General features: G+C 60.6%; 48 protein-coding genes (1 of these 48 running past the window's edge). 24 read left to right on the forward strand and 24 right to left on the reverse strand.

Going from position 1 to position 57,671, the window contains the following annotated elements:
* Positions 1-235: 235 nt before the first annotated feature.
* Positions 236-1,690 (forward strand): FGGY family carbohydrate kinase, encoded by a 1,455-nt coding sequence (locus AAE484_RS07185; RefSeq protein ID WP_341937683.1) that lies wholly within the window; start codon positions 236-238, stop codon positions 1,688-1,690.
* A 22-nt stretch (positions 1,691-1,712) separates the two neighbouring features.
* Positions 1,713-2,876 (forward strand): glycerol-3-phosphate dehydrogenase/oxidase, encoded by a 1,164-nt coding sequence (locus AAE484_RS07190; RefSeq protein ID WP_341937684.1) that lies wholly within the window; start codon positions 1,713-1,715, stop codon positions 2,874-2,876.
* A gap of 13 nt (positions 2,877-2,889) precedes the next feature.
* Here AAE484_RS07190 and AAE484_RS07195 read toward each other — a convergent pair whose 3' ends face one another.
* On the reverse strand, positions 2,890-3,798 hold the full coding sequence (locus AAE484_RS07195; protein WP_341937685.1) for a DUF2971 domain-containing protein: 909 nt from the start codon (positions 3,796-3,798) through the stop codon (positions 2,890-2,892).
* 161 nt (positions 3,799-3,959) lie between these two features.
* On the opposite strand from AAE484_RS07195, the gene AAE484_RS07200 reads away from it, so the two are divergent.
* Entirely contained in the window at positions 3,960-4,976 is a 1,017-nt protein-coding gene (locus tag AAE484_RS07200) for an aspartate carbamoyltransferase (protein ID WP_341937686.1), read from the forward strand.
* A 40-nt stretch (positions 4,977-5,016) separates the two neighbouring features.
* Here the strand turns inward: AAE484_RS07200 and AAE484_RS07205 are convergent, their stop codons facing one another.
* Entirely contained in the window at positions 5,017-6,297 is a 1,281-nt protein-coding gene (locus AAE484_RS07205; RefSeq protein ID WP_341937687.1) for a diguanylate cyclase, read from the reverse strand.
* A gap of 211 nt (positions 6,298-6,508) precedes the next feature.
* Here AAE484_RS07205 and AAE484_RS07210 point away from each other — a divergent pair, with 211 nt between their 5' ends.
* From AAE484_RS07210 to AAE484_RS07220, 3 genes are read left to right on the forward strand one after another with little or no spacing between them, the layout of a single operon-like run.
* Positions 6,509-7,666, forward strand: a complete 1,158-nt coding sequence (locus AAE484_RS07210; protein WP_341937688.1) for a 1-acyl-sn-glycerol-3-phosphate acyltransferase — start codon at positions 6,509-6,511, stop codon at positions 7,664-7,666.
* Between the two features lie 3 nt (positions 7,667-7,669).
* Positions 7,670-9,793 (forward strand): ATP-dependent DNA helicase DinG, encoded by a 2,124-nt coding sequence (gene dinG, locus AAE484_RS07215; RefSeq protein WP_341937689.1) that lies wholly within the window; start codon positions 7,670-7,672, stop codon positions 9,791-9,793.
* A gap of 2 nt (positions 9,794-9,795) precedes the next feature.
* Entirely contained in the window at positions 9,796-10,122 is a 327-nt protein-coding gene (locus AAE484_RS07220; protein WP_341937690.1) for a YqcC family protein, read from the forward strand.
* Positions 10,123-10,175: 53 nt separating this feature from the next.
* Here the strand turns inward: AAE484_RS07220 and argS are convergent, their stop codons facing one another.
* Positions 10,176-11,915 carry an arginine--tRNA ligase gene (argS, locus tag AAE484_RS07225; protein WP_341937691.1) on the reverse strand — a complete coding sequence of 580 codons (1,740 nt, stop codon included), beginning with the start codon at positions 11,913-11,915 and terminating at the stop codon, positions 10,176-10,178.
* 119 nt (positions 11,916-12,034) lie between these two features.
* Between argS and AAE484_RS07230 the strand changes: the two genes are divergently transcribed.
* A complete protein-coding gene (locus tag AAE484_RS07230; protein WP_341937692.1) occupies positions 12,035-12,847 on the forward strand; it encodes an SDR family oxidoreductase in 813 nt (270 codons plus the stop codon).
* 113 nt (positions 12,848-12,960) lie between these two features.
* The gene (locus AAE484_RS07235; protein WP_341937693.1) at positions 12,961-13,302 is read left to right on the forward strand and encodes a 4a-hydroxytetrahydrobiopterin dehydratase; all 342 of its coding nucleotides are present in this window, start codon (positions 12,961-12,963) and stop codon (positions 13,300-13,302) included.
* A gap of 42 nt (positions 13,303-13,344) precedes the next feature.
* Here the strand turns inward: AAE484_RS07235 and AAE484_RS07240 are convergent, their stop codons facing one another.
* Complete coding sequence (locus tag AAE484_RS07240; RefSeq protein ID WP_341937694.1) at positions 13,345-14,085, reverse strand: spermidine synthase; 741 nt, start codon at positions 14,083-14,085, stop codon at positions 13,345-13,347.
* Between the two features lie 70 nt (positions 14,086-14,155).
* Complete coding sequence (locus AAE484_RS07245; RefSeq protein ID WP_341937695.1) at positions 14,156-16,729, reverse strand: glycoside hydrolase family 9 protein; 2,574 nt, start codon at positions 16,727-16,729, stop codon at positions 14,156-14,158.
* A gap of 230 nt (positions 16,730-16,959) precedes the next feature.
* Here AAE484_RS07245 and AAE484_RS07250 point away from each other — a divergent pair, with 230 nt between their 5' ends.
* On the forward strand, positions 16,960-19,608 hold the full coding sequence (locus tag AAE484_RS07250; protein ID WP_341937696.1) for a sensor domain-containing protein: 2,649 nt from the start codon (positions 16,960-16,962) through the stop codon (positions 19,606-19,608).
* Positions 19,609-19,619: 11 nt separating this feature from the next.
* Here AAE484_RS07250 and can read toward each other — a convergent pair whose 3' ends face one another.
* Positions 19,620-20,249 (reverse strand): carbonate dehydratase, encoded by a 630-nt coding sequence (gene can / locus AAE484_RS07255; RefSeq protein WP_341937697.1) that lies wholly within the window; start codon positions 20,247-20,249, stop codon positions 19,620-19,622.
* 94 nt (positions 20,250-20,343) lie between these two features.
* Here can and sbcB point away from each other — a divergent pair, with 94 nt between their 5' ends.
* A complete protein-coding gene (gene sbcB / locus AAE484_RS07260; RefSeq protein WP_341937698.1) occupies positions 20,344-21,807 on the forward strand; it encodes an exodeoxyribonuclease I in 1,464 nt (487 codons plus the stop codon).
* A 19-nt stretch (positions 21,808-21,826) separates the two neighbouring features.
* On the opposite strand, the gene AAE484_RS07265 is transcribed toward sbcB, so the two are convergent.
* On the reverse strand, positions 21,827-22,390 hold the full coding sequence (locus AAE484_RS07265; protein WP_341937699.1) for a YaeQ family protein: 564 nt from the start codon (positions 22,388-22,390) through the stop codon (positions 21,827-21,829).
* A gap of 204 nt (positions 22,391-22,594) precedes the next feature.
* Between AAE484_RS07265 and AAE484_RS07270 the strand changes: the two genes are divergently transcribed.
* The 11 genes from AAE484_RS07270 to AAE484_RS07320 all read left to right on the forward strand — a co-directional run bounded on the left by AAE484_RS07270 (position 22,595) and on the right by AAE484_RS07320 (position 34,720).
* Positions 22,595-23,815 (forward strand): argininosuccinate synthase, encoded by a 1,221-nt coding sequence (locus AAE484_RS07270; RefSeq protein WP_341937701.1) that lies wholly within the window; start codon positions 22,595-22,597, stop codon positions 23,813-23,815.
* A gap of 264 nt (positions 23,816-24,079) precedes the next feature.
* Positions 24,080-25,531, forward strand: a complete 1,452-nt coding sequence (gene ccoN / locus AAE484_RS07275; RefSeq protein WP_341937702.1) for a cytochrome-c oxidase, cbb3-type subunit I — start codon at positions 24,080-24,082, stop codon at positions 25,529-25,531.
* Positions 25,532-25,541: 10 nt separating this feature from the next.
* Positions 25,542-26,153 (forward strand): cytochrome-c oxidase, cbb3-type subunit II, encoded by a 612-nt coding sequence (ccoO, locus tag AAE484_RS07280; RefSeq protein ID WP_341937703.1) that lies wholly within the window; start codon positions 25,542-25,544, stop codon positions 26,151-26,153.
* Between the two features lie 5 nt (positions 26,154-26,158).
* Entirely contained in the window at positions 26,159-26,401 is a 243-nt protein-coding gene (locus tag AAE484_RS07285; RefSeq protein WP_341937704.1) for a cbb3-type cytochrome oxidase subunit 3, read from the forward strand.
* 2 nt (positions 26,402-26,403) lie between these two features.
* Positions 26,404-27,309, forward strand: coding sequence for a cytochrome-c oxidase, cbb3-type subunit III (gene ccoP / locus AAE484_RS07290; RefSeq protein ID WP_341937705.1), 906 nt, complete (start codon positions 26,404-26,406; stop codon positions 27,307-27,309).
* Positions 27,296-28,711 carry a cytochrome c oxidase accessory protein CcoG gene (gene ccoG, locus AAE484_RS07295; protein WP_341937706.1) on the forward strand — a complete coding sequence of 472 codons (1,416 nt, stop codon included), beginning with the start codon at positions 27,296-27,298 and terminating at the stop codon, positions 28,709-28,711. The genes ccoP and ccoG overlap by 14 nt, the downstream gene beginning before the upstream one ends.
* Before the next feature lie 18 nt (positions 28,712-28,729).
* Positions 28,730-29,296, forward strand: a complete 567-nt coding sequence (locus AAE484_RS07300) for a FixH family protein (protein WP_341937707.1) — start codon at positions 28,730-28,732, stop codon at positions 29,294-29,296.
* 102 nt (positions 29,297-29,398) lie between these two features.
* Positions 29,399-31,816, forward strand: coding sequence for a heavy metal translocating P-type ATPase (locus tag AAE484_RS07305; protein WP_341937708.1), 2,418 nt, complete (start codon positions 29,399-29,401; stop codon positions 31,814-31,816).
* Between the two features lies 1 nt (position 31,817).
* Positions 31,818-32,024, forward strand: coding sequence for a cbb3-type cytochrome oxidase assembly protein CcoS (ccoS, locus tag AAE484_RS07310; protein ID WP_341937709.1), 207 nt, complete (start codon positions 31,818-31,820; stop codon positions 32,022-32,024).
* Between the two features lies 1 nt (position 32,025).
* Complete coding sequence (locus AAE484_RS07315; protein ID WP_341937886.1) at positions 32,026-32,754, forward strand: sulfite exporter TauE/SafE family protein; 729 nt, start codon at positions 32,026-32,028, stop codon at positions 32,752-32,754.
* Between the two features lie 214 nt (positions 32,755-32,968).
* Complete coding sequence (locus tag AAE484_RS07320; RefSeq protein ID WP_341937710.1) at positions 32,969-34,720, forward strand: hypothetical protein; 1,752 nt, start codon at positions 32,969-32,971, stop codon at positions 34,718-34,720.
* A 64-nt stretch (positions 34,721-34,784) separates the two neighbouring features.
* On the opposite strand, the gene AAE484_RS07325 is transcribed toward AAE484_RS07320, so the two are convergent.
* The 8 genes from AAE484_RS07325 to metG all read right to left on the reverse strand — a co-directional run bounded on the left by AAE484_RS07325 (position 34,785) and on the right by metG (position 43,969).
* Positions 34,785-35,627: a mechanosensitive ion channel family protein gene (locus AAE484_RS07325; protein WP_341937711.1), complete on the reverse strand. Its 843-nt coding sequence runs from the start codon at positions 35,625-35,627 to the stop codon at positions 34,785-34,787.
* A gap of 66 nt (positions 35,628-35,693) precedes the next feature.
* Positions 35,694-36,410 (reverse strand): electron transport complex subunit E, encoded by a 717-nt coding sequence (locus AAE484_RS07330; protein ID WP_341937712.1) that lies wholly within the window; start codon positions 36,408-36,410, stop codon positions 35,694-35,696.
* Positions 36,407-37,081 carry an electron transport complex subunit RsxG gene (gene rsxG, locus AAE484_RS07335; RefSeq protein ID WP_341937713.1) on the reverse strand — a complete coding sequence of 225 codons (675 nt, stop codon included), beginning with the start codon at positions 37,079-37,081 and terminating at the stop codon, positions 36,407-36,409. Before rsxG ends, AAE484_RS07330 begins: the two co-directional genes overlap by 4 nt.
* Positions 37,081-38,136 carry an electron transport complex subunit RsxD gene (gene rsxD, locus AAE484_RS07340; protein ID WP_341937714.1) on the reverse strand — a complete coding sequence of 352 codons (1,056 nt, stop codon included), beginning with the start codon at positions 38,134-38,136 and terminating at the stop codon, positions 37,081-37,083. The genes rsxG and rsxD overlap by 1 nt, the downstream gene beginning before the upstream one ends.
* A 55-nt stretch (positions 38,137-38,191) precedes the next feature.
* Entirely contained in the window at positions 38,192-40,519 is a 2,328-nt protein-coding gene (gene rsxC, locus AAE484_RS07345; protein ID WP_341937715.1) for an electron transport complex subunit RsxC, read from the reverse strand.
* Positions 40,519-41,139, reverse strand: a complete 621-nt coding sequence (rsxB, locus tag AAE484_RS07350; RefSeq protein ID WP_341937716.1) for an electron transport complex subunit RsxB — start codon at positions 41,137-41,139, stop codon at positions 40,519-40,521. Before rsxB ends, rsxC begins: the two co-directional genes overlap by 1 nt.
* A 67-nt stretch (positions 41,140-41,206) precedes the next feature.
* Positions 41,207-41,782 (reverse strand): electron transport complex subunit RsxA, encoded by a 576-nt coding sequence (rsxA, locus tag AAE484_RS07355; protein ID WP_341937717.1) that lies wholly within the window; start codon positions 41,780-41,782, stop codon positions 41,207-41,209.
* Positions 41,783-41,932: 150 nt separating this feature from the next.
* Positions 41,933-43,969 (reverse strand): methionine--tRNA ligase, encoded by a 2,037-nt coding sequence (metG, locus tag AAE484_RS07360; protein WP_341937718.1) that lies wholly within the window; start codon positions 43,967-43,969, stop codon positions 41,933-41,935.
* A 280-nt stretch (positions 43,970-44,249) separates the two neighbouring features.
* On the opposite strand from metG, the gene apbC reads away from it, so the two are divergent.
* Entirely contained in the window at positions 44,250-45,392 is a 1,143-nt protein-coding gene (apbC, locus tag AAE484_RS07365; RefSeq protein WP_341937719.1) for an iron-sulfur cluster carrier protein ApbC, read from the forward strand.
* Positions 45,393-45,411: 19 nt separating this feature from the next.
* Here apbC and AAE484_RS07370 read toward each other — a convergent pair whose 3' ends face one another.
* The gene (locus AAE484_RS07370; RefSeq protein ID WP_341937720.1) at positions 45,412-47,259 is read right to left on the reverse strand and encodes a sensor domain-containing diguanylate cyclase; all 1,848 of its coding nucleotides are present in this window, start codon (positions 47,257-47,259) and stop codon (positions 45,412-45,414) included.
* 264 nt (positions 47,260-47,523) lie between these two features.
* Positions 47,524-49,479, reverse strand: coding sequence for a family 16 glycosylhydrolase (locus AAE484_RS07375; RefSeq protein ID WP_341937721.1), 1,956 nt, complete (start codon positions 49,477-49,479; stop codon positions 47,524-47,526).
* A 293-nt stretch (positions 49,480-49,772) separates the two neighbouring features.
* On the opposite strand from AAE484_RS07375, the gene dcd reads away from it, so the two are divergent.
* The gene (dcd, locus tag AAE484_RS07380) at positions 49,773-50,342 is read left to right on the forward strand and encodes a dCTP deaminase (RefSeq protein WP_341937722.1); all 570 of its coding nucleotides are present in this window, start codon (positions 49,773-49,775) and stop codon (positions 50,340-50,342) included.
* A gap of 39 nt (positions 50,343-50,381) precedes the next feature.
* Here the strand turns inward: dcd and AAE484_RS07385 are convergent, their stop codons facing one another.
* The 7 genes from AAE484_RS07385 to AAE484_RS07415 all read right to left on the reverse strand — a co-directional run bounded on the left by AAE484_RS07385 (position 50,382) and on the right by AAE484_RS07415 (position 56,560).
* On the reverse strand, positions 50,382-51,029 hold the full coding sequence (locus tag AAE484_RS07385) for an SCO family protein (RefSeq protein ID WP_341937723.1): 648 nt from the start codon (positions 51,027-51,029) through the stop codon (positions 50,382-50,384).
* Position 51,030: 1 nt separating this feature from the next.
* Positions 51,031-51,360: a cytochrome C oxidase subunit IV family protein gene (locus AAE484_RS07390; RefSeq protein ID WP_341937724.1), complete on the reverse strand. Its 330-nt coding sequence runs from the start codon at positions 51,358-51,360 to the stop codon at positions 51,031-51,033.
* 9 nt (positions 51,361-51,369) lie between these two features.
* Positions 51,370-52,050 (reverse strand): heme-copper oxidase subunit III family protein, encoded by a 681-nt coding sequence (locus AAE484_RS07395; RefSeq protein ID WP_341937725.1) that lies wholly within the window; start codon positions 52,048-52,050, stop codon positions 51,370-51,372.
* Between the two features lie 6 nt (positions 52,051-52,056).
* Entirely contained in the window at positions 52,057-52,743 is a 687-nt protein-coding gene (locus AAE484_RS07400) for a cytochrome c oxidase subunit 3 (RefSeq protein WP_341937726.1), read from the reverse strand.
* Positions 52,740-54,509 (reverse strand): cytochrome c oxidase subunit I, encoded by a 1,770-nt coding sequence (locus tag AAE484_RS07405; protein WP_341937727.1) that lies wholly within the window; start codon positions 54,507-54,509, stop codon positions 52,740-52,742. Before AAE484_RS07405 ends, AAE484_RS07400 begins: the two co-directional genes overlap by 4 nt.
* A 24-nt stretch (positions 54,510-54,533) precedes the next feature.
* Positions 54,534-55,886, reverse strand: a complete 1,353-nt coding sequence (locus AAE484_RS07410) for a c-type cytochrome (protein WP_341937728.1) — start codon at positions 55,884-55,886, stop codon at positions 54,534-54,536.
* 119 nt (positions 55,887-56,005) lie between these two features.
* A complete protein-coding gene (locus AAE484_RS07415; protein WP_341937729.1) occupies positions 56,006-56,560 on the reverse strand; it encodes an NAD/FAD-utilizing enzyme in 555 nt (184 codons plus the stop codon).
* 597 nt (positions 56,561-57,157) lie between these two features.
* Here AAE484_RS07415 and AAE484_RS07420 point away from each other — a divergent pair.
* A protein-coding gene (locus AAE484_RS07420) for a M15 family metallopeptidase (protein WP_341937730.1) crosses the window boundary here: on the forward strand, positions 57,158-57,671 show its start. The gene runs 560 nt beyond the window's last position; only the first 514 of its 1,074 coding nucleotides appear in the window; the start codon lies at positions 57,158-57,160; its stop codon lies beyond the right edge, outside the window.

The following is a 57,671-nucleotide window of genomic DNA, read 5'->3' on the forward strand; positions in this document are numbered from 1 at the left end:
CTTAGCGCCGATGGTAGTGTGGGCCTTGCCCATGTGAGAGTAGGTCATCGTCAAGCTCCTAAATTAAGACGCCCTGTAGGTATTCCTGCAGGGCGTTTTTCTTGTGTGCCAGAAAAAACCGTAGGGTGGGCTCCGCCCACCGCAATGCCCTGCCACCCTGTGATCGGAACGACGTTCCAACCCCAATGTCCGGGTGTATACTGTCATGAAACGCCTTTTGGGCCCTGGAGGTGCTGTGGCTGACGGTATGAACGAAGATCTGGTGCTCGCCATTGACCAGGGTGGGCAGAGCACCCGCGTGGCGGTCTATACCCGGCGGGGGCGCTGTGTCCTGACTCATGCCACCACCTGTCAGACCGTGCATTTCGAGGATGGCCGCATCGAGCAGGATCCAGAGGAAATTCTGGGCGGGCTGCGGGAGAGTCTTGCCTTCGTGGCGCGGGAGCTGGGCAAGCGCTGCCGTCATCTTGTCGCCGCCGGGTTCGCCGGCCAGGGTTCGTCAATGATGGCCTGGGACACCGAAACGGGAGATCCGCTGTCACCGGTGATCAGCTGGCAGGACACCCGGGGTGCGCGCTATCTGACTGACCTGCACCTCTCGGAGGCCTTTGTGAAATCACGGACGGGCCTCAAAATTTCCGCGCATTATGGGGCGAGCAAGATGCGCTGGTGTCTGGACCAGCTTCCTGCGGTGCGGCATGCCGCTGACAACGGCCACCTGATGATGGGCCCCCTGGCGGGCTACCTCTTTGCCGAGCTGCTTGAGTCCGAGCGAATTGGCGTCGATCCGGGGCAGGCCCAGAGAACGCTCCTCTGGTCCATTGAGGCGGGTGACTGGGATGAAGGTCTCCTCTCGGCGTTCGCGATCGAGCGGCATCAATTGCCTTACTGCCGTCGTCACGACAGTTTTTACGGACATTTGCCCCTTGGCGGCACACGTGTTCCTGTTGTCAGTGTCCAACGTGACCAGGGCGCTTCCCTCTTTGCCCGGGGACGACCGAATCCCGGGACCGCCTATGTCAATATCGGAACCGGCGCCTTCCTGCAGCGGGTGACGTCGGATCGGGCCGTCCCCGAGGGGCTGCTGCTCAGTCCGCTGTGGATTGCCGAGCACGGCAAGGAACCACCGCTCTATGCCTGGGAGGCAACGGTCAATGGCGCCGCTGCCGCGCTTCCCTGGTTGCGGGAGGAAACCGGCTTGTCCGTCTCGCCGGCTGATCTGGCGCATTCACTCAACCTCCCGCTCGATCCCGAGCGAACGATCTACCTTCTGAACGCCGAGGGCGGTCTCAGTGCTCCCTATTGGCGCATTGATCTTACCTCCGAGTTCTCGGAAGGATTGACGCCTGAAGAGAAAATCGTGGCCTGGATCGAGAGTGTGGCTTTTCAGTTGACGCTGAATCACGAGCGGATGGCGGAGTACCTTGGCCCGCCAGACAATATGGTGGTCAGCGGCGGCCTGGGCCAGGCCGAAGGCTTGTGCCAGCGCCTGGCGAATCTGACCGGGGTGGTGGTCTACCGAACGGACAATCCGGAGGCGACTTTGAGGGGCGCGGCCTATACGGCGGCGGGAAGGCCTGAGACCTGGCCCGGCCATACCGTGGGCCAGATTTTTCATCCAGAGCCGGACCGGGGGCTCAATGCCCGGTTTGGCCGGTGGCAGCGAGCGCTCGAGCGCTGGCTTCAATAACAAAAGGCAGGTAGTCGTTGATATGTCGTATGACATGGTGATAGTGGGAGCGGGTATTCAGGGAGTGGGTGTGGCTCAGGCGGCGGTGGCGGCGGGTTACTCGGTCCTGGTGCTCGAGCAGAAGGCCGTGGCGGCTGCCACTTCCAGTCAATCATCCAAGCTGATACACGGTGGATTACGCTATCTGGAAAGCGCCCAGTTTTCGCTGGTCCGGGAGAGTCTTCAGGAGCGCGCGCTCCTTTTGGAGCTGGCGCCTGAGCTGGTGCGCCGGGTTGCGATGCATATCCCGGTGTATGGAAACACCACCCGCTCCCCGCGTCTGATTGCGACCGGGCTCTGGCTCTACCGGCTGTTGTCCGGCTTTGATGAGGATTCGGAGTTCTCGCGCCTGCATCGAAGCGAGTGGGACGCATTGGATGGCCTGCAGACCCGCGATCTGCGCGCGGTCTACCGCTATACGGAAGCGCAGACCGACGATGCGGCCCTGACACGAGCGGTGCTGCGTTCGGCCCAGTCGCTGGGGGCGGAGCTGCAAATGCCGGCCGAGCTTGTCGGCGCTGAGCACCACGCGAAAGGGGTACGTGTGACCTACCGTGGCGAGGCGAGAGAGGAAACGGTTGAGGCGCGGGTGTTGGTCAACTGCGCCGGACCCTGGGCGACCGAGGTGATAGAGCGGGTCACGCCTGCCATGAAACCACCCGAGGTTGAGCTGGTTCAGGGAAGTCATTTGTTACTCCCTCAGTCGCTCAATCACCATTTCTACCTGGAGTCGCCCAGTGATCGTCGGGCCATCTTCGCGCTCCCCTGGGAGGGCCGCCTGCTGGTCGGGACCACCGAAACCGTCCATCAGGGAGCGCCGGAGGAGGCTCGTTGTCTCGACAGCGAGCGAGACTATCTGCTCGGAGCGCTGACGCACTATTTTCCCCGGATGACGATCCCCCGGGATCAGATAGAGAGCTTCGCGGGCTTGCGGGTATTGCCCAAAGCCGAGGATTCGGCGTTTGGCCGCTCACGTGAAGTGCTGTTTCACGCCAATAATGAGCAGGCTCCCAGGGTCCTGTCGATCATGGGGGGAAAGCTGACCACCTACCGGGCGACGGCCCAAGACGTCCTGAAACGGCTGCGGCCCTCGCTACCGGCTCGCCGGGCGGTGGCGGATACCGCAAAATTGCCACTGACGCCCTGATTTTCTCGACACCTCAGTCGCGCTTTTTGATCCGGACAAATTCCACCTCGTATTTTCCCGGTAGCGGCTGTGCCTGGAACAGTTTGGTCTCCGGATACTGCTCCCGGGCAATCGAGAGCAGTCGTTGCTTGTCGGCGGCGGGAATAAAAGCGCCAAAGTAGAGTGCATCCAGGTCGTTTTTTTCAAACGGCCGATCGTCGTACCAGAGATTGTCGTCGTTTTCCCGGCTGCTGGCCTGGTCAGTGGCGTTATAGAAGCAGCGCCACTCCTGCTCATCAGCCGCCATGGGGGGCTTGACCAGGAACTTTTCCGGGAAGTGCGCCTGGGCGTTCACTTTCTCGTGGTACAGAATGGCATTGATCTGCTCTTTGAAGGTGGTGATTTCCGGCCGGTTGGGGGAGTATTCCACCGCCTTGGGCGCTTTCAGCGCCGTGTACTCCCCACAATGGAATCGCAGGGCGATGCCGTGATGGTTGTCGGCAAAGCGCTGCCAGGCCGGCAGGTTGTCAGCTCTGGCCGAAAAGCAGCAGATGCGAAGCTCCCGGGTAAACCGACGCCAGTCGGCCAGCATTTCCTCTATGGACTCCTGGCGCTGGTTGACCATCCGCGAGAGTAATTCCTTGAGCACGTCCTCGGCTTCCTCCGGCGAATTGAACCGCTCCTCATCCCGCCAGCGGCGGATGACGGTGGCCAGAGGCGCATTGCTGCGCGGTGCCTCGCGGGAAAAGATCATGTTGGTCGCGTTGCGAATGGCGCCGGCGAGCAGGCTCATCGGGTCGAAGTTCAACTGCGTCTGGTGAGTCAGCTCGAACGGGTCCATCAGCAGGTGTGGGGCGCTCCAGCGCAGCCGCTGGGAGGTCAGTATTTTCTCGGCGGTGGGTGCTGAGCAGAATTTGGCCAGAGTGTCGGGATGATCGGGCACTGAGGTTCCTTTAGGGTTGATTCGCGATCGTAATTGATCGGGAGTATAACCAAAATAGTCCACTTTCATCAGGCTATCGGCCGATTCGGCCGTTTTTGAATACCTGAGGAAGGGGTATACTTGCCTGAATTTCCATTCAGCGCACCCTAAAGGATCTCCCTGTGAACTTTGCCGGCTCCCATATCCTGTCCATTCACCAGTTTGAACGCCCCGATATTGAACGTATCTTCGCTGTGGCCGATGCGATGGCCCCCTACGCGCTCAGACGCAAAGTCACCCGAGTGCTGGAAGGGGCCATTCTGGGGAACATGTTTTTCGAGCCCAGCACCCGCACGCGGATCAGCTTTGGCTGCGCGTTCAACCTGCTCGGCGGCGAAGTCCGTGAAACCACCGGCATGGAGAGTTCGGCACTGGCCAAGGGCGAGTCGCTCTATGACACGGCGCGGGTTCTGTCGGGCTTCAGCGATGTCATCTGCATGCGCCACCCGCAGTCCGGCTCGGTGGCCGAGTTTGCCGAGGCCAGCCGGGTGCCGGTCCTCAATGGGGGCGATGGCGTGAATGAACACCCGAGCCAGGCTCTGCTGGACCTCTACACCATCCGCAAGGAGATGGAGTCCCGGGGGCGGGGTGTCGACGGTCTGCGCATTGCCATGATCGGCGACCTGAAATATGGCCGCACCGTGCATTCGCTGTGCAAACTGCTGACCCTGTTTGACCGGGTGCAGATCACCCTGGTGTCCCCGAAGGAGCTGGCCATGCCCGAGGCCATTGTCGAGCAACTGCGCGAGGCGGGCCATCAGGTGGAAGTGACCGAAGATCTGCCCCACAGCATTTCCAATGTGGATATCGCCTACTCCACGCGCATTCAGGAAGAGCGCTTTGACAGCAAGGAGGAGGCGGACCTGTACCGGGGCCGCTTCCGGCTCAATCAGGCGATTTATACCCAGTACTGTGAGCCCAACACCGTGATCATGCACCCGCTGCCGCGAGATTCACGTCAGGAGGCCAATGAGCTCGACAACGACCTGAACCAGAATCCCAACCTGGCGATTTTCCGCCAGGCCGACAATGGGGTGGTGATTCGCATGGCGCTGTTTGCGTTGGTGCTGGATGTGGTCGACCAGGTGGATGATTACGCCCGGGATGTGCACTGGTACAACTCCCTGCGTCGGGCCTGAGTGCAATCGCCCGGGACTCTAGTGACTCCGGCATTGACCGTCAGTCCAGCATCAACTGGACTTTGGTGCGCAATTCGCTGGCGCTGAAAGGGTGCTGCAGCCAGCCCTGGGCATTGGGGCAGTCGGCCGGGGGGAAGGCTTCGGGCTGATCGCTGTCGGTCAGAACCAGGAGCGGAGTCGCGGCGGTTTGCGGATTCCTGGCCAGCTGTCGGCACACATGGCCGTCGTTATAAAATGCCGTTTCGGCATCGGCAATGATCAGATCCGGGTAGACATTGGCCGCAATCTCCAGACATTCCTCGGGCGTATCGGCGGTCAGAATGTTGCAATGCTCCTGCAGGGGCCCGGTGGCACTGAGAAGCAGCTCGGGGCAGCGAACACCGATCAGCAGTGTCTTGTGGGCCGCGACCTCTTCAACGGTGGCCCGGTCGCGCCCATTGTGCTTGCTCTTGTACAGCGCGCGGTCCGCGCACTTGATCACCTCCTCCAGAGAGTGCCCCATCGAATGATTACAGGTGGCCCCGCCGATACTGACTGTGACCCGGTCTCCGGAGGGGGAAAAGCGGTGCTCCAGGTCAAGTTCCCGGATGGCGTCATTCAGGCACTCGGCCACCCGTTTTGCACCGGCCCGGTCGGTGTCGGGCAGTAACGCAATGAACTCCTCGCCCCCATAGCGGCCCAGCACATCCGCCGGACGGTGCAGGCAACTTTTCAGCGCCCGGGAAATCTGTTTGAGGCAACGGTCACCCGCCGGGTGGCCGTAGTGGTCGTTGTAGGGTTTGAAGTGATCGACGTCGATCATCAGCACGCTGATCGGCGTCTGATGCCGGATCGCCAACAACCACTGCTGCTCGGCCCTCTCGTTGAAGGTCCGGCGATTGTAAATCTGGGTCAGGCTGTCGAGCTGGCTCAGCGCCTCCAGCTCGGCATTGAGGTGACTGAGCTGATCGCGCATTTCGGCGATCCGCGCCATGGCGCGGATTTTTGCCTTGATGATGACCGGGCTGACCGGCTTGATCAGGTAGTCGTCCCCACCGGCCTCGATGCCCTCGCGATAGCTCTCGTCCTCGTTCTTGCCGGTGACAAAGATGATGGGGATCCAGTAGCCGCCCAGCCACTCGCGAATCAGCCGGGTGGTTTCAAAGCCGTTCAGGCCGGGCATTTCCACATCCATGATGATCAGGTCGACTGGCGTGTCTTCGAGCAGCTGCAGGGCGGCCTCGCCACTGGTGGCGAGTAGCGGTGTATGCCCGGCCTCACTGATGTACTGGCTCATGGCATGGCGCAGCGTGGCGCTGTCTTCGACAAGCAAAATTTTCATCGGCCGAGAGCATTCCTGTTGTTATTTCTCGTCGCCTCATCGGGGCGAGAAGATTTGACGCTAGTTTACGGATAAAACCGGGGAGGGTCGATCACTAAACGGCGGAAATCAGTGCTCCCGCACGTTTTGCCAACTGGCTTTTTGGGCCGCTTTTCGGTATGTTGTGCGGCCTTGACCCCTCCATCCTCTTATCTCTGTAAAACTGGCACTGATGAACGATTTCGACGACATTCGACCCTACCACGACAGTGAAGTGCGCCTGATTCTGGACCGGCTGTTGCGCCACCCGGAGCTGGCCGACGCGGTGGCGCGCCTGAAGTTTCCGCGCGCCGCAGGGCCCCTGGGCTGGCTGCTGCGCCCTCTGGTACAGCGGGCCATGCGCCGGCAGATGGCGGGTGTGGAGACCGTCCTGGGCTTCCAGGAGGTGGTGAAGCACTATATGCAACGGATGATCGACGACACGACCACTTCGGTCACCCACTCGGGGCTGGACAAGCTCGACGCCAAGGGTGCCTACCTGTTCGTGAGCAATCACCGCGATATCGCCATGGATCCGGCCTTCGTCAACTGGACGCTGTATCACGCGGGTTTCAACACCCTGCGTATCGCCATCGGTGACAACCTGTTGACCAAGGATTACGTGTCGGACCTGATGCGGCTGAACAAGAGCTTCATCGTCAATCGCTCGGCCCGGGCGCCGCGTGAAAAGCTCAAGGCCGCCAAGAAGCTCTCGGCCTATATCCATCATTCCATTGCCGAAGAGAAAGCCAACATCTGGATTGCCCAGCGCGAGGGGCGCGCCAAGGATGGGAAGGATGTGACCAACTCGGCGGTGGTGGGCATGTTCAGCCTCAGCCGGCCCAAGTCCCAGCCCTTTGCCGACTACATCCGGGAGTTGAATATTGTCCCGGTCTCCATCTCCTATGAGTGGGATCCCTGCGATCAGGCCAAGGCGCGGGAACTGCACGAACAGCGCAGCAGCGGCCAATACCAGAAGGCTGAGCACGAGGATGTCAAAAGCATTGCCACCGGCATCGCCGGCCAGAAAGGGCATGTACATGTCGCCTTTGGGGATGTACTGGAAGGGGACTTTGACAACAATGACGAGGTGGTGGCCGAGCTGGATCGCCAGGTGGTGGAGAATTACGTGCTGCATCCGTCCAACTGTCTGGCCTGGGAACAGCTGAACGGTGAAACCCCCGCCGTGTCCTGTTCCGGGCAGGACGGGGAGAGCGCCCCCTTCGACCCGAAGAAGGTCAAAACCGCGCGGGAGCAATTCGAGGCGCGTCTGGCGGCCCTCCCGGCCGAGTATCGGCCACTGGTGCTGGAAATGTACGCCAACCCCGTGGCCGCCAAACTGGCGCGCTAGTTTATGCTATCGGATGCGGTCAAAAAGCAGATTCAGCAGTCCTACAGCCAGTTTCTGAGCAGCAAGGGGCTCAAGGCCCGCTACGGTCAGAAACTGATGATTGCCGAAATCGCCCGCACCCTGGGCGGTATCGAGCTGGACGACGAGGGCGTGCGCGAAAGCCGGGGTCAGGTGTGCGTGATCGAGGCTGGGACGGGCACGGGCAAGACCGTGGCCTACCTGCTCCCGGCGCTGATCATTGCCAAGGCTCTGGGCAAAAAGCTGGTGGTCTCCACCGCCACCGTGGCGCTGCAGGAGCAGATCGTTCATAAAGACCTGCCCGATCTGCGCCAACACAGTGACTTTTCCTTCAGCTTTACCCTCGCCAAGGGGCGGGGCCGCTACGTGTGCCTGACCAAGCTGGACAACCTGTTGAGCGAGACTCAGGAGGGCCTGGACCCGACCCGCCCCCTGTATGAAGACGAGCGGCCCAGCGTGGATGAACGCGCCGTCAAAATCTACGAATCCATGGTCGATGCCCTGGCCTCCAACCGTTGGGATGGCGAGCGCGACAGCTGGCCCGAGGGCATAGAGCCCGAGGACTGGCAGCGGGTCACCACCGATCATCGCCAGTGCACGGGGCGACGCTGCTCCAATGTGTCTGCCTGCAGCTTTTTCCGCGCGCGCGAGTCCATGCACAGCGCCGACTGCATCGTCACCAATCACGACCTGGTGCTGGCGGACCTGGCGCTCGGCGGCGGCGCCATCCTGCCGGACCCTGAAGACAGCATCTATGTGTTTGACGAGGGCCATCAGTTGCCCGCCAAGGCGCTCAATCACTTCGCCCACCACAGCCGTCTGGTGGCCACGGTGCGCTGGCTGGAGCAGTGCAACAAGGCGCTGAGCAACCTGCTGGGCCAGATCAGCGGCGCGGGCAACATCGACCGCTATGGCGAGCAGCTGCCCGCCGCGCTGCAGGACTGCAAACAGCGTCTGGAACACCTGCATCCCACCCTCGATGCCCTGGCGCAGGAGGTGGCCTACGATGAGCGTCAGAGCCACTACCGTTTTGCCGGCGGGGTTCTGCCCGAGGCGCTGCAGTTGCCCTCGGTGGAGTTGCACCGGGGCTTCGATCGCCTCGCGGATCTGCTCTCGAAAATGCTGAACGAGGTGAGCGAGTCCATGGAGGAGCCGCACTGCCCCGTGCCCAAGGTGGACCTGGAGCAATGCTACCCGGTGTTGGGCACCTGGCAGGCGCGCGCGGAGGCCAACCGGGAGCTCTGGTACAGCTATGCCACTCCGGATGAGAAGGACACGGTGCCTCGGGCACGCTGGCTGACGCCGGTCGATAGCGGGACCGGTATCGACATCGAGGTCTGCTCGAGCCCCATTCTGGCCTCGGGAACCCTGGCCAAGAGCCTCTGGCACAACTGCTGCGGGGCGGTGGTCACCTCCGCGACCCTGGCGGCGCTGGGGCGCTTTGACCGCTTTCAGATGCGCGCCGGTACTCCGCCGGACAGTGTCTACGCCCAGATGCCCAGCCCCTTTGACTTCACCCGCGCCACTCTGGAAGTGCCGGCGCTGGCGGTGGAGGCGGGGGATGCGCTGGCCCATACCCAGTCACTGGTCACGGGCTTGCCCGAGGTTCTGCAGCCCGCAGAGGCCAGCCTGGTGCTCTTCTCATCGCGCCGGCAGATGCTGGATGTCTACGATCAGTTGCCGGATGAGTGGCGCGAGCGGATACTGGTGCAGGGCAATCGGTCCAAACAGGCCATGCTCAACGAGCACCGGGAGCGGATTGATGCCGGACAGGGCAGTGTCCTGTTTGGCCTGGCGAGCTTTGCCGAGGGCGTGGACCTGCCGGGTGACTATTGCCGGCACGTGGTGATTGCCAAGCTGCCGTTCTCGGTCCCGGACGATCCCATTGAAGCGGCCCTGGCCGAGTGGATCGAGGCCCGGGGTGGCAATGCCTTCATGGAGATCACGGTCCCCGATGCCTCGCTCAGGCTGGTGCAGGCCTGTGGCCGCCTGTTGCGCAGCGAGAGCGACAGCGGCAAAATCACGCTTCTGGATCGACGCGTCGTGACCAAGCGCTACGGCAAAGCGATTCTCAATTCCTTACCACCCTTTACCCGTGTCATTCGTTGATCATGCCCGAACTTCATAAAACCCTGGCCGAATCGTTGTTTGAACTGGAGCGGGAGCTGCGCGCTCTGGACCTGTGGGACAGCCGAAAGCCCGCTCCCGACGCGCTCGCCAGCACCCAGCCATTCGCCGTGGACACCCTGGAGTTTTACCAGTGGCTGCAGTTCATCTTCATTCCCCGGCTGTTTCGGCTGGTCGAGTATCGTGCGCCGATGCCGGCCAGTTGCAGTGTGGCGCCCATGGCGGAAGAGTTTTTCCGGCGCCGGGAGGAAGAAGGGTGCGAGGTGATTCTGGTGTTGGAGAGGATCGACCGGCTGGTTACCGAGAACTAGTACCAACGAGGAGCGCCAGGCGACGGGCTTGCCCGCCGCCAGTCTGCCCCGTTTTACATCTGCTCCATGACTTCAATACCCAGCAGTTCCAGACCCTGCGAGAGAGTGCGGGCCACCAGGTGGCAGAGCTGAAGACGGCTGGCGCGAACCTCGGGGGCAACGCCTTCCTTCAGTACCGGGCAGGCTTCGTAGAAGCGCATATACAGGCTGGCCAGCTCGTACAGATAGGTGCACAGCAGGTGCGGCATCGCATCGCGCGCGACCTGGTCCAGGGCCTCGCTGAACTGCAATAGCTTGATCGCCAGGGCCCGCTCCTCGGGTTCGGCAATGGCCAGGGGCTGGTCGAGCGTGGCCGGGTCTACGCCGGCTTTGCGGAAAATGCTGCGCACGCGGGTATAGGCGTACTGCAGGTAGGGCGCTGTGTTGCCATCGAAGCTGAGCATTGAATCCCAGCTGAACACATAGTCATTGGTGCGGGTTTTACACAGATCGGCGTATTTGACGGCACCAATGCCCACCTTGCGACCGATTTCGGCGGTTTCTTCGGTGCTCAGGCTTGCGTTCTTTTCGCGTACCAGCGCTGCGGCGCGCTCGGCCGCTTCGTCCAGCAGATCCGAAAGCTTGACGGTACCGCCGCTGCGGGTTTTGAACGGCTTGCCGTCCGGCCCCATCATGGTGCCAAAGGCGTGGTGCTCGAGGCTCACCTCGCCACTGACAAAGCCCGCCTTGCGCGCCAGAGTGAACACCTGCTGCATGTGCAGGGACTGACGGGCGTCGATAAAGTACATCAGGCGATCGCCGCCCAGCGTTCCGGTCCGGTAGCGCAGCGCCGCCAGGTCGGTGGTGGCATAGAGATAGCCGCCGCCCTGTTTCTGGATGATCATCGGCGAGGGGTTGCCTTCCTTGTCGGCCAACTCCTCCAGGAACACCACCTTGGCGCTCTGGTCCTCAACAGCCAGGCCCTGTTCTTCCAGCTCGGATACCACTGGTGCCAGATCATCGTTGTAGAAGCTCTCGCCCCGCACGTCCTCGGGGGTGAGGGTGACGTTGAGCTTCTGGTAAATCTCCTGGCTGTGGGCGAGAGAGACGGTGCGGAACTCCTCCCACAACTGCAGAACTTTGGGGTCGCCCGACTGCAGTCTGACCACGTAGTCCCGAGCCTTGTCGGCAAAGTCCGGATCCTCGTCAAAGTGACGCTTGGCCTGCTGGTAGAACACCTCCAGGTCGCTCAGCGCCATATTGGCTTCGCGGTTTTCCGCCAGTTGCTCTTCCAGCTCGGCAATCAACATCCCGAACTGGGTGCCCCAGTCGCCCACATGGTTCTGGCGGATCACCCGGTGCCCCTGAAATTCCAGCAGCAGGGCCATGGCATCGCCGATGATGGTGGAGCGCAAGTGGCCCACGTGCATCTCTTTGGCCAGGTTGGGGGAGGAGTAATCCAGCACGGCGGTCGAGGGCTCGGCCACCGGCGCGATCGCCAGCCGCGAATCGCTGGCCGCCTGACCCAGTTGCTGGTTGAGCCACTGCGGCGACAGATGAATATTGATGAATCCCGGCCCGGCAACCTCGACCTTCTCCGCGATGCCGCCCAGCTCCAGGCGCTGGACGATCTTCTCGGCCAGCTCGCGCGGGTTGGTTTTCATGGCCTTGGCGGCCCCCATGGCACCATTGGCCTGGTAGTCGCCAAATCCCGGCTTTTTGCTGGGGGCGACCAGAGGCCGGTGTTCAAAGGGAATGCTGGCCGACAGCATGGCCTGCTGGACCTTGTGGTTCAGGATATTGCGAATATTCATAAGTGATAAAAAGCGTCTTTGGGCGAACGCGCGATTGTACCTGTCCGCCTCGGCGCGTGTCATCTGTTGCTGCTAGTATTAGGGAAATTCTTCGTTATTGCCCCGGAAAGGAGGGCCGCATGCCCGATCAAGCGCAGAATCACGCTCAATCTCCCCGGAATGTGCTGGTGGTCGGCGGTACCAGCGGTATCAATCGGGGGGTGGCCGAGGGATTTGCCCGCAGCGGCGCCCGGGTGGCAGTCGTGGGCCGTTCGGCCGCCAAGATCGACGATACTGTTCAGCGATTGCGTGACCTGGGGGCCGAGGCGCGGGGTTTCAGCGCCGATGTGCGCGATCCGGAAGCCCTGGCGGCGGGGGTGAGCGACTTGCATGCCGCCTGGGGCGAGCTGGATGTGGTGGTATCGGGCGCGGCGGGCAACTTCCCGGCGCTGGCCACCGGCATGTCGCCCAATGGCTTTCGCTCGGTGCTGGAGATTGATCTGTTGGGCAGCTTTCACGTGTTACAGGCGGTGTACCCCTTTCTGGTCAAGCCCGGCGCATCGGTCATCCATATTTCCGCCCCCCAGGCCGCACTGCCCATGGTGGGCCAGTCCCACGTCTGCGCCGCCAAGGCGGGAGTGGACATGCTGACCCGCACCCTGGCACTGGAGTGGGGGCCAGAGGGGATCCGGATCAATTCGGTCATGCCCGGCCCGATCGAGCACACCGAGGGCATGGCCCGGTTGGCCCCGGGCGATGAATCGCTGGAAGCCATTCGCGCCTCAGTACCACTGAAACGGTTGGGACAGGTGGAGGATATTGCCGCCGCCTGTACTTTTCTGGCGTCGGCCTCGGCGAGTTTCATTACCGGGGTGGTGTTACCGGTGGATGGTGGCTGGTCCCTGGGCGGAGCCACACTGATCAGCGACCGGCTGGCGAAGGGGCTGGCATGAGACGACTGGCCGGTCAAAGAAAGACGGGAGCGCCGCCGGGGTTGTAAAGCCGGGTATCATCCCAACCTCTCTACCAGGAAAGGAAGTTTTTTACTGTCAACGAGGAGAACCCTATGAGTGAATTAGCGACTCAACATTGTGAAGCCTGCAGTGCCGATGCTCCCAAACTCAATGATGACGAAATCAGACAGATGCAGGCCGATGTGCCCGAGTGGGAAGTGAAAGTGGTGGACGGCGAAAAACGCCTGTCCCGGGTCTTCAAATTCAAGAACTTCGCCGGTGCCCTGGCGTTCACCCAGAAGGTGGGGGACCTGGCCGAAGAGGCCAATCACCATCCCGCGCTGCTTACCGAATACGGCAAAGTGACAGTGGATTGGTGGACCCACAAAATCGGTGGTCTGCATCGCAACGATTTTATTATGGCTGCGAAAACGGATAAGGCCTACGAGGGTTAACCGCCGTTTTTTCGCAAAGCGTGTGACTGACGCTGACCCGATTCAATTGACCGGTCGCAGGGCCGTGTAAACACTATTGCTGGCCTCGTTGTTTTGAATCGGGTTGTAAAAGCGCACCACTTCGGCCCGGACTTCATCGAACACCGACTCGAGAGTTTCGATAAAAGCTGTGTCCGGTAGCTCGTTGGACCAGAGGGCGAAAACGCCCCCCGGTTTCAGCTGCTGCGCCATGGCGGCCAGCTTTTCCGTGGTGTAAAAACGGGCGTTGGCATCGTTCAGGTAATCGCTGGGCGAATGATCAATGTCCAGCAGAATGGCATCGAACTGGCGCCCCGGAGTGTCCGGATCAAAACCGTCCTCCGGCGTCAGTGCCATCTCGAAAAAACTTCCCTGAACATAGCGGCACCGACCATCACGGTTGAGTGTTCTTCCCAGAGGTACCTTCTCCTCCTTGTGCCAACGAATCACCGGCTCCAGGTAATCCACCACCAGCATTTCCCGGACCCTTTCATCCTTCAGCGCCGCGACGGCGGTATAGCCCAGGCCCAACCCACCAACCACAATGTCCAATGACGCGGAGTCAGAACCTGTGGTCAGGCGTGCGAGCCCAAGGTCCGAAAGGGCTTCCTCGGCGTCGACAAACATACTGGACATCAGAAACTCATCGCCCAGCTTCACCTCGTAAATATCCCGGTCCCCGAGGGCGGGGATGCGCCGTCGGCGCAGCGAAATCTCGCCAATGGGAGAGGGCTGGCTATCAATCTCTTCGAACAGATGTCCCATGAAGGTCTCCGGCAACCGGCGGCGCGACAGTGCACTGCCAGTGCCATGATATCACGCCTCGCCCGTCGCTCTACTCATCGCCCGCGTTCAGCAGGCGGTCGGCCGCCAGTGCCAGAAACATGAAGTTGCTGGCGCCACCGCCGAGTACATACTCCGATTGTTGCCACAGATATGGAAAGGCTTTCAGCTCCGGAAAGTCTGGCTGGATCAGAGCGGTGCCCACAATCACACCTCCGGGAATGTAGCTGTAGTCCATCCGGTTCTGGCCATAGGCGGCGGTTTTTGAGTGGGCGCCCACACCGGAGGCGTAGGATTGGGGGTTGGCACCGGGGTTGGTGCCCAATACGTAGTGGATGATGTTGAGCAGGTAGTCCTTGCCAAACTCCTCCGGGAAGGCTTTGTGCAGAAAATAGTGGGAAACCCCCTGCTGTTGCAAGGTCCAGCCCCGGCCCCAGAGTTGCATCTCAAAGGACAGGCCGTAAGGGGTCGCATCCATCATCGGCTCAATGTCGCGGTAATAGTCGGCGGCTTCAGCGCGCATGGCCTCGGTGAGTGACTCGTCGTCCAGTTGGTGAACGACGCGCGCCACCGCCCAGCCGATGTCACGGAAGTTCTCCAGGATATGGTCGCGCTGCTCGAGCAGCGTCTCGCGGTAGGTTGCCTTGCCGGTGGCCCGGAACAGCTCCACCGCCGCGCGAATCTGTTCGTTGCGTTCGTGATCGCTGTCGATCGGCCGCTTGGTCTGCCAGAGTGCTTCCGCGGCGGCGAGTGTGCGTTCGGCCAGGTCATCGTTGTAGCCGCGCATGGCCTGCACACTGGCGGCGATATTGGCAATGGCATCGAATTCGCGCGCCGTGTTCTGTTCGGTGAACACCCATCGGTCATCCGGCACCCCGGAGTGGGTTGCGGTGCGTTCATCCTCGCCCAACTCCGGGCTGTAAATCAGGTTGTCGGTCTGCCCGGAAAAGTCGCCGCCCATGACGTACTGGGTGAGCGTGGGCACAATGATGCCGCGATACAGGCGTCCGAGGCTTTCGTAGCCGCCCACAACGGTCAGCAGGCCGTGTTCGATCTGCTGCAGGATGTCCGGCAGGCCGTCGGGTTCACGCAGCTCGACCAGACGCTTGTCCTGATCGATCAGGGTATTGTCGTGCTGGACTCCGAACTCGCTGTGGGCGGCGCTGAGTATGAACACCTCTCCAGACTGCGATTCGATCCGATAGTCCTCATCACCGGCGTCGTACCAGCCGCCACGGGTCAGACCGGGAACGTGTTCGCCCGGCTCAAAGTCGGTCAGAGTGCTGTCGCCCTGAACATAGCCGTCGAAATGGTTGAGGCCGGTCGGCGCCATCAGGGCGTCGTCCCGATGGCTGTCGTCGTGCCAGAGTTTGTATTTCTCCTTCACCCGCATATGGCCCATTTGTACTGGCAGGAAATACTCCAGCGTCGGCTGCCAGACATTCTGGTCGTAGACATTGTCGGCAATCCGGAAGGGTTTGCTGCGGGTATCCCCGAGTGCCAGCTGGTACATGCCGGGTTCGCGCACCCCGGAGAAATCGAAATGATGGTAGCGATAGCGCAGGAACTCGCCCCAGACCTCCGGCTCGCGGCTGAGCACTTCCTCGGGCTCGCCCTGAGCATTGAGGCGCAATAACCTGACCGGTCGGGAGAGGGTATCGTTGGGGTCGGTTTCGATCACCGCCACTTTGTCTTGCTGCGGATGGTAGCCCACCATGGAATGCTGGATGACCGGCTCGCGCACCCAGTCTTCCACCACATTGGGGGTGATCCGCCACTCGACCGCGCCCTCGCTCGCCCCGGCGGCAATCGGGCTGCGCAGAGTGAACCATCCGTTCTGGTGCTGCACACGCCCGTCGAGCAGTTGCAGTTCGCCCTTGAGACTCTCGATCTGAAGCCGGATCTGCTCCTCTTCCGGGGCAACGGTCAACCTCTGACCCCGTGCCAGCGGAGCCGGCTGGGCGCGATGGTTGGGCAGCGGCATCAGGCCGGCCATTTCGCCGTCGGGCAGAACTTCGGGGTCCGGCGCGCGGCCCGGCTCAACGGTCACGCCATAGGGTTGGCGGGGGAAAATGCCGGTGGCCTCATCCATGATCCAGCTCTTGCCAAAAAGGTCGGCCGGGTAGAGCTCCAACTGAAAGCCCACCTTGTCCGCCCATTCTTTGGGCAGGGGCTCGTCCAGGTCGACCCGAACGATGAGGGTGTCGCCCTCGGCGCTCACCCGGACCTGGTAATCCAGCTCCAGGTCCGGATAAAACAGTGGATTGAAACCGCTCAGGTGTTGGCTTTCATCCGGGTAGCTCAGGCTGGCAATCACTTCTCCGGCGTCGCGGTTCAGCTCGCGTTTGATCAGTTTGGGCACGGGAGACCACTGGCCCGGTGTGGCTTCCAGGCGCAGGTCACCATTGGTGGCAAGGCGATTGTCGTGGCTGACCAGGATCAGGCCACTCTGACGACTCTCGGGTGCGGTGTCCTGGAAGGCCATGAGTCCCACGCCGCGATTCTGGAAATAGCCTGAGTTGTTGAGAGTGAAGCCCCCCGGGTCTTCTGGGCCCGAGTCGCATCCGGCGAGCAGAAGGGTGGAAGTCGAGAGGGTAAGACCGAGTAGCAAATGCCGAGGCTGCATGCGGGAGGCTCCATGATGGGGGTGATTTGTCTGCGGTTTATTGTAGTCTTTAAGAACATAAGGTAATTCACACGCTCAAGTCAACAAGAGGAGTATCGGTGTCGACGCGATAAACAACACAGGGAGGTGTCGATAGAGCGGGATGGTCTTCAGTGCTTGCTTACTGTAAAAATTTCGCTACTATCCCTCCTATATCGACGCAGTATCAAGGGGGCCGGGTGAAACCACCAGTGGCAGCAGAAGAGGTGTTTCGGCAACTGGCCGATAGCCTGGCGTTCAACAACTCTCCCGACTTCTTCTCGGATCTGGTTGCTCGCCTTGCCCGAATATTGGCGGTTGACCACGTGCTGATTTCCGAAGTGCTCGATGATCGGGGGCGTGTCCGAACCCTGGCCAACTGGTCTGAGGGCCAGCTGCGCGATAATCTGAGTTATTCACTGGCCGGTACACCCTGCGAAAAAGTGGTGGCTGCCAAGCCCTGTTTTTATCCCTCCGGGGTGAGCCAGATTTTCCCCGAGGATGAGCTGCTGCAGCTGATCGGGGTTGAGGGCTACCTGGGGCTGCCCATGCTGGCTCTGGATGGCACCCCCGTGGGGCTGCTCGCGATCATGTCCAATGCGCCCCTGTCGCTACCCTCTGTGGGAGAAGAGGTGCTGCGTATCGCCGCTGCTCAAGCGGGGTCGGAGCTGGGGCGCCGGCGGGCGGAAAAATCCCTGGTCGAGAGTGAGCGCCGTTTGCACACTCTGATGAACCATCTGCCGGGCATGGCTTACCGCTGCCGTAACGACCAGTACTGGACCATGGAGTTTGTCAGTCAGGGGGCGCAAGAGCTCACTGGCTACCGCCCGGAAGAACTCGAGGGTAACCGGCGTGTCGCCTATGTCGAACTGATTCACCCCGCCGATCGCGACCGGGTCTTTGACCAGGTGCAGGCGAGCGTGGTTATCGGCAAGCCCTATCACTGCATCTATCGACTGGTGACGGCGACCGGGCAAATCCGCTGGGTGTGGGAACAGGGGCAGAGCGTGACCGATGTGGACACCGGCGACGTTCTGCTTGAAGGCTTCATCTGCGACATCACCGAGCAGCATGAGTCCGAGCGGGTGCAGGAGGCGGTGATCCAGACGGCAACAGCGATAACCAGCCGCCTGGGCGACGATTATTTTCCTCAGTTGGTGCAGCACCTGACCCGGGCGCTGAATGCGGATGTCGGCTTGATCGCCACTTTTTACAACGAAGACAGCCTGGAAACCCAGGCCCTGGTGGTGGCGGGCGAAGTCGCGGACAATATCCGCTATACGCTGGCGGATACACCCTGCCATGAGGTGATCGAGCAGGGCGAGTGTGTTGGCCATTTTGATCCGCCCCGGTCGATCCCCCGCCCCGGGAAGGGGGAACCCCTTCTGGTTCACAGTTATGTCGGCCGACGCCTGGACAGCGCTTCGGGCGAGCCGATCGGTTCGCTCACGGTCCTGTACTGCAATCCCGCTCCCGATCTCAAACTGGCCACTTCGGTGCTGCGGATACTGGCCGCCGGCGCAGCGGCTGAGCTTGAGCGTCAGAGCAATGACCGCCGGATCCAGCAGCTCGCCTATGTGGATGGGACAACGGGGCTGCCCAACCGTATCCGCTTCATGGACTGGCTGAATGAGGAACTGCCCCGCTCAGAGGGTCGGGGTTCGGCGTTGGGTCTGATATTTCTGGACCTCAAGCGCTTCAAGGAGATCAACGATGTGCTGGGGCACGATATTGGCGACCAGCTGTTGGCCGCGGTCGCGATGCGTCTGGATCAGAGTCGCAGACCGGAGGAGTTTCTGGCGCGCCTCTCGGGCGATGAATTCGCGTTTGCGTTACCCGATCTGGGGCGGGGTGACCTGCCCCGGGCAATAGAGCGATTCCGGGTGGCATTTGCCGCACCGATCTGGGCGGCGGGACGGGATTTCAAACTGGCGGTGAACCTGGGGGCGGCACAATTTCCCCAGGATGCCCGTTCGGCGGCCGACCTGTTCCAGTGCGCCAGCGTCGCCATACATCAGGCCAAGCGCAGCGACGATGGCGCCTGTGTGTTTGATATTGCCATGGCGGAAACGCTGAATCACCGGCGCGCTCTGGCTGAACGTCTGGCGGAGGCGTTGCGCGACGACCTGCTGTTGCTGCATTTTCAACCGGTAATGGATCTGGCCTCGGAAACCCTGATCGGGGCGGAGGTGCTCTGTCGCTGGTACGACGAGCAATGGGGATGGGTCAGTCCCGCCCAATTCATCCCCCTGGCGGAAGAGCGGGGGTTGATTATTGATCTGGGTGATTGGGTATTGCGTACAGCGGCGCTGCAGTTACAAACCTGGCAGGCGCAGGGACTGGTTTTCCCCGGGCGCCTGTCCATCAACATTTCCGCCCAGCAGTTCGGTGATCCCGGCCTTGCGGATCGTGTCGCGCTGCTGACCCGGGGAGTAGAGCCGCACTTCATCGGTCTGGAGTTGACCGAAAGCGGCTTCATGCGCGATCCGGATGGGGCCGTGGGCATTACCGAGCGGCTGCGCTCAGCGGGTTATGTTCTGTCTATTGATGATTTTGGTACGGGCTATTCCTCGTTGAGTTATTTGCGACGTTTCGCGGCCGACACGCTCAAGATCGACATGTCGTTTGTCAGGGATATGCTGGAAAACAGCCACGACTACACGATTGTGACCACCATTGTTGCCATGGCGCACAGTCTGGGTATGACCACCGTGGCCGAGGGGGTGGAGTCCCGGGAGCAGGCCGATGCCCTGGCCCGGCTCGGCTGTGATCGGGTGCAGGGCTTTTACTACGGCAGACCCCTCGATGGGGATGCGTTTGCGGAGCGCTGGCTCGCGGATGAAGAGCCGCCGCGTTCATAGTCCCGTCTTTTCTAGATCGTGCGGTAGCGAGGGTCCACCTGCTCGATGCCGCTGATGGGCTTGATCAGGTCGTGCAGTATCCCGTCTTCAATGCCGTAAATCCAACCGTGAATCGTCAATTCCTGGCCGCGCTTCCAGGCGTTCTGCACAATGTTGGTGTGCGAAACGTTGGCGACCTGCTCGATGACATTCAACTCGCACAGCCGATCCAGCCGCTTGCTATCGTCGGAAATTTCATCCATCGCATCCTGGTGTTTGAGGAACACTTCGCGGATATTGCGTACCCAATAGTCGAGCAGTCCAAACTGCTGATTGGCCATTGCCGCCTTGACCCCGCCGCAACCGTAGTGGCCGGTCACCATGATGTGTTTGACCTTGAGGTACTCGACCGCAAACTGCATGACCGAAAGACAGTTCAGATCGGTCTGTACCACCAGGTTGGCCACGTTGCGGTGGACAAACAGTTCCCCCGGCATCAGACCCACAATTTCGTTGGCGGGCACACGGCTGTCGGAACAGCCAATCCAGAGGTACTCCGGCGCCTGCTGCCTGGACAGGGTGCTGAAAAATTCCGGGTCTTCGGCTTTGATTTGTTCCGCCCACTGGCGGTTGTTGGCAAACAGTTCGTCCGGCTCGGGCATGAGTCCTCCTTTGAGCGCAAGGGGCAAGTATAGGCCAAAGCGGGACCCGAGTGGTAAAGTAAGCCGCTCAAGCGGATTAAGGGGGAGCGTCACAGTGGCCAATGACGGGCAAAAAACACTTTACTGGCATGACTATGAAACCTGGGGCGAGGTGCCCTCAAGGGATCGGCCGAGCCAGTTTGCGGGAGTGCGCACCGACGAAGATCTGAACATCATCGGCGATCCGCTGATGCTTTACTGTCAGCCCGCTCCGGATTGCCTGCCCAAACCCGAGGCCTGTCTGGTGACCGGTATTACCCCGCAGCTCGCTCTGGAGAAGGGCGTGCCGGAGCCGGAGTTCGTCGCCGCCATTATCCGGGAGCTGGGCAAACCCGGCACCTGCGGGGTAGGGTATAACTCCATCCGGTTCGACGATGAGGTCACCCGCCATACGCTCTACCGGAACTTCTACGACCCCTACGAGCGCGAGTGGCGCAACGGCAACTCGCGCTGGGATCTCATCGATGTTGTGCGGATGACCCGGGCGCTGCGCCCCGACGGTATTCAGTGGCCGGACTATGACGACGGCCGTCCCTGTTTCCGCCTGGAAAAACTGACCGAGGCCAACAATCTGGATCACGGCGCCGCTCACGATGCCCTTTCCGATGTGTATGCCACCATTGCCATGGCAAGATTGATCAGACAGCAGCAGCCCAAGCTCTATCAGTACGCCTACCGGCTGCGCGACAAGCGCTATGCCGCCGGGCTGATCGATATCGACAGTCACAAGCCGCTACTGCACATTTCCGGTATGTACCCGGCCGAGCGGGGCAATGCCGCGCTGGTGTTGCCCCTGGCCATGCACCCCAGCAACAAAAACAGTGTGGTGGTGTTTGACCTGTCCGAATCGCCGCAGGACCTGCTCGGCGCTTCGGCCGAGGACCTGCGCGAGCGGCTGTTTACCCGCAGCGATGATCTGGCCGAGGGTGCCGTCCGTCCGCCACTGAAAGAAGTTCACCTGAATAAAACGCCGATGATCGCCCCGGCCAGCACCCTGGAGGATGTCACCGCCAGGCGCCTGGGAATCGATAAGGCCCGGGCCGAGCGTCACTGGCAGCAGTTCGCGAGTCTGACGCTCAGTGAGCAGCAACAGCTGCGCCAGAAACTGCACGAGATCTATATGGCTCCGGCGTTCGAGCCCAAAACCGATCCGGAGCAACAACTCTACGATGGCTTTTTCGACGATCACGATCGCAAGCTGATGACCCGCTTGCGTAAAAGTCGCGGCGAGGAGTTGGCGCAGAGCCAGTTCGACTTTCACGATGATCGCCTGCCCGAACTTTTATTCCGATATCGGGCGCGCCACTACCCCGAAAGCCTCTCTGCCGAGGAGCAACAGCGGTGGCGGCGTTTCTGCTACCAACGCCTCACCGACCCGGCGGCCGGCGCCGCGCTCACCTGGGACCAGCTGCAGGCGCGACTGGTCCGTTTGCGCGCAGAGGGGCTGACGCCCGACCAGGAGGCGCTTCTGCAGAATCTGGAAGCGTACGGGCGCGCTCAGGTGGAGCGGGTGCAGTAGCGACCGGTTGGTCGGTCGATCAAGCGCGCGAATCGGTGACGAAGTCCTTCAGTACGAGCGGCTCCAGAGTATGGCTGCCGGCGTCGTTTGATAGCCAGATCTGGCCCTCGCTGATATTGCACTGCAGTTTCATCCCCCGGCTGACCAGCTGGGCGGCGTCCGCCAGTTCGGTCTCGGGCAGCTCCCAGATTTTGAGGTTGTGGTAGCGCGTCAGGGCCTTCTCGTTCTGCTTCCACCAGACTGGCACGCTGTGGGTGCCGTAGGCGAATACCTGCACCTCTCGGGCGCGGTTGCTGGCCTTGCGCAGCCACTTCTCGTCGGGTGTGCCAAAGGCCACCCAGAGGTTGATTTCGCCCGTGAGGCTTTTGTCTGACAGCTCCGGCTCGTCATCTTCCGAGCTCAGACTGCTGGAGAAACTCAGGCTGTCGGAGGCATTGAGGGCAAAAGCCACAATCCGCGCCATCAGGCGCTGATCCGTTTCCGAGGGGTGTCGTGCGAGCGTCAGCGGGTGGTCCTGGTAGTAGTGCCGGTCCATATCGGCGATTTCCAGCTTGACCTTGATGATGGTCGATTTTGTTGCCATGGGAGCTCGGGCCTCGCAAATAGACGGAGTTTACAGGGTTTGGGAGCGAGTGAGTGCCCTCGGGCCCGATAAACGTGGCGGATGGTATGGGATTTCAGCTCGATCGCGGGTACAATACGGGCCGCCGCGAGGCGGCTCTGGCGCGCTTTCCGGCCCATCGGCCGGCGCCTTCTCGAAGTACAGCATTCTCAGCGGGAGCACCCTATGTCATCCATCAAGAAAGTGGTTTTGGCCTATTCTGGCGGTCTGGACACCTCGGTTATTGTCAAATGGCTGCAGGAGACCTACAACTGTGAGGTGGTGACCTTCACTGCCGATATCGGCCAGGGGGAAGAGGTGGAACCCGCGCGTGCCAAGGCCAAGGCCCTGGGCGTCAAAGAAATCTACATTGACGATCTGCGCGAAGAATATGTGCGCGACTTTGTCTTTCCCATGTTCCGCGCCAACACCATTTACGAAGGTGAGTATCTGCTGGGCACGTCCATCGCCCGGCCGCTGATCTCCAAACGTCTGATCGAGATCGCCAACGAAACCGGCGCGGATGCCATCTCCCACGGTGCTACGGGCAAGGGTAACGACCAGGTGCGGTTCGAGCTGGGTGCCTATGCGTTGAAGCCGGGCGTCAAGGTGATTGCCCCCTGGCGCGAGTGGGACCTGAACTCCCGCGACAAGCTGATGGCCTATTGCGAGCAGCACAGCATTCCCGTGGACTTCTCCAAGGGCAAGAAAAAGTCTCCCTACTCCATGGATGCCAACCTGCTGCACATCTCCTACGAAGGCGGCGTCCTGGAAGACCCCTGGACCGAAGCCGAGGAAGAGATGTGGCGCTGGAGCGTTGCCCCCGAAGCGGCGCCCGATACCCCGACCTACATCGATATCACCTACGAAAAGGGCGATATTGTCGCCATTGACGGCGAAACCATGTCGCCCGCCACGGTGCTTGAGCATCTGAACAAGGTGGCCGGGGCCAATGGTATCGGTCGTCTGGATATCGTGGAAAACCGGTACGTGGGCATGAAATCCCGCGGCTGCTACGAAACCCCCGGCGGTACCGTCATGATCAAGGCGCACCGGGCCATTGAGTCCATCACCCTGGACCGGGAAGTGGCGCACCTCAAAGACGAGCTGATGCCCAAATACGCCGAGCTCATCTACAATGGCTACTGGTGGAGCCCCGAGCGCAAGATGCTCCAGGCCGCCATTGACCAGTCCCAGGAGCATGTCAACGGTGAAGTGCGCCTGAAGCTGTACAAGGGCGGCGTCCACGTGGTGGGACGTCAGTCCAAAGACAGCCTGTTTGATGAGAAAGTGGCTACCTTCGAAGATGACGCGGGCGCCTACGATCAGAAAGACGCCGAAGGCTTTATTAAACTAAATGCCCTGCGTATGCGTATAGCTGCTAACAAGGGTCGCAATCTGCGCTAACGGATCCTGTCAGAGACGCTTTGCACCTCCGGGCAGGTCCCGGCGGTGCAAACGCGACCCCCGCACCGGGGCTTCCCCCCTCGAATAACAATACTTTAACCAAGACTAAACACGTTTTTTTGACTAAGGTCAAAAAAGCGCGTCCCTGGATGGGCGACAATGCGCCGCGAGCGGCTTTTGACCACCCCGGACTCTGCCCGGCAGAGCCCGGGGCGGGCAAGCCGTCGCCGAAGACGAATTGATCTGCAAAAATGGGAATAACCTATGAGTAGTAACCTGACAGCCGCCGGAGACCATCCGGTGTACGACTACAAGGTCGTGCGTCAGTTCTCCATCATGACGATCGTATGGGGCATCGTCGGTATGGGGGTTGGGGTGTTGCTGGCGGCCCAGCTGGTCTGGCCGGCTCTCAACGACCTGGTACAACCCTTTACCCACTTCGGCCGGTTGCGGCCCCTGCACACCAATGCGGTGATCTTCGCCTTTGGCGGCTGTGCCCTGTTTGGCACCTCCTATTATGTGGTGCAGCGGACCTGTCAGACGAAACTGTTTGGCGGCTGGCTCGTGCCCTTTACCTTCTGGGGCTGGCAGGCCGTCATTGTGTCCGCCGCCATCACCCTGCCGATGGGGCTGACCTCCACTAAAGAGTACGCCGAACTGGAGTGGCCGATTGATATCCTGATCGCCATTGTCTGGGTCAGTTATGCGGTGGTCTTCTTCGGAACCATCGCCAAGCGCAAAACTTCCCACATTTATGTGGCCAACTGGTTCTACGGCGCCTTTATTCTGACGGTGGCGGTATTGCACATCGTCAACAGCGCGGCGATTCCGGTCAGCGCTTTCAAGTCCTACTCCGCCTACGCCGGCGCCACTGATGCGATGATCCAGTGGTGGTATGGCCACAATGCGGTGGGCTTTTTCCTGACCGCGGGCTTTCTGGGCATGATGTACTACTTCGTGCCCAAGCAGGCGAACCGTCCCATCTACTCCTATCAGCTATCGATCGTGCACTTCTGGGCGCTGATCTCCATTTACATCTGGGCCGGTTCGCACCACCTGCACTACTCGGCGCTGCCGGACTGGGCCCAGAGTCTGGGTATGGTCATGTCGCTGATTCTGCTGGCCCCCAGCTGGGGGGGCATGATCAACGGCATCATGACCCTGTCCGGCGCCTGGCATAAACTGCGTACCGATCCCACCCTGCGCTTTCTGGTGGTATCCCTTTCCTTTTACGGCATGTCGACCTTCGAAGGTCCCATGATGTCGATCAAGACCGTGAACGCCCTGTCGCACAATACCGACTGGACAGTCGGACATGTGCACTCTGGCGCGCTGGGCTGGGTGGCGATGATCTCGATTGGTGCCATTTACCACCTGCTGCCCATTCTGTTCGGTAAAAAGCAGATGTACAGCGTCAAGTGGATCAACGTGCACTTCTGGCTGGCCACGGCGGGAACGGTGCTTTACATCGTATCCATGTGGGTGAACGGCATCATGCAGGGCCTGATGTGGCGCGCGTTCAATGCTGACGGTACCTTGACCTACAGCTTTATCGAATCGGTGGTTGCCAGTTACCCGGGCTACTTTGTTCGTTTCCTCGGCGGGTTGATCTTCCTGCTCGGTATGGTGCTGATGGCCTACAACGCCTGGCGTACGGCCACCATGCCCGAGCCCGAGCCGGTAGCGGACGACAATACTCAGGCTCAGGTGGCATAGGGGAGACGTAATGAAACATCACGATATCGTTGAGAAAAACCTTGGTCTGATGGTCGTGCTGATTGTGATTGCGATCAGTTTTGGCGGCCTGGTACAGATCGTGCCCCTGTTTTCCCTGAAGGAAACTACTGAGCCGGTAGCCGATTTGAAGCTTCTGGAGCCTCTGGAGCTGGAAGGGCGCGACATCTACATTCGCGAAGGTTGCCACGTGTGCCATACGCAGATGGTGCGACCGTTGCGGGCCGAGGTGGAGCGCTACGGGCACTATTCCGTGGCGGGCGAGCATGTCTATGAGCACCCCTTCCTGTGGGGCTCCAAGCGCACCGGGCCGGACCTGGCACGGGTGGGTGGACGCTACTCGGATGATTGGCACGAGGCGCACCTCTATAACCCCCGCACGGTCGTGCCCGAATCGAACATGCCGGCGTTCCCCTGGCTGTACGACAACACCCTCGATGGCGAACACACCGAGGCGAAGATGCGCGCGCTGCGTATTGTTGGCGTGCCCTACACCGATGAGGATATCGAGGGTGCCGGTGAGGAGGTCAAAGGGGAGACGGAAATGGATGCGCTGGTCGCGTACCTGCAACAGTTGGGCACTTCGCTCAAAGAGAAACGGTGATCACAATGGATAGCGGTACTCTGGGCGCAATTTCAACCGTGCTGGTCGCCATCGCCTTTGCGGGCGTTTGCTGGTGGGCGTTCTCGCCCCGGCGCAAAAAACGCTTTGACGATGCGGCCAACCTTCCCTTTGCCGATGAAGACCGGAAAGAAAACGAGGCGGACTCTTCTGGCGAACAGAAGCAGGCCGGCGAAGCAGATGATCGGGCTGAGCATCACTCCGGTGACGAAGCTGACAGGCGGAATTGATTATGAGCACATTTTGGAGCCTTTGGATTATTGTTCTCACCCTCACCAATCTGGCATTGGTGTTGTGGGTGTTGTTGGCCAACCGAAAAGTGGCCGTGCGGGACGATGAAGACCCCGAAAACCGCAAGACCGGGCATGTCTATGACGGGATTGAAGAGTACGACAATCCACTGCCGCGCTGGTGGTTCAACATGTTTATCGCCACCTTCATTTTCGGCGGTATTTACCTGCTTCTGTATCCGGGCATGGGCAGTTTCCCCGGCCTGTTGGGCTGGACCCAGGAAAAGGAGCTGGAAGGGCATCAGCAGCAGGCCGAGGCGCGTTTTTCCGAGCAGTTTGGCGAGTACGCGCAGACCCCGATCAAAGAGTTGGCGGAAAACCCGGATGCCATGAAAATGGGCACGCGCCTGTTTGCCAACAACTGTGCCGTCTGTCACGGCTCCGATGGTGGCGGCAACTGGGGCTATCCCAATCTGACCGACGATGACTGGCTCTGGGGCGGTTCGCCCGAACGCATCAAGCAGACGCTGGTGGACGGGCGCCAGGCCGCGATGCCCGCCTGGAGCAACAATTTGGGTGAGGAGGGTATCGCCCAGGTCACCGAGTATGTGCTCAGCCTCAATGACCGCGAACACGACGAATCCATGGCCGAAGAGGGCCAGCAAAAGTTCGCTCGCAATTGCGCGGCCTGTCATGGGGCCGAGGGTAAGGGCAATATCAACCTCGGTGCGCCCAACCTGACCAATGATATCTGGCTGTACGGCGGGGCTCCCAGTGATATTCGCCAGACCCTGCGACAGGGTCGTAACGGGGTGATGCCGGCGCAGGAAGATCTGCTCAGAGACAGTCATATTCATATTCTCGCCGCTTACGTCTACAGTCTGTCCATGGAATATGACGAAGAGTAGTCAGCGAGAAGAGGAACGGGAGACAGGGATCCGCTACGTTAACCTCTACGAGGCGGATGACAAGGTCTATACCCGGCGTATCACCGGGTTCTACCAGAGGTTGCGTCGCTACACCGGCATCCCCCTGATCGCCGGCTACCTTCTGATGCCCTGGCTGGTCATTGATGGCCGGCCGGCCATGTTGTTTGATTTGCCGGAGCGGCGCTTTCACGTCCTCTGGCTGAGCTTCGGCCCGCAGGACGGGATGTTTCTCGCCTGGTTGCTGATCATTGCCGCCTTTCTGCTGTTTACCGTCACTGTCCTGGTGGGGCGTGTCTGGTGCGGGTTTACCTGTCCGCAAACGGTCTGGACCCAGATGTATATCTGGGCAGAGAATCTGTGTGAAGGGGATCGGAACAAACGCATCAAGCTGGATCGACAACCCTGGGGGCCGCAAAAACTGGTGCGCAAAGGGGCCAAGCACGGGATCTGGCTATCGATCGCTCTGATTACGGCGGTGACCTTTGTCGGCTATTTTGTGCCCATCAGAGAACTGCTGGTGGGGCTGGCCACCGTCGAGGTGCATCCGGCGGCCGCGTTCTGGGTGCTCTTTTTTACCGCTGCCACCTATGTCAACGCTGGCTTTATGCGTGAGCAGGTGTGCAAGTACATGTGCCCCTATGCCCGCTTCCAGTCGGTGATGTACGATCAGGACACGCTCACGGTCTTTTACAACTACATTCGCGGCGAACCTCGGGGTCCGAGAAAACTGACTGACGACCGGGCCGAGCTCGGTCTGGGCGACTGCATCGACTGCTCCTGGTGTGTGCAGGTCTGCCCCGTGGACATCGATATTCGTGATGGCCTGCAGGCCGAATGCATTGACTGTGGCCTGTGTGTGGATGCCTGCAACGCGGTGATGGACAAAATGCACTACCCGCGCGGGCTGATCAGTTTCACCACCGAGGATGCCATCGAGAAGGGCCATACGCGGGTGTTTCGGCCCCGGTTTCTGGCCTACGGGGCGGTGCTTCTGGTCATGTTCAGTGTGTTTACCTATGCGCTCAGTGAGCGCCTGCCGGTCGGGCTGGATGTGCTGCGTGATCGCGGCATGCGTATGTACCGGATCAGCGGCAAGGACGTGCAGAATGTCTACACTCTGAAGATCCATAACAAGGATCGGGAGACTCACACCTATGACGTCTCCGTATCGGGCGAGTATGACTTCGAGCTGGGTGGCTATCGACCACTGCCGGTTGAGGAGGGGGAAATCGTCACGGCGCCGGTTCGGGTGATTGTGCCTCGCGATGAACTTGATAAAGTCAAAACCTCGGTGACCCTCCGGGTCGAGGCGCGGGATAATCCCGCCATCCACACGGAACACACCACAACGTTCATAGGTCCGACGCCACGTGAGCGGTAAGGCCTGACTGGGGATAGTATGAGCGATACCAACGATAGTGGGCCGGCTTACCGGCAACCCTGGTTCTGGTTTGTCATGACACCACTGATTGTGGTGGTCTGCGTGTCCCTGAGCTTTGTCACTGTCTCCCTGTACCACGCCGACGATCGGGTGGTGGACAATTATTATCAGCAGGGGCGAACCATCAATCAGAGCTTTGATCAGGAAGCCCGCGCACGGGAACTCGGGTTGCTCGCCAATCTGCGTTTTGATCAGCAGACCGGCGAAGTTCTGCTTCGCCTGAATGCATCATCTGAGCGTTCAGATCCGTTACCTGAGCGGTTGTTGTTGATGGTAGGTCATCCGGTGGATGCCGACCTGGATCAGCAGGTCGCTATGCTTGAAGTGCGCGAAGGGGTTTATCGTGGCGATCTGGTGCGCGGTCTATCGCATCGGCGCTATCTGACGTTGTTGCCGGAACTCGAATCCGAGCGGATGCGGGACGCCGAATGGCTGCTGCGCGGCGAAATCCAGTTTGAAGACACTGATCAGATTGAACTGAGTCCCTCCGACCGAAGTCTACCTGAGGGCGCAGAGGCGCCGTAGCGGTGCGGCTGTTTTGATCGCGGGTCATTGTTACCGAATGCCATTTTCCGCACGTTTGCATCGAACGCTCTTTCAACGATTTTCACCTGACCCTCCGGAATTATGACCAACAGCGCCTGTTATCATTGCGGTCTGCCCGTGCCTGAAGGGGCCTATTACCCCGTCGTCATTGAGGGCCATGAGCAGCGGATGTGCTGCCCGGGCTGTCAGGCGGTGGCCAGTGCCATTGTCGAGGGCGGCCTTGAGCGCTTCTATCAGTACCGCACCGAGGCCAGTGAGCGGCCCGAGGATGCCGATCTTGAGCGGGCGCAGTGGCAGCTCTACGACCTGCCCGAGGTGCAATCCGAATTTGTCCTCGCCACCGAAGAGGGGCTGGCCCGCGCCAGCCTTTTGCTTGAGGGCATGACCTGCGCCGCCTGCAGCTGGCTGATTGAAAAGCACATGAGCCAGTTCCCGGCGGTCACATCACTGGTGGTCGATGTCACAACCCATCGCTGCACTCTCACCTGGAACCCGAATCAGCAGCCGCTGAGCGAGCTGTTGGCCGCCCTGGCCAGCATCGGTTATCGTCCGCGCCCGGCCACCGACGAGCAGCAGCGGGACCTGGCACAACGGGAAAACCGCACCGCGCTGTTGCGCCTCGGCGTGGCCGGCTTTGGCATGATGCAGGCGGGGATGGTGGCGGTCGGTCTCTACACGGGCGCGGCGGAAGAATGGCAGGTGTTCCTGCGCTGGTTGAGCCTGCTGGTGACTACCCCGGTGGTGCTGTTCAGCGCCTGGCCCTTCTTTCAGTCGGCGGCCCGCAGCCTGCGGGCCGGGCAGTTGATCATGGATGTGCCGGTGGCCCTGGCGATCGGTCTGGCCTATGGGGCCAGCGCCTGGGCGACCATCAACCAGTCGGGTGAAGTCTACTTTGAGTCCGTCGGGATGTTCACCTTCTTCCTGCTGGTGGGCCGATACCTGGAGATGCGTACCCGCCATCGCAATCGCCTGGCCTACGGCAACCTGGCGCAACTGATGCCGTTGAGCGCGCTCTGGTTGGGACCCGAGGGTGAGCGGCCGGTGCCGGTCAAAACCCTGAAGGCGGGGGATCAGGTGCGAGTGCGCAGCGGCGAGACTTTCCCCTGTGACGGTGAGATCCTCAGCGGTCACTCCGATGTGGTGGAGGCGCTACTGACCGGCGAGTCTCGGCCGGTGGCCAAGCAACCCGGTGATCCGGTCGTGGGTGGCACGCTCAATGGCGAGAGTGACCTCACAGTGCGGGTGACCGCTGTGGGGGCGAACACTCAGATTTCCGCCATTGAGCGGCTGGTGTCCCGGGCCGAGCAGGAAAAACCCCATCAGGTGGCGCTGGCGGACCGGGTCGCGCGCTATTTTGTGGCGGCGGTGCTGGTGATTTTTGCCATCGTCTTCGGAGCCTGGCACTTGATCGACCCCGAGCGCGCCTTCTGGGTGGCGCTCTCGGTGCTGGTGGTGACCTGCCCCTGCGCCCTGGCGCTGGCCATGCCCACGGCCCTGACCGCCGCTACGGCCAATCTGCGGCGTCACGGTTTTCTGGTGGCGCGTGGGCACGTGCTGGAAACCCTGGCCAAAGTCGACCGGGTATTGCTGGACAAGACCGGCACCCTGACCGAGGGGCGGTTTTCCCTGCGTAGCATCCATTGTCTCACCGATCGTGACCGGGAGTCGGTGTTGACCGTTGCCGGCGCGCTGGAAGCGCCGGCGCGACACCCACTGGCGGCGGCCTTTGCGCCCTGGTTCGGGCTCAAGCAGGCACACAACACTCGCCAGTCGACCGCTGCCGGTGTTGAAGGCGAAGTGGATGGCATCCGCTATCGTCTGGGGCACCCGGATTTTGCCGGCGAACTGTGCCCGCACCGTGAGCTTCCGGCTGTGCCCGACGCCGAGCAACTCTGGTTGCTGTTGACCAGCTCCGAAGGTCCCCAGGCCTGGATTGCCCTGGAGGACAAACCGCGCGAGGGGGCCCGGGAATTGATTGCCTACCTGCAGGGTCGGGGCATAGAGGTGGAGCTGCTCAGTGGCGACCGCTCGGGCGCCGTCGCGAGCCTGGCCGCCGACCTCAACATCGGGCCGTATCTGGCGGGCGCTCTGCCGCAGGACAAGCTGGCGCGAATGCAGCAGGCCCAGGCGCGGGGCGAGCGGGTTCTGATGGTCGGGGACGGTATCAACGATGTGCCTGTGCTGGCGTCGGCTGATGTGTCCGTGGCCATGGCCTCGGCCTCGGATCTGGCGCAGACCCGCGCCGATGCGGTGCTGCTCAGTGACAATCTGGCCACCTTGAGCCACACTCTGGAGCTGGCGCGTCGCACCCGGCGGGTCATTCAGCAGAATCTCGGGTTTTCCCTGGGTTACAACCTGCTGGCGCTGCCCCTGGCGGCGGCCGGGCTGATTCCCCCCTGGCTCGCGGCAATCGGCATGACCGCCAGCTCGCTGATTGTGATTTTCAACGCCCTGCGGTTGCAGCGAACCCGGGCCCCCGGGATTTCCAGCGGAGGTTAATGTGGAAAGTCTGTATCTATTGGTCCCGATTGCACTGATATTTGTCGCCATCGCCTTGAAAATCTTCTTTTGGGCGATCAGAAGTGGCCAATACGACAATCTCGATACCGAAGCTCATCGCATTCTGTTTGACGACGACGAAGTCCCCGCCCGGTCGCCCCGCGAGAAGGGCGCCGAATCTGAAGGGAAGCAAGACGAACGTGACTGAGATGGGAGCCGGGCTGCCCGGTGTGCTGCTGGCCGCGTTTACTCTGGGCCTGTTCAGCAGCGCCCACTGTATCGGCATGTGTGGTGGCATTATGGGTGCCCTCTCTGTGGCCATACCGGCCGACGCCCGAGGGCGCCGCTGGCGACTGCTGGTCAGCTATAACCTGGGCCGCATTGCCAGCTACACCCTGATGGGCCTGATTTTCGGCGCTCTGGTGGGCGAGGTGGCTGCCGGGAGCCCGGTGTTGCGCCTGATCGCCGGTCTGCTGTTGGTGATGATGGGCCTGTATCTGGCGGATTGGTGGCGGGGGCTGACCTGGCTGGAGCGCGGGGGGCGACACCTCTGGCGCTACATCCAGCCGCTCGGAAAACATCTGATGCCGGTCCGTCGCGCCCCCCAGGCGCTGTTGCTGGGTAGCCTCTGGGGCTGGTTACCCTGCGGTCTGGTGTACACCGCCCTGGCCTACGCCCTGTCACAGGGGAGCGCGCTGGCCTCGGGGGGCGTGATGTTGGCGTTTGGTCTGGGCACCCTGCCCGCGGTGTTGGCGGCCGGTGTGGCCGCCCAGCGATTGACCCGGTGGCTGCAACGCCGCTCCCTTCGCCGGCTGCTGGCGGTCGTGATCATCGCCTTTGGTGTCTGGACGTTGCTGCCCGGGCTGGGTCTGGGAAGCCACGGGGCGCACTCGCCGGGCGAGACAGAGATGGATCACTCCGGACATCATTTGCATTGACCCGCTGACGCTCTCCCGTCCCATGTTTGCGATTTCCTTTCATCCGGTAGTGACGCCGGGCTTTTTTCCAGTATATGATGCCCGCGAGTGCCACGATTTTGGGGCGGCGCAAAAAAGTGCCAGCCTGAAACGATAGAAACCCCAGACAGAGACCAATAAACCGTTGTGATCAGAGTGGAAGTTGAGTTGTCGCCATTCTCAGCAGGGAGCCTTTATGAATAGAGGCCCCCTGATGAATAGTGGTCAGAGGAGCGTGGCCTGGTTATTGGGATGGCTTTGCGGCGGCTGTGTTGTCTCACTGTGTGCCGCCTTCACCCATGCCGACTCGGTGGAAACGTCCGACCGTGAAGGTGAAGGCGGGCAAGCCTGCGTCGAATTCGAGTACAACTACCGGGACCTTACCGAACAGCGTGAAAGCCGACTGGTGTTTGATGCGTTTGCCGATGAGCAGGGCAAGACCATCCGCCATATCCGGTACGAAAGTCGGGATATTTTTGACGAGTCCGACCCGGATGAGAATAACTGGCTGTACCGGGGCTTTAATGAGTTGCATATCAACACCCGTGAGCCGGTGATCGCTGGCCAGTTGCTCTTTGCTGAAGGCGATTCGCTGCGCGAGAGCCTGGTCAAGGAGTCGGAGCGCATACTGCGCAGCCGCAACTATCTGACCAGCGCCTACATCGTGCCCGACGTCATCTGTCCCGATTATATCGACCTGCTGGTAGTGACCCGGGACTCCTGGGTTACGGAACCTGAACTGACCTTCTCCCATGAGGGGGGAGAGACCGAGTCGGGGATCGGGCTGAAGGACGGCAACTTTCTGGGCTCGGGGGACGCCATTGCGATACGCTATGCTCAGGACCTGGAGCGCAGCAGTGTCAGCTACGAGTACGAAACCGATCACTTCATGCAGACCCGGCTCTCCACCCGGGTGTACTACGCCCAGAAAAGTGACGGCGAAGACAAGGCCTTCCGGCTGGAACGTCCGTTTTATGCCCTTCAGGTGCCCTGGGCGGCCGGGGTCTCGACCGAAGATGTCTCGGAGCTGAGCATCATTCGGGAGGGCGGTGATGATATCAATGAGTTCCGTCACCGCAACCGCGACAGCGAAGTCTATTTCGGTCTGGCGGGACGTGCCGATAGCGAGTTGACCCGTCGCTGGCTGGTCGGGATCAGTCGGGAAGAGGATGTCTTCAGTGCTACCGAGGACACGACTCTGGAGGCTCCGCAAGATCGCCGGGGCAACTATGGCTGGGTGGGGCTGGAGGTCATCGAGAACCGGTTTGCCACCTACAAAAACCTCAACCAGATCCAGCGCACCGAGGACATCGCCATGGGGGTCAATTACAACCTGCGCCTGGGCTATGGGGGCAGCCAGCTGGGCAATGAGCGCGACCTGATTCGTTACTGGGGTAATTACAGTAACGTCATCGGGGTGGGTGAGCACCACATACTGCAATTGCATGCCGATTTGAATGGTCGTCACTACCAGAGTCCCGAGAGCATCGATAGCGGCACCCTCGGGGCGGAAATGGCCTACAACTGGTTCCGGGATGATCAGAATCGCTGGTACATCAAGCTGCGTTACGACCTGGGTCGTAACCTGGAGCAGTACGAACAGTTGACGCTGGGTGGTGGCAATGGCTTGCGTGGCTATCCGATCGATTATCAGCGAGGCGAGCGGCGCTACCTGTTCAACCTTGAACGGCGCTATTTCTCCGATCTGCACCTGTTCAATATCGTGCGTATGGGCGGGGTGGCCTATTTTGACGCGGGGCGCGCCTGGGATGACAACATCGAGGGGCAGGATAACCCGCACCTGTCCAACGTCGGTCTCGGGCTGCGCTTCAGCTCCAGCAAAACCAAGGTGGGCAATGTGCTCCACATTGATCTGGCGATGCCCCTGGCGGATCGGACTGGCCTCGAGAGCACCCAACTACTGATCAAGGCCGAGAGCAGCTTTTGACCCCGCCTGAAACCCCATAAAAAAGGGCGCCATTGGCGCCCTTTGTTTGCATTGTGTGATCGGACTATTTTTCCGCGGGCTTTTCCATAAGAGCCTCCTGATAGACATGAACATCGCGCTGGGGGAAGGGGATGGTCATGCCATTCGCTTCCAGATCGACCTTGATCTTCTCCATCATGCCCCAGTAAATGGGCCAGTAGTCGTCGGTTTTCACCCAGGGGCGACAGATGATGTCGACGCTGTTGTCACCCAGCGATCCCACAGAAATATTGGGAGCCGGTTCTTCCAGGATGCGCTCATCTGAGTTCAGCGCCGCCTGCATGACTTCCCGGGCTTTCTGAATGTCGTCGCTGTAGCTGATGCTGAACACCAGATCGACCCGGCGGGTGTCGCGCGCCGAGTAATTGACAATGTTATCGGCGTAAATGGAACCGTTGGGTACGGTCACTTCCTTGTTGTCCGGCGTGCGCATGACGGTGGCGAAAATGCTGATCTTCTCCACCATGCCGGCGGTGCCTGCGGCCTCGATGTAATCGCCCGCCTTGAACGGCCGCAGCATCAGGAGCAGGAAACCGGCCGCAAAGTTCTGCAGCGACCCCTGCAGCGCCAGACCGATGGCCAGGCCGGCCGCACCGAGTACGGCAATCAGCGAGGTGGTATTGACCCCCAGGCGGTCCAGAGCCGCCACGATCACGAAAATGTACAGCAATACCCGAGCGATGGTCTGGATGAATTCAATCAGAATACTATCCAGCTTGGTACGACCCAGGGCCTTGCCCAGCAAGCCGGAAATAATGCTGATCACAATGCGGCCAATAATGAAAAGCAGCACAGCTGAGACAATGTTGATGCCCCAGGGGACCAGGTAGGTTTCGACAAAGGAGTTGATCTGCTCGGTATTGAACATGCGCTATCCTTCTATAGAGAGTGTAGTGGTGTGAGTTTAGCGAACAAACCCCGACGTTTCATCCCACTAGCCGATATTGCCCGTGGTCCGGACCCGCTTGCTGCCTTTGATTGCTTCGGTCCCGCTGGCCGCCTCACGCTTTTTGAGCTGAGCGTCGACGCTGTTCTTGAGCGCAATCAGAAAGCCGGTCACGATGAAAGCGCCGGGCGGCAACACCGCGACCAGAAAGCCCGGGTAGTTGGCGAAGGGCTGCCAGGTCCAGCCGCGCGCGCCCTCTCCGAGCAACAGGTGCATATCGTCAAAGAGGGTGCCATTGCCCAGTAATTCCCGCACGCCGCCGACGGTCAACAGTACCAGCATGAACCCGAAGCCCATGGTTAAACCGTCGACCGCGGAGGGGAGCACGGAATTTTTGCTGGCAAAGGCATCGGCTCGCCCCAGAATCGCGCAGTTGGTCACGATCAGGGGGATGAAAATGCCCAGAATGGTATAGAGCTCATAGGTAAACGCGCGCATGACCAGTTCGATACAGGTGGTCAGCGCGGCAATGATCATCACAAAGACGGGCAGACGCACCGCGTCGCTCACCCCTTTGCGGATCAGGGATACGATGATGTTGGAGCTGGTGATCACTAACAGTGTTGCCAGCCCCAGTCCCATGGCGTTGACCACTGAGCCGGTGACGGCCAACAGCGGGCAGAGACCCAGCAGTTGCACCAGCGCCGGGTTGTTGGTCCAGAGACCGTTTTTGCTGATGGCTCCGTAGTCGGCGGTATCACTCATGGTGTGCTTGCCTCCAGCCTGTCAGTTGCGGATTCGGAATCGGGTGTTTCCGGGTCGGCGAACAACAGCTCCCGGTGATTGTCGACAAATACGAGTACCTTGCGCACCTGGTTCACCACCGCTCGAGGCGTAATGGTGGCACCGGTAAATTGATCAAAGTGACCGCCGTCTTTTTTCACCTGCCACTGTTCGGGCTCGGGGTTGCCCAGGGATTTACCATTGAACCCCAGGACCCAATCGCTTTTTTTCAACTCCACTTTGTCGCCCAGTCCCGGTGTCTCCCGGTGCGTGAGCACCCGCATACCGGCGACGGTGCCGTCGCGGTTGATGCCGACAATCATCCGGATATCGCCACTGTAACCGTCCGGCGCCACGGCTGGCACAATGATCGCCGTCACCTCGCCATCCTGACGAGCAAGATGAATGTCGGCGGACGCATCCAGGCCCAGCTGGTCCCGGGAGTCTTCCGGAACCGGCAGGGTATCGGCCAGCAGGTCGTTGTCGTGGCGCTCTTTCGGAATGATTTCCAGCAGGGCCTGCTGGGCGGCGGCCCGCTCCGAACTGGCGATCTGTTCGCGCGTGAGCTGATAGGTGCCCGCGAGAACGCCAGCGGTCACCAGGGCAAAGGCGCCCAGCAACAGACTGTTCTTACCGATGGAGCGACCGAACATCAATGTTCCTCCCGCTTTTCCGTGGCGCGTCGGGGCTGTTTGTGCCCGTAAGTGCGCGGCAGAGTGTAGTAGTCAATGAAGGGCGCGGCGAAATTCGCCAGCAGCACGGCGAAGGCCACCGCATCCGGATAGTTGCTCCAGGCGCGCATGACATACAGCAGAAGGCCGACCAGGGCGCCGTACACCAGCCGCCCGCGGTTGCTGACAGCCGAGCTGACCGGGTCGGTCAGGATAAAGAAGGCGCCCAACATGGTCGCCCCGGAGAAGAGGTGAAGCAGCGGTGACCCCTGACTCTGGGCGCTGCCGTCATAGAAAAAAACCGACACCACGGCCAGCGTCACCAGCATGCTCACCGGTGCGTGCCAGGTGAAGACTCTCTGGTAGAGCAGAAACAGTCCGCCGAGCAGAAAGCCCAGGTTCACCCACTCCCAGCCGGCGCCGGCCCAGAGGCCGTTGCTGAGAGTGGGATCACTGGCATAGAGGTCGTCCAGCAGCAGGCCGCTGTTCTGTTTGACCACGTCGAGCGGTGTGGCGGCCGTGTAGCCATCCACGGGCACGCCCAGCCAGATCTGCTTGAGCCCTTCGACCAGACCGACCAGGCTCTGGCCCTCGGCCAGTGTGCTGGCGGGTGCGGCCCACTGGGTCATCTCCACCGGAAAGGAGATCAGCAGAACGACATAGCCCACCATGGCCGGATTGAACGGGTTGTAGCCCATACCGCCGTACAGCTGCTTGGCCAGGATGATGGACACGGCACTGCCGGTCACCACCAGCCACCAGGGACAGTAGGGGGGCAGTGCCAGGCCCAGCAGAACGCCGGTGACCAGGGCCGTGCAATCACGCAGGTAAAAGGCGACCGGGCGGCCGCGCAGTTTCATGATCAGCGCTTCAAACAGCAGGGCGGACGCGCTCGCCAGCACCACGTTGAACAGGCTCCCCCAGCCGAACGCCAGGGTGAGGGCGGCCAGACCGGGCAGGGTCGCGAACACCACCAGGCGCATCAACTGCCCGGTGCTGCGAGTACTGTGTGTGTGGGGTGATGTGACCCTTAACATGAATGCACTGTCTCTAGGCTTGTTGGGGCGGGCTTGGCCCGCCCGGTTGGAAAAGCTAACCGTCTGTCAGCTGTTTCAATTTGTCTTCCAGTTTGCTAACGCCCGAACGGAAGGCCTCGACGTTCTCGTTTTCCTCGGCTTCGGCCTTGGCCAGACGCTCGCGTGCCTTTTCCAGTCGGGCCTTGACCGACTCGATCTGGGCCCGCAGCTTGTCGTCCGCGCTCATGGTTTCCAGGGCGGAGGCCTTGGCTTTGGCCCGCTCAATGGCGATGCCCGCTGCATCGTCGGTATGACGGGAGGCGGAGCTGGGCTCGGCGACCGTGGAGGGCGTCTGCTCTTCCAGCTCTTTCTGGGTGTCGGCAATCTTGCGTTTGAGTTTGTCTACTCCCTGCTGCAGTGCGTCGGCCTTGTCGCTGCCTTCGCGCTGGGCTTCGGCGGCCTTTTCCTCGGCCTTGGCCTGGCGCTTGTAGAGTGACTCCAGCGCCGAGCGCAGCTTGTCTTCCGGGCTCATCTGCATCTTGGCCTGGGCCCGGGCGATGGCCGCCGACACCGGGTCGTTGGTCTTGGACTCGGAGCCGGGCTCAGCTTTGTGTTCCGACTCGGGCGCATGGCTTTCGTGCTCGAGCTGGTGCAGCCGGGCTTCTGCTTCCTGCACTTTCAGCTCGGCCTGTTTGATGCGCGCTTTTTGTTTTTCCAGTTGCTCGGCGCTGACTTCGACCCCGGGCTCGCTGGGCTCCAGGGGGTGGCGCGCTTTGGCCAGGCTGTCCTGGGCGGCGGCCAGGCTGCGTTCGAGCTTGGCGCGCTGGGCCGCCGGCGATTGCTGTCGAGCGCGCAATTGGGCTTTTGCTTCGGCATCGGCCACCGGATCGGACGCGCGCGCCGACGGTGTCTCGGCGGCGGGCTCGCCCTGTTTGTCCGCGATCTTGCGCTTGGCCTCTTCGGCCGCCTTTTTGCGCGCTTCGCGCTTGGCGGCTTTTTCCGCTTCTTCCTTGGCGATCCGCTCCTGCCGGAACTCAAATCGACGGCGGGCCCGGTCGGCCTTTTCCTTCTCGTGCTGCTGTTGACGGATACCGCCCTTGGCGGCCCGGTAGTATTGCACCAGCGGAATATGGCTGGGGCAGACGTAGGAGCAGGCCCCGCACTCAATGCAGTCAAAGAGGCTGTGGGCTTCGAGTTTTTCGTAATCTTCCGCCTGGGCATACCAGAACAGCTGCTGTGGCAACAGGCTGGCCGGGCAGGCCTCGGCGCACAGGCCGCAGCGGATGCAGGCCTGAGCTGGCTGGGGAGGCGGCAGCTCTTTTTTGCTGGGGGCCAGGAGGCAGTTGGTGGTCTTGATCACCGGCACCGCCGGCTCGGGCAGGGCAAAACCCATCATGGGGCCGCCCATCACCAGCCGCGAGGCTTTCTTGGCCTCAAACCCGTGTTGCTCCAGCAGGTAGTCAATCGGTGTGCCCAGCAGGACCTCCACATTGCGCTGGTTTTCCAGCGCTTCGCCTACCAGCGTGGTGATGCGCGATACCAATGGTTCGCCGAATCGGACCGCGCGATAGGCCACCGCCGCGGTGGCCACATTCTGGCAGACCACGCCGATGCTGGCGGGAATCTGGCCGCTCGGGACTTCCTCGCCGGTCAGAATCTGGATCAGCTGTTTTTCGCCCCCGGAGGGGTATTTGGTGGGGAAGGACACCACCTGAATTTCAGTGCCGGCCGCGGCTTTTTCGATGGCGGCGATCGCTTTGGGCTTGTTGTCCTCAATCCCGATCAGCACCTTTTCCGGGTAGTCGAGCAACTTGGCCAACAGCAGGGTGCCAGCCACCACGTCATCCGCCCGTTCCTGCATCAGAATGTCGTCGGCGGTAATGTACGGCTCGCACTCCGTCCCGTTGAGAATCAGGGTGTGGATCTTGTGGTCCGCTCTGGGGCTGAGTTTGACCGAGGTCGGGAAGCCTGCCCCCCCCAGTCCGGCGATGCCGGCGCCGCGGATTTTGGCCAGCAGCTCGCCTTTGTCCAGGCTCAGATAATCTTCGCAGCGCTCAAGCGCGACCCACTCGTCCTGGCCATCCGGTTCGATTTCGATGCAGGGCGCGCTCAGGCCCGAGGGGTGCGGAATCAGGCGGTCTTCAATGGCGGAGATGGTGCCCGAGCTGGGCGCGTGCACGCGCGCGCTGAACACCCCCTCGGCATCGGCAATCAGTTGGCCACCAAGCACCCGCTCGCCCACGGCGACCACCGGCTTGGCGGGCTTGCCGATGTGCTGGTTGAGAGGCAGGACCAGCCGCGGAGGAAGAGGCACACGCCCGATGGGCTGTTTCAGTGACTGCTCTTTGTTCTCGGGCGGGTGAACTCCGCCGGGAATGTCCCAGACCTTGATTAAACTACCCATTAAGCCGCTTCACCTTTGCTGCCCTTGTCGGAGGCGATGATGTTGATGGCCTGCTCCTCGATGGGGGCGGGCTTGTCCCACTTCCACCCACTGAGTCCGGATTCGACGGGGATCATGTCGATGCAGTCCACCGGGCAGGGCTCGACGCAGAGGTCGCAGCCGGTGCACTCATCCACGATCACGGTGTGCATCTGCTTGGCGGCGCCAATGATGGCGTCCACCGGGCAGGCCTGGATGCACTTGGTGCAGCCGATGCATTCGTCCTCACGGATGTACGCCACCGTTTTCACTTCGGATTCCTCGCCGTGTTCGGCATCCAGCGTCGGTGCCTCCACATCGAGCAGGTCGGCCAGGGCGTTGATGGTGCTCTGACCACCCGGAGGGCACTTGTTGATGGCGTCGCCGTTGGCAATGGCCTGGGCGTAGGGGCGGCACCCGGGGTAGCCGCACTGGCCACACTGGGTTTGCGGGAGAATATCGTCGATCTGCTGGATCACCGGGTCTTCTTCCAGGCGGAAGCGCACCGCGGCATAGCCGAGTACGGCGCCGAAGACCAGGGCCAGGCCACCGAGCGCGATCAGCGCCGAGGCCAGGGGGTTCTGTACAATCAAATCCAGCATAAAGCGATGCGTTGTCAGTCAGTTAATGGTGCGGCCCGGGGGCCACTGCGGCGTTGAATGTGACCAGCTAGACCAGGCCGCCAAATCCCATAAAGGCCAGGGACATGAGGCCGGCGGTGATCATGCCGATGGCGGCGCCCCGAAAGGGCGTGGGTACATCGGCCACCGCCAGGCGCTCGCGCATGGCGGAAAACAGAATCAGCACCAGGGAGAAACCCAGAGCGGCGCCGAAGCCGAACACGGTGGATTCAAAAAAGCCGTGATTCTTGGTGGTATTCTGCAGCGCCACGCCCAGTACCGCGCAGTTGGTGGTAATCAGGGGCAGAAAAATCCCCAGGACCCGGTAAAGTAGCGGGCTGGTTTTTTCAATGAACATTTTGGAGAACTGCACCACCACGGCAATTACCAGAATGAACGAAATGGTCTGCATGAATTCGATATTCAGCGGCTGCAGAATCCAGCTGTTGATCATGTAGCTGCACACGGACGCCAGGGTCAGTACAAAGGTGGTGGCGCCGGCCATGCCGATGGCGGTCTCCAGCTTGTTGGAGACGCCCATGAAGGGGCACAGGCCCAGAAACTGAACCAGTACGAAGTTGTTCACCAGTATGGCGCTCAACAAAATGATGGCGAATTCGGTCATGCCTGTGATTCCCCGGGTTTGCGCCCAATGCAGGCGCCCATTATCGTCAACCGGCGAGAGCCCTTCAATCTAAAAGCCCGCGCTGGTTAGGCCGTTTAACTATAAGCTTATATTCGCCGCCGGCGCTATGCTTATGCCCACCGCCGGTGGTCACATCACCCGCTGGCCGGGTTTGGCGCCACTGTGCGGCTCCAGAATATGAATGTCCTTTCCGCCCGGACCGGCGGCCAGCACCATGCCCTCGCTGACCCCGAACTTCATCTTGCGCGGCTTGAGGTTGGCGACCATGATGGTCAGCTTGCCTTCCAGGTCTTCGGGCTTATAGGCACTTTTTATGCCGGCGAACACATTGCGGGTCTCACCGCCCAGATCCAGGGTCAGGCGCAGCAGCTTGTCGGCGCCCTCCACCTGCTCGGCGCCGACGATTTTCACCACCCGCAGATCCACCTTGGCAAAGTCGCCGAACTCGATTTCCTCGGCGATGGGCTCATCGGCCAGTGGTCCCTCGACTTTCGGAGTCGGGGCTTCTTCTTTGCTCGCATCGATCATGGCATCCACCTGGTCTTTCTCCACCCGCGTCAGCAGGGGCTTGAATTTGTTGATGGCCTCGCCGCCGCGAAAGCGCAAGGGCCCTTCCCAGTCGAGGGTCTCTCCCAGAAAGGCTTCCGCCTTTTGGGCCAGTTGCGGCAGCACCGGTTTGAGCCAGGTGATCAGGGCGCGGAAGCAGTTCAGGCCCTGGGTGCAGATGGCCAGCACCTCGGCTTCGGTGCCTTCCTGCTTGGCCAATTTCCAGGGCTCTTTGGCGGCGATGTATTCGTTGGCGGCGTCGGCCAGCGCCATGATTTCGCGCATGGCTTTGTTGAACTCGCGTGTCTCGTAGTGCCCGGCGATGGTCTCGCTCGCGTCGACAAAGCGCTGCCACAGGGCCGGATCGGCCACCTCTGTGGCCAGAGTGCCACCGGATTTGTTGACGAATTTGGCGGTGCGGCTGGCGATATTGACCACCTTGCCCACCAGGTCGCTGTTCACGCGCTGGATGAAGTCATCCAGATTCAGATCCAGGTCGTCCACCGCGCCGGTCAGTTTGGCGGCGAAGTAGTAGCGCAGGTACTCCGGGTTCAGGTGGTCCAGATAGGTCTGGCCATTGATGAAGGTGCCCCGGGACTTGGACATTTTCTTGCCATTGACCGTCACAAAACCGTGCACGCAGATTTTGGTGGGCGTGCGCAACTGGGCGGAATCGAGCATGGCGGGCCAGAAGAGCGCGTGGAAATTGACAATGTCCTTGCCGATAAAATGGTAGACCTCGGCCTCGGAGTCCGCTTTCCAGTAGTCCAGCCAGTCTTCGCCGGTCGTTTCACCTTCTGCGCGCTTGCGGTCGAGCAGGTTTTTCAGGCTGGCGATGTAGCCGATGGGCGCGTCCAGCCAGACATAGAAATACTTGCCCGGATGCCCCGGAATCTCAAAGCCGAAGTAGGGCGCATCGCGCGAGATATCCCACTCGTGCAGTTCGCTGTCGAGCCATTCGGAGACCTTGTTGGCCACCTCCGGCTGCAGGTGGCCGGCGCGGGTCCAGTCTTTGAGGAAGTCGCCGAACTCGGGCAACCTGAAAAAGAAGTGCTCGGAGGCGCGCGGCACGGGCGTGGCGCCGGACAGGGCGGAAACCGGGTCGATCAGGTCCATGGGCGCGTAGGTGGCGCCACAGGCTTCGCAGTTGTCGCCGTACTGGTCCGGCGTCTTGCACTTGGGGCAGGTGCCCTTGATGTAGCGGTCGGCCAGAAACAGCTGCTTTTCGGGGTCAAAGGCCTGGGTGATCTCCCGTCGGGCAATGTGGCCGTTGGCGTCCAGGCGCTGATAGATCAGTTCCGCCAACTCACGGTTCTCCGCCGAGTGGGTGGTGTGGAAGTTGTCGTGCTCGATCAGGAAGCCTTCCGAGACGGCCTTGTGCGCCGCGTGCATCTTCTCGATATGCTGCTCGGGGCTCAGGCCCAGCTGTTCGGCCTTGAGGGTGATGGCGGTGCCGTGGGCATCGTCGGCACAGACGTAGAGGCAGTGGTGCCCGCGCAGCTTCTGGAAGCGGACCCAGATGTCGGTCTGGATCTGTTCCATCAGGTGGCCCAGGTGCAAGTCGCCGTTGGCGTAGGGCAGGGCGCTGGTAACAAGTATTTTGCGGGCTGCTTGGCTCATGGTGTCTGTGGTTGCTTGGCTGGTGAAAAAGGAGGCGCACTATAGCAAATTTTGGCCCTGTCTTCAGGGGGTTAGCCGAAAAAGTTGAGTAAAACACTTGGTTTTTCGGTCTCTGATGCAATAATGTGGGGTGTGATTTGTTTTATCTATAGCTCCGTAGGTCCTCCGGCCTGAGCGGCGGATACCGGTTGGAGACCCGCCGTAAACCCATCCATGGGGGCTTGTCGTCGGCATCCATGCCTCCGACAGTCTCCAGCCGGTATCCGCCGCTCAGGCCTCAGTGCCACATTGCACGAAAGCCGCTAAAAATCAGGGGAAACAGAAAGCTATGCCCGAACAAACCCAAACAGCTCTGGAAAATGCCGTAAAAGCGGTCAAAGACCCCACGACGGGACTGTCTCTGGGCGAGCTCGGAGTCGAGCCCGGGATTCAGTTTGAGAACGACGAAGCCGAGGTGAGTATCACCCTGGGCTACCCGGCCGAAGGGGTGGCGGAAACCCTCGCCCGGCGGGTGAATGAGGCGGCCTCGGCCATTGCCGGCGTCGAATCGGTGGCGGTCAACATCGACTGGTCCATTCCTGCCCGGGGCGGCGCCAACACCGGGGGTGAGATTCCCGGGGTGAAGAACATTATCGCCGTGGCCTCGGGCAAGGGCGGTGTGGGCAAATCCACTACCGCCGTGAACCTGGCGCTGGCCTTGGCGGCCGAGGGCGCCCGGGTAGGGATTCTCGATGCGGATATCTACGGTCCCAGCCAGCCCAAAATGTTGGGCGTGGGTCAGCGGCGGCCCGAGGTCGTCGATGTCGATGGCAAACAGATGATGAAACCCATCGAAGCTCACGGCATTCAATCCATCTCCATGGGCTACCTGGTGACCGAACAGACGCCCATGGTCTGGCGCGGGCCCATGGTCAGCGGTGCGCTCCAGCAGCTGTTGAGCCAGACCCAGTGGGACGAGGTGGACTATCTGATTGTCGACATGCCGCCCGGTACCGGCGATATTCAGTTGACCCTGTCCCAGAAAGTCCCGGTCACCGGGGCGGTGATTGTCACCACGCCCCAGGATATTGCTCTGCTGGACGCCCAGAAAGGCATTGAAATGTTCCGCAAGGTCAAGGTGCCGGTGCTGGGCGTGGTGGAGAATATGGCGGTGCACGTCTGCTCCAACTGCGGCCACGAAGAACACATCTTTGGCTCTGGAGGAGGCGAGCGGATTGCCCGGGACTATGACACGCGACTGCTTGGCTCTCTGCCGCTGGATCTGTCCATCCGCGAAACCACCGATGGCGGTACCCCCACCGTGGCCGATGACCCGGAATCGGCGATCAGTCAGCGTTATCGCGCCATCGCCCGGGCGCTGGGGGCCAGCCTGTGGCAGGACAAAGCCGCCGGGGGACCCGAGATCTCGGTGGTGGACGATTAGCGGCCGGAGCGGGTGATCGTTAAAACGCCTCAACGGGAACGATAGTATTCTCCTGCTCTGTATTTTCGGCCGCTCGGTAGATCATGGTGCGGTTGCGGCCCTCACGCTTGGCGGCGTAGAGGGCCTCGTCGGCGTGGCGGATCAGCCAGTCGATATCGTGCGCCTGTGTCGGAATACAGCTGGCCACGCCAATTGACACCGTCAGGGGGATCCGTTGCCCCTGCCAGTGAAAGTCGCCCTGTTCAATGTCCTTGCGGATATTCTCGGCCACAACCATGGCGCCGACCAATTCGGTGCAGGGCAGCAGGACCACGAACTCCTCACCGCCATAGCGGGCGACAATATCCTGGGCGCGATGGACACGGCTGCGGCAGATTTCGGCCAGGTGGCGCAGGCAGGCGTCACCACAGAGGTGGCCCAGAGTGTCATTGGTGTGTTTGAAGTGGTCCACATCGAGCATCAACAGACTGATGTCGCGGCGCTCCCGGGTGTTACGGCGCCATTCCATTTCCAGAGTCTGGTCGAAAAACTGCCGGTTTTTGAGCTGGGTCAGACCGTCCAGCTGACTGACTTCCTTCAGCTTGTCATAGGCTTTTCGCAGCTCTTCCGTTCGCTCTTCGACCCTCTGCTCCAGCCTCTCATTCGCCTCGCGCTGGACCGCCAGGGCGTGCTCCTGAGCTTGCTGGCGCTGTTGGCGCTCCAGGTTGATACGCTGGGCCAGGGCCAGAGACAATAGCAACACCTGGATGACGGTGCCGACCTGAACGATATGCTCGGAAAACGCCGAATAAGAGAGAATGCCGGCCTTTTCCAGGTTGTAGAGCACATTGCCGAGCAGGAATACACTCCAGGCAATGACGTACAGGCGAGCCAGCGGCTGCCCCTTCCACCAGAGATAGCAGCCCGTCATGAATGACAGCGCAGCGCCCAGGGTCACGGCGACGACCAGCAGGGCAATGAGAACATTGTAGGGCAGGATCAGGCTCAGGCCCGTCAGCGCCACCCCGGTCCAGCCCACGGAAAGAATGATCGACGACCAGACCCGGCTGTATTGCTTCGCATCCAGAAAGCTGTGGGTGAAAAAGCCCACCGACGCGAGGCTGATGGCCAGCAGTAGCGGGAGGTTGAAGTTGTTCAGCGCCGGTAAGTCCGGCCAGAGGTACTGAAAGCCCAGCCCTCTCAGGGTGACCTGTGCCAGCAGAAAAGAGACCAGATACACGACATACCAGAGGTAGGCACGGTCCCGCACAACGAGGCACAGCAGCAGGTTGTAAAGCGCCAGGGCGCTCATGATGCCGATGAAGATCAGTTGCAGGGCGACCCCATGCTGGGTCTGCTCGTAGAATGGCTCCGGCTGCCACAGGGTGATGGGCAGATGCAGCGCTCCCTGGGTATGCACCCGGATGAACAGTTGATACTCAGCGCCGGCCTCAAGTGCCAGTGGCAGGACAAAGTCCCGATGATGGATGGGGCGGCTGTGAAACGGCAGTTGGTCGCCTGTTCTCAGCTTCTGGACGATCTCTCCCTCCCGGGCCAGGTAGATATCCACTTGATCCAGCGGCGGGTAGGCGATGGCCAGCAAGCGCTCGGTGCTCTCGGGGCTGCGCAGTTGCAGGGCGAACCAGACAGGGTCGGACATGAGCCCCAGGTTGGGGGTCTCTCCTCGACCGGATCGCCAGTCAATCGCTTCAGGCGCGCTCAGAAGTGCATCAACGTCAAGGTCGCGATCTTTGTTGACGTGATAAACCACATGTTGTCCCAGCGGCTGAGCGCTGGCATTGTTTATTTCCAGTGTCGGCAAAGGCGTGGCGGAAAGCGGCACGCCAATGAGCAGCAGCCACAATCCCAGTAATACCCGGGGTGTCAAACGCTCTCTTCCAGTCCAATGCACTGGGTGTCGATTCACCATACCGCAGTTTCCACCTTGTCTGGACGATTCGATTAGCGGAGTTTCTCCAGTGTACCCCAAATGGCCGGTGGGTTTCGTGATGGAGTTCTTTTGGAACGCCTACAGGTTTCACGCGGCATTCGTCCGGAGCTTGGTCTGTGCAGGAGTCGATGGGTGGTGGGGAGAACGCCTGTCCGGCGAGGAGATTCGCCGGACAGGCAAGTGGGACAGGTTGAAGGGTGTTTACTGACAGATGCCGGTGCTGTTGGCACTGTCGAAGGTCAGGCTGGTGTCGGTGACATCGCTGACACAGAAGTTGACCGTTACCCCGCCATTGCTGCTGGTGCTGGTCGTGAAGCTGGCCACCCCATTGGCGTCCGTGGTCGCCGACTGGGTCTCACTCCAGGTGCCGGAAAAGGCGCCGGTCACGGTGGCACCGCTGACCGGGTTGCCCAGGTCGTCCGCAAGGGTCACTGAGGCTGTGCCGTATTTCTGGCCCTTGCCCGCACTTTCGGTTCCGGTGCTGACATTGCTGACCACAACGGAGCTGGCCAGTTCATCGCCGCCACCGTCACCACCGGTAGAGTCACCGGCGCCCAGGATCGCAATATTGTCGATCACGTAGGTGTCCGAAGTGAAGGCGTCAGGATCAATCAGGAAGATGATCGAGTCGACATCGGTATTGGCGGTTTCCCCATCAATACGGTCGGACAGGCGGAAGCGCAGGGTCTGCACGCCATTGGCGTGTTCGATGAAGGCTTCATACTTGCTGTGCCGTCCGGTCGGGTAGTTGTCCGGGGTGGCAGTCGCCGTATTTTCCAGCTGAACCAGGATCTGTTTGCCCACCAGGTTCGGGTCGGTGTTGTTGATGTCCATGACGAAGGCTTTATCGCCAGTCAGGAAGGGCGCAACATCCGGCAGGGCGCTGGTGGTGGTGGCAATCACATCCCACTGGCTGGCGCCATCGCGGGTGTAAGTCAGAACGCCGCCGGTGGTGTCGAAGGTGCCGGTATAGCTGGTGTAGGTCAGTGCGCTGTTGCCGTCGAAATCGTCCAGTACGGTCTCAACGCCGTGATCCGGCTCAATGAACACGGGGATGTTGAGGGTTTTAGTGCCGCAGCTGTTGGATACAGTGACCGAGAGGTCGCCGGAGGTGGCGCCCGTGTAGTCAACCTGGGCGGAGGCGGTGCCCTGACCGGTCAGGGTAGCACCCGTTGGGGCACTCCAAGTGTAGCTGCTATCACTGCCAATTTCACCCACCAGATCGTAGGTCGCCAGTTCATTGGGGGCGACGATATGAGGGCCGTCGATGGCCGGCTGACCCAGGTCGTAGACGCGGACGTAGTCCACTTCCATGCTGACCGGGAAGATGCTGTCATCGGGTGTGCCGCCCCAGGTGCCGCCAACGGCGACGTTCAGGAGGAAATGATATTGGTAGTTCTCGAAGGTCCACCAAGCGCTGTCTTCCAGGTCTGAGGATGTGATGGTGGAATAGAGAATGTCGTCGACATACCAGCGCATTTCATAAGGAGTCCACTCAATGGCGTAGGTGTGGAAATTGTCGGACCACTTCTGGGGCTGGCTCAGGATGTGGGCGCCGGAGAAGGAGTTGTCGGGCCAGGCTTCGCCATAGTGAATGGTGCCGTGGGCGAGCATGGAGGCCTGACCGGTGGACTCCAGGATGTCGATTTCACCGCTCATCGGCCAGCCGACGTCTGGGTCGGTGGGCAGCATCCAGAATGCCGGCCAAAGGCCCTGGCCTTCCGGCAGCTTGAGGCGCGCTTCAAAGCGACCGTTGGTCCACTGGCCACTGGCCGGCATATTCGCGGTGCGAATGCGCCCGGAGGTATAGTTCAGCGCCTTGACCCGCTCCTTGCGAGCGGTGATTTTCAGTGTACCGTTGGATACTTCGAGGTTGTTGGCGCTATAGGACTGCAGTTCGTCGTTGCCCCAGCCACAGATGCCGTATTGGCAGCCGTCACCCTCCTGGATGTCCCAGGCGCTGGTGTCCAGTTCGGAACCGCTGAATTCGTCGCTCCATACCAGGGATTGGCATTGCTGGGCCTGTACGGAGGCGGCGGAGAACGCCAGGACGCCGGCCAGCGCAGCCCAGAGGCCCGGGGCTGTTTTACGAGTGGGTCTTTCAGCCTTGTCACGACGCTGTGCGCCGGGGAGAGAGACGTTAGAGTTATAGTTCATGCCGTTGTACCTTTTGTTATTTATAAAAATGGTATCGCGGTGATCGTGCGGCCCTGCTCGAAAACCGCAGGATCAAACTACGTCTGGGCGGGCTGTGCGTCGTCCCACTTTGGCGCGTTTAGAAAAGAGGGAAGTGCCTCAGCACAAAGTGGGACCCGGCTTCTGACCGCTTGGGCCCTGTCTTCGGGGTGGGAGCGTGAATCGGTGTCCGGAGGCTGGACAAAGGTGGGATTCGGCCCCAAAAACCGCTATGATGCGGTCCCTTTTTGACCACAGCCCGGATATGAGAACCCATGAGTATCAAGTCTGACAAATGGATGCGCCGGATGGCGAAAGAGCAGGGCATGATTGAGCCCTTTGAGCCGGAACAGGTCCGCTACAGCGCCTCGGGAGAGCGGCTGATTTCCTATGGGACCTCCAGCTATGGCTACGATGTGCGCTGTGCCGACGAGTTCAAGATCTTCACCAACGTCTACTCCACGGTGGTGGACCCGAAAAACTTTGATGAAAACAGCTTTGTCGATGTCAAAGGTGACGTCTGCACTATTCCCCCCAACTCCTTCGCCCTGGCCCGCACGGTGGAGTATTTTCGCATTCCCCGCTCAGTGTTGACGGTCTGTCTGGGCAAGTCCACCTATGCGCGGTGTGGCATCATCGTCAATGTCACACCCCTGGAGCCCGAGTGGGAAGGCCATGTCACCCTCGAATTCTCCAACACTACGCCTCTTCCGGCCAAGATCTATGCCAATGAAGGGGTGGCCCAGATGCTGTTTTTCGAGTCTGACGAAGTGTGTGAAACCTCCTACATGGACCGGGGCGGCAAGTATCAGGGCCAGCGCGGCGTGACCCTGCCCAAGACCTGATGGCCGACCTTCGGGCCATCAAGGGCTTGGAGGGGGCCCTCAATGCCTCTGCGAATAGTAGTCTCTGACGGCCCGGTAATCCCGGAACAGCTGCTCTTCGGTAAAATGATGCAGGCCGTGCTTGTTGCGTTCCGGCTTGAAGATGGCCTGCAGCTGCGCTTCGGGATTGAGTAGCATCAGCATGACCCCGTGGTTGACCCAGCCCTCCTCTGACTGCACATCGGCCAGTATCCCCAGACTCTGTTCAAACGCCCGGTGGCCGCGGCGACCGCTCCCGGACCGGGTCAACCCGATGAAATCCTCGTTGAAGTGCGGTGTGTACTGCGCCAGTACCTCGGGCGTGTCCCGCTCACCATCAACACTGTAGAACAACACCTGCAGATCCGGGTAGACCTGCTCCCGCTCAAGGCGCTCAACCAGCCCGGCCAGGCGGGCCAGGGTCATGGGACAGATGTCGGGGCAGTGGGTGTAGCCGTAGGTCACAAGGTGCCATTGCCCTTTGAGATGATCGCGGGTGAAGGCCTTCTGGTGATGGTCGACCAACTGAAAAGATTCCACTTTGCGGGCGGGCTGCAGGTAGGCGCCCTGCAGCTGGGGCGGGGGAGCGTACTGGTCAATGATGAGATACCCGGCGGTGCCTGATAACAGAAGAACCAGTACCGAAGCGCACAGCAGCCAGATCCGCATGCTAGCCGCCGCTATCAAAACTGAGGAAGGCCAGCCGGGTCCAGTGAATATAGTCGGATTCCCACGCCATCATCACCACGAAGATCGCGATCGCGAACAGCGGTGTCAGCAGAATAAACTGCAGGGCGAAGCGCTCCCACATGAAGTGCATGAACACGCTCATGATCAGCGCGGCTTTGAGTACCATGAATATCAGGATCAGGGACCAGCGCCAATAGCCCTGCAGCTGGAAATAATCCACCATGTAGGAAAAGATACTCAAAACAAACAGTAACAGCCAGACTTTAAGGAAAATCCCGATGGGGTGTTGTTGCTCCGTTGCCTCGTTCATAAGTGAGCCTCACCACAGGTAGAAAAATGCAAAAATGAAGACCCAGACCAGGTCCACAAAGTGCCAGTAAAGGCCGGCAATTTCCACGCTTTCATAGCCGTCCCGGTCATAGCCGCCGCGGCGCACCTTGTTGGCGACGATAAACAGGTAGATCACTCCGCCGGTGACATGCATGCCGTGAAAGCCGGTCACCATGAAAAAGACCGCCCCGAACTGCTCGGCACCGAAGGGGTTGCCCCAGGGGCGGATACCCTCGTCCACGATCAATTTGGTCCACTCAAAGGCCTGCAGGCCGACGAAGCTGGTGCCCAGAAGTGCCGTTGCCAGAATCAGTAGGAAGGTTTTCTTGCGATCCTTGCGATAGCCGTAGTTGACCGCCAGTGCCATGGTGCCGCTGCTGGTGATCAGGATGAAGGTCATGATTGCGATCAGCAGCAGCGGGAAGTGAATACCGAACAGCTCCATGGCGAAAATTTCGCTCGTGGGCGGCCAGGGCTCGGCGGCCGACATGCGCACCGACATGTAACCCACCAGAAACAGACTGAAAATAAAGGTATCCCCCAGCAGGAATACCCACATCATCAGCTTGCCCCAGTGCATATCGAACGCCTGTTTGTCGGCGGACCAGTCCGTCACCATGCCGGACAAGCGCCCGGCGTCGACCTCAGTCTTGGCGTCAGTTGAATTCATGGCAGATCAGGCCTCCAGTCCACAGAGTACGGCCAGGAACCGATAGGTTTCCGGGGAACGGGTGAGTAGGAAAAACAATATGAGCCAGACCGCCAGCAGATAGTGCCAGTAGACGGCGCACAGGCGCAGGCTTTTGCTGATTACTTCGGCTTTGCTGGCGTGCCAGATATGGCTCAACGGGCGGGCCAGTACCAGCAGCCCGCCCAACAGGTGAATACCGTGCACCCCGGTAAACAGAAAAAAGTAACTGCTGGAGGGGTTGCTGCGCACGCCGTAACCCATGCCGCTCAATTGCTGCCAGAGCCACAGCTGCGCGAGCAGAAACAGCAGGGTGAAGAGCGCGGCTGACAGCAGACTGGCCAGGCAGTACCCGGGCTTTCCCGCGCGTGCACTGTTCACTGACAGCTGCATCAGCGCACTGCTCAGCACCAATAACCCGGTGTTGACCCACAGCTGGGAGGTGTCCCCGAGCGGGCGCCAAGGCTCACCGGCCAGAGCCTGAAATCCCGGGTAGAGGGAGTGGGTGAGAAAGGTGACCACAAACAGGGAGAACACCACAGTCACGATCACCAGGAACACGCACAGGGCGATTCGCTTGCTGGTGAAGTCCCGCTCAGCCAGGGTTCCGACTTCGACGGTGGGCAGGCTCTGGTCGAGCCAGGATTTTTCGGTCAGGGCACGCCAGAGTTTCATGATTCGCGCTCCCTCTGTTCGTCCGCCGGTTCATTGGCGATCACCTCTTCCGGGGGCAGGTTCTGGGGAATGAAATCCGCCTTCACTTCCGGCACGCTATAGGAATAGGCCCAACGATAGACCTTGGGGACTTCCGGGCCCCAGTTGCCGTGATGTGGGGGCACATCCGGCGTCTGCCATTCCAGCGAGGTGGCGCCCCAGGGGTTATGCCCGGCTTTGGGACCGTGGCGCAGGCTCCAGAACAGGTTCGCGAGAAACACCAACTGGGCCAGGGCGACAATCAATGCCGCGACCGTGATGCTGGCATTCACTGAGGCCACCGAATCCGGGACGAAGCTGGTCTCGCCCATGGCGAAGTAACGCCGGGGCAGCCCCAGGAAACCGAGGTAGTGCATGGGCAGGAAAACCGAATAGGTGCCCAGGAATGTGACCCAGAAGTGCAGCTTGGCCAGGCCGTTGTGAAACATGCGTCCGGTGATCAGCGGGTACCAGTGATAGATGGCGGCGAACAGCACCATGATGGGAGAGACACCCATCACCAGATGAAAGTGAGCCACAACGAAGTAGGTGTCTGACAGGGGAACGTCAATGACCACATTGCCCAGAAACAAGCCGCTCAGGCCGCCGTGAATAAAGGTGAAAATAAACCCGATGGCGAACAACATGGGCACGGTCAAATGAATGTTGCCCCGCCATAACGTCAGCACCCAGTTGTAGACCTTGATGGCGGTGGGCACCGCGATGATCAGGGTAGTGGTGGCGAAGAAGAAACCGAAGGTGGGGTTCATGCCACTGACGTACATGTGGTGAGCCCAGACCACAAAGCTGAGCGCGCCGATGATCACGATGGCCCAGACCATCATGCGGTAACCGAAAATGTTCTTGCGGGCGTGAGTGGCGAGCACATCGGAGACCATACCAAACGCCGGCAGAGCCACGATGTACACCTCCGGGTGACCGAAAAACCAGAACAGGTGCTGAAACAGCAGAGGGCTGCCGCCGCTGTAGTCCAGGGTTTCACCCAGAGAGACCAGCGCCGGCATGAAAAAGCTGGTGCCCACTATCTTGTCCATCAACATCATGATGGCGCTGACCAGAAGCGCCGGAAACGCGAGCAGACCCATGATGGTGGCGATAAAAATACCCCAGATGGTCAGCGGCATCCGCATCAGGGTCATGCCGGGGGCGCGCGCCTGGAGGATGGTGGTGACGTAGTTCAGCCCGCCCATGGTGAAGGCCACGATAAAAATCGCCAGGGAGACGAGCATGAAGATGATCCCCCAGTCGTAGCCGGGTGTGCCTCTGAGTATCGTCTGTGGCGGGTAGAGGGTCCAGCCGCCCCCGGTCGGGCCGCCCGGAACAAAGAAACTCGCCAACAGCACGATTACCGCCAGCAGATAGGTCCAGTAGCTGAGCATGTTCAGGTAGGGAAAGGCCATGTCGCGCGCGCCGATCATCAACGGAATCAGATAGTTACCAAAACCGCCCAGCAACAGGGCGGTCAGCAGGTACACCACCATGATCATGCCGTGCATGGTGACAAACTGCAGGTAGGAGTTGGGATTGATGAAATCGAAGGTGTCGGGGAAGCCCAGCTGGAGGCGCATCAGGCCGGACAGCACCAGGGCCACCAGCCCCACGAAGACGGCAGTGAGCGAGTACTGAATGGCAATGACCTTGTGATCCTGGCTCCAGACATATTTGCCGATAAAGCTGGATGGCTCATGCATTTCGACCGGTTGATCCGCAATGGCCGTATATTTCATACCTGAGTCCTCGTGGCGCGTTTGTTATAGGCTGTTGATATAGGTCAGAACATCGTCTATGGCCTGCTCGTTGTGCAGCGTGCGGGCCATCAGGATCATCTGGGTGCCGTAGTAATCCCCTTTGTGGCTGCCCCGGATTCCCTGCTTGTAGTTTTCCAGCTGGCGCTTGAGGTACCAGTCGTGTTGGCCGGCCAGCGGGGGAGCGTTGGTGGCGTAGTTGCCCTCGGCGTTGTCGCCGTGACAGGAGCTGCAGTTGTTGAACAACCGCTTGCCCCGCTGTGGGTCGCCCTCCAGGGTTGCCTCGGCGGACGAGTCGGGCAGCTCGGCAATGTAAGCCGATACATCGAGGATGGCCTGCCGGTTGCTCAGCGTATTCATCATGCCGGCCATCTGCTGGCCGTAGGTGTCCTGTTCATGGGAGCCACGTACGCCGTCTTTGTAAAACTGCAGCTGGCGTTCGAGATACCAGGGTGGCAGGCCGCTGAGCTTGGGTGCGTTCATGTTGCGGTTGCCTTCCCCCTCCTGGCCGTGGCAGCTGGCGCAGACGCCGTAGAGCGAAGCGCCCCGTTCCGGGTCGGCCCTGGAGTCGCTTTGCGTGGCGGCAAAGGTGGGGTGGCTGCTTAGCCACTGGTCGAAATCCTCCTGCGTCTCAACTACGACCTGACCGCGCATGGCGTGGTGGGCCATGCCGCAGAGCTCCATGCAGACCACGTCGAACCGGCCCTGGCGGGTCGGTTCAAACCAGAAGTAGCTGACCATCCCGGGCAGCATGTCCATCTTGGCGCGGAACTGCGGTACCCCGAAGTTGTGCAGTACATCCTTGGAGCGCAGGAGCGCTTTCACCGGTTTGCCCTCGGGCAGGTGTAGCTCGTTGTTGAAAATCAGAATGTCGTCCTGGCCGGCATCGTCGTTGGGGTCTATGCCAAACGGGTTGTCCTCGCTGATAAAGCGTGGGTGGGTCTGGCCCAGCGCGCCATCCTCGCCCGGAAAGCGGTAGGTCCAGTGCCATTGCTGGCCGACGATCTCGACCTGGGAAGCGTCCTCGGGCGTGTCGACAAAGTCGGCCCAGACAAACAGCCCCGGTGCCAGCATGGCAGCGACCCCCAGGGCGGTGAGACCCGTGAGCCAGACTTCCAGCTTTTTGTTTTCGGGCTCATAGTGGGCCTTGTGGCCCTCGCGGAAGCGGTGGCGGTAGATGGCGTAGGCCATGAACAGGTTGACCGCGATAAACACGAAACCGGTCACCCAGAAGGTGATCTGGATGGTGATGTCGATACTGCCCCAGTTCGAGGCAATGGGGGTGAACCACCAGGGGCTGAGAAAATGAAATAACAGAGTGCCCAATACCAGCAAAACCAGGACGATGACCAGAATCATAACGTCTTGCTCCACATCCTATTTGTTATCGTTGGGGTCAATAGATCTGCCTTCGGGTGGATGGAGGCAGGGCAGAGGCGCCCGTGTGGTGAAACAGGCGCCCCTCGGGTATCAATGCTTCAGGGAGCCCAGTGAATGAATTTGTCCCACTGCTTCTGCGCCCCGACAACCCAGCCAGACACTGGCTGTCCGAGCCCGGCATCCTGAACGTTGGGGTGTTCCCCGATAATCTTCTTGAGTTGCTCTTCCTGCTCCGGGTTGACGTCGATGATCAGCAGGTGTTTTCCGTCGCGAACGGCGGCCTCGAACTTCTGATATTGGTGATTGGGCCGCTGGATGCCAATCAAACCACCCTCCCAGGTACAGAAGCCCAGGAGAATGATGGAAAGGAAGATGACCGGAATCCAGAGATAGCTCTGGCTCAGACCGATAAAGTAGGCGGCCGCCAGCGGGATGGCGGCGGCCACGACCCCCACCAGGAAGCCGATTTTGGCCGAGTGCACCACGTCCTTTTTAAACAGGGACTCGACCTGATGCAGGTGGTGCTCTTCCAGTCCCGCATCGTTGTTACTCAGGATGTGAATCTGCGGGCGTTCGATATCCCGGCTCTCCAGGTCGTTTTCAAGCCGTTCCAGGTCGTCCAGATCGTCGCTGAGGTAAAAATGACGTTTCATCTCTAGCACCTTCTTTGGTCAGGAAATTATTGTTGCCCGTACACTCGGGTGGTTGTGAGGAGGCGGTGCATCACAGACACCGCACTTCCAACTGACTGCTTGACGGTTTGCATTGAGTATAGCAGCGAGAGGGTGGTGGCTTTGAAGCGGTGATTTTGGCCCCGAAGAGACTGATACTTATTTGCTATACCGGAGTGTTCCACTTATTTCCAGTCACGATAAAAAAGTGTCTGCGCACGGCTTTTCATGCGCTCCGGGTTTTTAAAAACTCACTATTATGAAAAAACCATCTATCCCGTCGTCGGGCCGTTTACCTGATTCTGGCGGGGCCTCGACATTAAAGTTTTACTTCTGTGAGCCGTAACCTTGACATTGTCGACACCCTGAAAAAGCGGTTTTTTATAGAAAGCAGCGATAACCAGACCAATTGATATAAGCAAACACTGAAAGGTGGACGTTTATGCGCTATAGTGGATGGGCTGCAGGCCGCATTGTGCGTGCCTCTGGGGTCTGTTGGCGATTTTCTGACCAGTGAACGTTTTAGGTGTCGCGCGCTGGTTGCGCGACCCACGTTGGAACATATTCGAGAGAGGAAAGGTGAAGCGCAGAGACTTATTGGTCGGTTTTGCGGCAGGTGCCGGATTTACCGCGGGAAATGCCTACCTTTGGCAGATGGCCGAGAATTCATCTGAGCGTGCGGCTGCCCGGAATGCCTCGACAGGTGAGGAGTCACTCACCGTAGCCGGCGATATCGATCCGCCGCCGGTGGAGTCGTTCAGCGACTCTGAAAGCGTGGTACGAGCCACCGTTGCCGAGGCCACGGAAATGCCGCAGCCCGAGGATCTGGCTCAGGTGGGCAGAGATCTGGCCCCCAAGAGCCCCGCACCGACGCTCACGTTCTCCCCTGACCGGGCGCACAGTGACGATCTGGTGGCGCTCCCGGGGGATAGCCATCGGAGCCGGGTGCTGGAGAAAGTGCGTAACTTCAATGGCGACTTTGTGGATGATATCTACCTCTCCGAGAGAGAACAGCCGGTGTTGCACTCTCTGTACCTGCGCTTTCAGCGGGCCGAGCGTCTGGTGGGGCATGGCAACTACAACCTACTCGGCT

The organism is Marinimicrobium sp. C2-29, from assembly GCF_038419845.1.
Classification (GTDB): Bacteria; Pseudomonadota; Gammaproteobacteria; order Pseudomonadales; family Cellvibrionaceae; genus Marinimicrobium.

Coding starts and splice junctions, on each gene's coding strand:
- AAE484_RS07410 (WP_341937728.1), bottom strand. CDS start 55,886: ATGATTCTGGTCATCGTCCTGGTTTTGCTGGTATTGGGCACTCTGTTA.
- metG (WP_341937718.1), bottom strand. CDS start 43,969: ATGAGCCAAGCAGCCCGCAAAATACTTGTTACCAGCGCCCTGCCCTAC.
- AAE484_RS07375 (WP_341937721.1), bottom strand. CDS start 49,479: ATGAACTATAACTCTAACGTCTCTCTCCCCGGCGCACAGCGTCGTGAC.
- dinG (WP_341937689.1), top strand. CDS start 7,670: ATGCTATCGGATGCGGTCAAAAAGCAGATTCAGCAGTCCTACAGCCAG.
- AAE484_RS07385 (WP_341937723.1), bottom strand. CDS start 51,029: ATGCGGATCTGGCTGCTGTGCGCTTCGGTACTGGTTCTTCTGTTATCA.
- AAE484_RS07395 (WP_341937725.1), bottom strand. CDS start 52,050: ATGAATTCAACTGACGCCAAGACTGAGGTCGACGCCGGGCGCTTGTCC.
- AAE484_RS07315 (WP_341937886.1), top strand. CDS start 32,026: ATGGGAGCCGGGCTGCCCGGTGTGCTGCTGGCCGCGTTTACTCTGGGC.
- rsxB (WP_341937716.1), bottom strand. CDS start 41,139: ATGCTGGATTTGATTGTACAGAACCCCCTGGCCTCGGCGCTGATCGCG.
- rsxD (WP_341937714.1), bottom strand. CDS start 38,136: ATGTTAAGGGTCACATCACCCCACACACACAGTACTCGCAGCACCGGG.
- dcd (WP_341937722.1), top strand. CDS start 49,773: ATGAGTATCAAGTCTGACAAATGGATGCGCCGGATGGCGAAAGAGCAG.
- AAE484_RS07325 (WP_341937711.1), bottom strand. CDS start 35,627: ATGTTCAATACCGAGCAGATCAACTCCTTTGTCGAAACCTACCTGGTC.
- AAE484_RS07210 (WP_341937688.1), top strand. CDS start 6,509: ATGAACGATTTCGACGACATTCGACCCTACCACGACAGTGAAGTGCGC.
- AAE484_RS07405 (WP_341937727.1), bottom strand. CDS start 54,509: ATGAAATATACGGCCATTGCGGATCAACCGGTCGAAATGCATGAGCCA.
- AAE484_RS07235 (WP_341937693.1), top strand. CDS start 12,961: ATGAGTGAATTAGCGACTCAACATTGTGAAGCCTGCAGTGCCGATGCT.
- AAE484_RS07415 (WP_341937729.1), bottom strand. CDS start 56,560: ATGAAACGTCATTTTTACCTCAGCGACGATCTGGACGACCTGGAACGG.
- AAE484_RS07265 (WP_341937699.1), bottom strand. CDS start 22,390: ATGGCAACAAAATCGACCATCATCAAGGTCAAGCTGGAAATCGCCGAT.
- rsxG (WP_341937713.1), bottom strand. CDS start 37,081: ATGTTCGGTCGCTCCATCGGTAAGAACAGTCTGTTGCTGGGCGCCTTT.
- rsxC (WP_341937715.1), bottom strand. CDS start 40,519: ATGGGTAGTTTAATCAAGGTCTGGGACATTCCCGGCGGAGTTCACCCG.
- AAE484_RS07390 (WP_341937724.1), bottom strand. CDS start 51,360: ATGAACGAGGCAACGGAGCAACAACACCCCATCGGGATTTTCCTTAAA.
- AAE484_RS07190 (WP_341937684.1), top strand. CDS start 1,713: ATGTCGTATGACATGGTGATAGTGGGAGCGGGTATTCAGGGAGTGGGT.
- argS (WP_341937691.1), bottom strand. CDS start 11,915: ATGAATATTCGCAATATCCTGAACCACAAGGTCCAGCAGGCCATGCTG.
- AAE484_RS07205 (WP_341937687.1), bottom strand. CDS start 6,297: ATGAAAATTTTGCTTGTCGAAGACAGCGCCACGCTGCGCCATGCCATG.
- ccoO (WP_341937703.1), top strand. CDS start 25,542: ATGAAACATCACGATATCGTTGAGAAAAACCTTGGTCTGATGGTCGTG.
- AAE484_RS07230 (WP_341937692.1), top strand. CDS start 12,035: ATGCCCGATCAAGCGCAGAATCACGCTCAATCTCCCCGGAATGTGCTG.
- can (WP_341937697.1), bottom strand. CDS start 20,249: ATGCCCGAGCCGGACGAACTGTTTGCCAACAACCGCCAGTGGGCGGAA.
- AAE484_RS07330 (WP_341937712.1), bottom strand. CDS start 36,410: ATGAGTGATACCGCCGACTACGGAGCCATCAGCAAAAACGGTCTCTGG.
- ccoG (WP_341937706.1), top strand. CDS start 27,296: ATGACGAAGAGTAGTCAGCGAGAAGAGGAACGGGAGACAGGGATCCGC.
- AAE484_RS07320 (WP_341937710.1), top strand. CDS start 32,969: ATGAATAGAGGCCCCCTGATGAATAGTGGTCAGAGGAGCGTGGCCTGG.
- AAE484_RS07245 (WP_341937695.1), bottom strand. CDS start 16,729: ATGCAGCCTCGGCATTTGCTACTCGGTCTTACCCTCTCGACTTCCACC.
- AAE484_RS07305 (WP_341937708.1), top strand. CDS start 29,399: ATGACCAACAGCGCCTGTTATCATTGCGGTCTGCCCGTGCCTGAAGGG.
- rsxA (WP_341937717.1), bottom strand. CDS start 41,782: ATGACCGAATTCGCCATCATTTTGTTGAGCGCCATACTGGTGAACAAC.
- AAE484_RS07300 (WP_341937707.1), top strand. CDS start 28,730: ATGAGCGATACCAACGATAGTGGGCCGGCTTACCGGCAACCCTGGTTC.
- ccoN (WP_341937702.1), top strand. CDS start 24,080: ATGAGTAGTAACCTGACAGCCGCCGGAGACCATCCGGTGTACGACTAC.
- ccoP (WP_341937705.1), top strand. CDS start 26,404: ATGAGCACATTTTGGAGCCTTTGGATTATTGTTCTCACCCTCACCAAT.
- AAE484_RS07285 (WP_341937704.1), top strand. CDS start 26,159: ATGGATAGCGGTACTCTGGGCGCAATTTCAACCGTGCTGGTCGCCATC.
- AAE484_RS07240 (WP_341937694.1), bottom strand. CDS start 14,085: ATGGGACATCTGTTCGAAGAGATTGATAGCCAGCCCTCTCCCATTGGC.
- AAE484_RS07270 (WP_341937701.1), top strand. CDS start 22,595: ATGTCATCCATCAAGAAAGTGGTTTTGGCCTATTCTGGCGGTCTGGAC.
- AAE484_RS07220 (WP_341937690.1), top strand. CDS start 9,796: ATGCCCGAACTTCATAAAACCCTGGCCGAATCGTTGTTTGAACTGGAG.
- AAE484_RS07400 (WP_341937726.1), bottom strand. CDS start 52,743: ATGAAACTCTGGCGTGCCCTGACCGAAAAATCCTGGCTCGACCAGAGC.